Raw genomic sequence first — 48,082 nt, forward strand, 5'->3', positions numbered from 1 at the left:
GTGCTTGGTCCTGTATAAGGATTAGCAACACTAAACGTTCCTCCTGCTGGTGAACCAACTAATGCAATGGCTGTTCCTGCACAACCTGATACATTTCCTGCGGTAATTGTTGGTAACGGATTCGTGGTAATTGTAGCCGAAGCACTGGTTGCAGAGCATCCGTTTGCGTTGGTGTAGGAATAAGTATATGCGGTGCTTGGTCCTGTATAAGGATTCGCAACACTAAACGTTCCTCCTGCTGGTGAACCAACTAATGCAATGGCTGTTCCTGCACAACCTGATACATTTCCTGCGGTAACTGTTGGTAACGGATTCGTGGTAATTGTAGCCGAAGCACTGGCTGCTGAGCATCCGTTTCCATCGGTATAAAAATAAGTATACGTAGTGCTTGGTCCTGTATAAGGATTTGCAACACTAAACGTTCCTCCTGCTGGTGAACCAACTAATGCAATGGCTGTTCCTGCACAACCTGATACATTTCCTGCAGTAACTGTTGGTAACGGATTCGTGGTAATTGTAGCCGAAGCACTGGTTGCAGAACATCCGTTTGCGTTGGTATAGGAATAAGTATATGCGGTGCTTGGTCCTGTATAAGGATTTGCAACACTAAATGTACCTCCTGCTGGTGAACCAACTAATGCGATTGATGTTCCTGTACAACCTGATACATTTCCTGCCGTCACTGTTGGTAACGGATTGACCGTAACCACCGCTGCTCCACTATTGGCTGTGCCAACACAACCACCTGTGCTTGTCACAGAAGTTATGGAATAAGTAGTATTAGAAGTTGGGGCAACAGAAATATTGGTTCCGCTCACATAATTAGTTACTGTTGGACCATTGGCAATCACTACAGTGAATGGAGAAGTGCCACCAGTGATGTTGACCACTAGGTTTGTAGAAGCACCTGTGCAGATGGACGTAGTTCCAGAAATACTAGCTGCGGTAGATGGCGCACTAACTGTAAGCACACCACTTACGTTGGTGGTGCCATTCCAAAAACCACCACCCGTAACATTGTAGCCGCCATATTGGAATCCGCAAGCTCCGCTTTGATATCGGTATGCATAATAATAAGTACCAGCAGTCAATGCCGAAAGAGTAGCTTGGTATTCATCGTTGTTGCCAGACTGCACGTTGAAAGTGGCAGGAATCCAATTTGTCCATGTAGATGGATTACTATTAGTGCTGCTAAAGCCCAATTCAGCAGTGATGCCTGAACCTTGTCCGGCTGCTTCGGTGACACCAGCCTTATAAACTTGTCCATAAGCTGTGTAACTTCCGGTACTACAAATATTTCCATTGGCAGGGAACTGCAAGTTTGCGTAATCAACGGGAGTACTTACTGTAACTGTCGCAGAACCTGTGAGGTCACCCGCAACAGATAAACAATTAGCATCAGATAGTGATGATACTGTATAAATGGTATTAGATGTTGGTGAAACATTTACCGAAATCGTAGGGGCAGCTCCACTGAATGGAATTGAACCTGGATTTAACGTTCCGATTATAGTTCCTGAACCAGTAACTGCTATGTTAATAGAGGTATTGCCACCGCTGCAGATGCTTGTAGTTCCGCCCACAGATGCGGTAGGACGCGCATTGACCGTAACCGCTGCGCTACTAGCTTGTGCAGATGCACAAGAAGTAACAGAATTTGATACCACTAAATTATACACTCCCGATACAGCCGTGGTAGCTGATGTTATCGTAGGGTTTGCAGCACTACTGGTAAAACTGTTTGGACCAGTCCAAGAATATACTGGCTGTGGCAAGGCAAATGAATTTGTAGTGTTACTTGCTGGTATGGTAGCTAAAGAGTTCTGATTTGTAAACCCGAAAGCTCCTGTATTTGAAGTAGTTTGACTTAACAATTCTGCAGCAACTGGAGTTGCACTCACAGTAGCGGCACTCAATCCTAATGAGTAAGAAATTGATGGCGTATTAGAGCTTTGTGTCATCGTACCATAAACAAATTCAATATGATTATCTATCTCATATAGTTTAACCTGAAAATTATAACTCGCATTGGAATTTGTCGCGAAATCCTGCATATTAAACCATTCAATTGTACAAACCCTGCTACCTGTCGTTCCAGTAGTAGTATAATTTATACTATTATTTAAGTCAGCCAACGTCCCAAGATTACCTGCGGTTTGAAGGTCGTCCCAATTAGGAGCCACCATTAGTCCGCCCGATGCAACAGTCCAGCTATTAGAATATCCATAAGCACCTGTTCCACTTCCGATAGCAGAAGATGAGGTATTAAAAGTTATAAAACCATTGGTACTAACCCTAAAATTTGTATTAGCAGTACCGTTATAATTGAAGCTAAATCCTATTGGTTGATTATCGCTTAAATTATCATCTGTACTTACACCATTACGCCATGTTGTAATAGGAGTGGCTGGAATTATTGAAGTATAGCTAGTTGCTATCGTTCTTGATGCAGTATAAGCAGTCATACCTGCACCTGCTAAAGATGATGCAGTAAATCCAGAAGTTAAAGCAATATTACCTCCAGCGCATAATGCTGTAGGAGTAGCAATTGCCGTCACACCTGTAGGTGATTGATTTAATGTTACTGTAAAATTTTGCGTTCCTGTACTCACACAACCAGCAGCATTTTTTACTGAAATAGTTCCCGTATACGTTCCTGCATTGGTATTGGATGGCACCGAAATATTTATGGCACCTCCACCTGCAGTGCCTGCAAAGCTTGCATCGGTAACACCTACAAAGCTATTAGTTGGTGAAGCATTCCAAGTAATACTGTAAGTTACCGGGCTATTGGTTGATGCTGAATAACTTAAAGTTGGTGTTTGTATACTTGTACTTGTACAAAGATTAGCTGTTGCAGTTGCCCAAGTTGTGGTAGGTGCAAGATTAACCGTAAAGGTTGGTCCGGTTGAAGTTCCTCCGGCTGTGGTTACCGAAACGTTTCCAGTAGTTCCTGTACCAATTATAGCAACCAGTACACTACCGTTATTAGAAGTGATGGAAGAAACTGCTGTACCCCCAATAGTCACATTAGATGCTACTGCTCCACTTAAATTCGTACCGTTTATAGTAATAGACGTCCCGGCACAACCACTAGTAGAACCTAAAGAGGTAATTGTTGGTGCTGGTGGTGCGGCGATTGTTATTATATAATCTTCTGTTTCTCCAGAAGCAAAAGCTGAACACGCATCAGAACTTGTAAAGGTAGCACCTCTTGCTCTCATTCTCAAACCTACATTTCCTAAAGTTGCACCTCCAGGAACCACAATTGTGCCCGTAGCGGTACCAGTCCCAAGAGTTAATAGGAAATATTCGGAACTTTCAAAAATTCCACTTGCATTAAAGTCGACCCAAATAGCTACCTGCGTTGGTGAACCAGTTGTAGCTAGTGTTACAGGATAAGAAAAACCGGATTGTACGGTTGCCGTATTTGAGGCGGGTGTTGGTGAAATAAACTGGTATCCATTTGTTCCAACTCCATTAGAAGAGTTTAAAGTGGTTCCCGTTAGGGTCACATTGGTTACCAAATTTGAATTGCTACTATGCAATCCAGCAGTACAATAAGGATGTGGTGTTCCTGTTACTTCTACTCCTGAAGTCCAAGTGGTTCCCAAACGAGTGAATATCTTGAATGAATAAGTCGTGAAGCTTGTTAATGCAGTAATGGTTTGTGGGGAGGCTGTTCCTTTATATACCACAAATCCGTTACCTAATGTTGTACCGCTTCCATAAACTAGACTGGCTGTGTACGCTGTTCCATCACCTGTTGGTGAACCTGTATTGGCTGCCGGCGCAGCAACAATCATTACCTCGTTGTAACAACCAGTTGGTGCTGTCCATGCTACTGAAACTGTAGTGCCGCTTACCGTAGTAGCCGAAACCGCCGTAGCATTATTTGGTACTGCCGATGCAATAGTTTGCGTATTTCCTGCAGATAAAGTTCCTGTAGCAGTTCCTGATGAGAAGTTAGTGTTAGTTCCGTTAACTGCATTGATAGCAATAGTGTTAGCTACTATTGCAGCACATGGGGTATCAGCAGTAATAAAGATATACCCAGTAGCTCCATTTGCTATGGTTTGTGAAGCAAAAGATGGGAATGTTTTTAAACCACCTACACCAGGTGTAGTTAAGGTAGAAAGCAAAGTAGCTGTCCCTGCATTGAAAGTAGAAGTAGCCTGGTACCATGCTTTTAAGTTTGTTACGTCTGCAGAAATATACGTACCATTTGTTGTTACAGTTAAGCCTGTCAAAGTTGCGTTTGCAACTGTTGGTGAGAGAGCAAAACTGTATAGCCTGTTATTAGTGCTTCCCTGAAGGATATTTGCCGCTGTAACCGTATTGTCAGCTAGCGTTATTGTAGGAACCACTGGTGCAGAAACAATAAAGGTATAATCTTCAGCTTCTCCACGAGTTCCACTGAATGTACAAGATGAAGGAGAAGTAGCATTAAAATCAGTAACCACTCTCATTCTATAATTACCTACTGCCTGGCCGCCTGGGACACTAAATGAACCTGTTGCTGGTCCACTTATAAATGCTGCGGAGTTATAGACAGTTTCACCAGCATCAGTAAACAAGCCATTATTATTCCAATCTACAAAAATCGCAATTCCAGCTGTACCACCCACAATGGAAACGCTAAAGTTCACAGCACTACTAGGGGTTTGGTTTATGGTTGGTGTCACCGCAGTGTAGTTGATATAACCACCTGTAGTATAAACTGATGTGTTATTAAGATTAGTAACGCCACCACTAGTAGTAACGTTACTGATATAAGTTGTTGCTGCTGAAGATGCTGGTGTGCAATAAACAATTAAAGGTGTTGCACTTACTTCTACGCCACTGCTCCAGGTCGTACCAAGCCTTGTAAATATTTTATAGAAATATTGTGTTCCATTGGTAAGTCCTGTCACCACTTGTGGTGAAGTCGAGCCTTTATAAACAACAAAGCCACTTCCCAGAGCTGTTCCGGAACCAAATGCAAGATTGCCTGTGTAGGCACTACCATCTCCTGAAGGAGTGCCATCATTAACTGAACCAGTTCGTGCCACTATCAATACTTCATTGAAACATCCAGTTGGGTTAGTCCATGAAACAGAGGACGAACCACCAGCAACAGATGCACCAGCGGCAGTAGCATTATTTAGAGTGAGTGTAGTAATAGTTTGTGTATTCCCCACATTTGTTGTACCCGTCAATGAACTTGAAGCAGCAAATGTAGTGTTAGCAGTAGTTACCGCATTTACAGCAATTGTGTTAGATGCTAAAGCGGCACAAGGAATATCTGCTGTAATGAAAATATAACCTGTGGTTCCACTAGAAATTGTTGCTGTCGTAAATGATGTGAATGTCTTATTTCCTGCTACACCTGGTGTAGTTAATGTGGATAATAAAGTAGCCGACCCCAATACAAAAGGTGTTGTCGCCTGATAATATACTTTTAGGTTAGTTACATCTGCTGATAAATAACTTCCTGTGGTAGTAATTGTGAGTCCGGTAAGATTTGCATTAGCTACTGACGAAGAAATAGCAAAACTGTAAATAGGACTATTATTGGTGCCAGGAGTTAAACTGCCCGCTACTATGTCATTGGCAGACAGCACAATGGCTGGTAGGGGTGCAGAACCTGTAAATTCATCAGCGCCAATATCTGGTGCTGTTCCTGTACCAACATATCCTGCATTTCCTTGTCGTGTTTGACCATCATAGTCATCTGTAAAGGTGCCAATGTTTGCTGCTCCACTTTCTGCTTGCGTGGATAATCCGTTTACGAGGTGTAAGAAACCAGCATTAGCACCAGCAAAACTTTGGAAAAAAGTACCTGCTGTATTAGAAACTGTTTCAGTGACAGAAGCCGCATCTCTACTTGGCGCAACTGCAGCTTTAAAAGTTGCTAATGTAAATGCCGTGGTTCCATCATTCATTATCGAACCGGTAGCACTACTAAAAAGGTTATTATTTGAAGTAGATGCATAATTTCCTAAAGTAGCAGCAGCACTTCTACGGAAACAAGTTACTGTTCCAGTACCAACAGCGGTCGAATTATTAACAATAATATTATTTCTTAAATTTAATGTAGCAGTAGTTGCAGTGGTGCTTGCTGCATGAAAAATACCTGAAGTACCAAAATTGGCACCACTAGAAGTGCCCGTTAAATGTACTGTATTGTAGTATATATTATAATTAGCAGAAGTAGTTGTAGATGTAATACTAATTCCTCGAATAGCATCAGTAGAAATGGCAGCTGTTGCTTTTAAATCACCAATTAAATTATTATATGCGGTAACTGTCGTTCCTCCAGATAATACAATACCATTCACACCTGGAGTAGATGCAAAAGCACCGGTGGTTGACAGGTCGTATATTTTATTTTTATAAACGTTGGCTGTAGTCCCTGCAGTAACCATAATACCGTTGGTTACACCCGAAGTAGTACCTACACATGAAAGTGTATTAATGGTATTTTGAAAGATTTGTGCTGTAGTACCAGATGATGTTATACCAGCAACAATGGATGAAGTACTTGTGGAAGAAAGTGAATTAATAGTATTAGAAAATATATTTCCAGTTGGAGCAGAACTTGCAATACCTGTAACTGCACCACCAGTTCCTGTTGAAGATAAACCAGTAATAGTATTATTGTTTGCAGTATGCGTTGTACCAGAAATTCCTAAATTAATTCCTATTATTGAGCCAGTCCCTGTTATATTGGTAATAGTGTTATTTGACAAAACGTTTCCATTTCCACCATTTCCACCACCAAAAGAACAGCTCATTGCAGTAATAGAGGAAGAACCACCTGTCCAATTGTTAAATGTATTACCATTATAAGTTTTGTTGGCAGTACCACCATCCGTGCTTATCCAGCCTGCTATTGTAGTAGCACCTGTAACAGTTATGTTAGAGAAGTTATTACTATTATGAGTAATAGTTGCCCCAGCTGCAGAAGAAGCAGAAGAAGTGCAAAGTGTAATTGTACCTCCTGCACCTGTTTTATTAAAAGCAGTAACAATCGAATTACTATTAATTGTTTGAGTACCCGTTGCAGGCACTGTAACGCTATTGCTGATAAATATTATATTCCCTGTTGTATTAACATTAAGATTTGTAAATGTATTGCTGCTGATATTTTGAGAGAGAGTTGCGCTACTATTAATAATATAAGTATGAGCAGCAGAAGCTGCTACATTATAGGTCATACCTCTAAAATCATTTGTTTGGATAGACAAAGCGCATGTTGGTGCTCCACCAGAAGTTGATATTCCAAAAAGACTACCACTTGTAGCAGTCGAGGTCGAGAAAAATCCACTTGTTGCATTACCAAGAGCATTATTATTTATGTTTAATGCATTAACAACTGCACCTGTATTAACTATTCCTTGAATTTGTCCTGAAGTTGCTGTAGATGCCAAGCTTCTAACAATATTACTATTCAAATTAACAGTATTAGCAGCACCGCTGTTTGATATACCCAGGTTGGTACCACTAGTGGCTGTAGTGGCTGTAATCGCATTATTGATTACATTGTTTCCTGTCATATTCATCGTGCCAGGAACCGATGAATTTGTTATACCCGTAATACCATTGGTTGTAGAAGTACTTCCACCCAAAACACAGTTTTGAACGGTATTGTTATTTATGCTCATAGTGGCAGTAGCTAACAATGGTGTTAATCCTTGATTATTGATACCTACAATACCACCTGTGGTTGCTGCACTTGGATTATTGGTAACAGAAACTGTATTGTTATTTATTGTCGTAGTAATGGTACCAGTAGTTGGAGATGCTACGGAATAATTTTTTAAAATTCCTCCTGTTGTGACTAATTGCGCTAAAGTTGCACTTGTAATAGTATTGAAAGCAATATTATCATTTATCTGTTGATTACTAAAAACACAATAGTTGCTACCTGTTAAAGAAATATAGCTACTAAATGCGGCACCCCCGCCCCAATTGGTTATAGTGTTACCAGTTAATACCGATGCACCTCCTATATCATTACCATTATCAATTGCAGCAATAATAGTACCAGCACCAATAAATACAATACCATAGTTAACATTGCTTATGGAGTTAGCATATATTTTATTATTACTATTAGAACCAGTTGCCGCTGTAACCTCTGCTGAGGTAGTAACAGCAGTTGCACTGTGTCTTGTATTACTATAAATACCAAATGTATTAAGGTTAGTTCTGTTTAAAGAAATAGTACAATTTTGTATAGTATTGTTTTGAGCTCCATCAGTCAATGAAGTATAAAACAATGCCACCCCAAATTCTGTCATATTGTTTGATGCAGTAGTAGTAGTAGTATTTGCGCTATTTTCCTGCATTGTTAATCCATCAATAGTAATATAATCAGCCCCGATAATTTTAAAAATGGCATCATTAATATTTCCTGATACTTGAGGTGTAAATGCTGTGATGGTAGCCGCATTGCTACCTTGTTTTTTTATGGTAATGGTATTTAAAACCGTACCAGTTTTAGTTATAGAAATACCTCCTGCAGTTGCAGTTTCTGTGTAAGCTGTAGCAGATGCGTCTACATAGCAAGTTACTGCCCCAGTTACTGTTCCTGCAGTAAGCGCAGTATTAAAGGCGGCAATGGTTGCATACGAAGTTGACGGAACTACGTATACACCTGCAAAGTTTGTAGGCGTACCAGCCACTTGAGTGTAAGAGTAATTGCTGCCACCATTATTGTTTAGATTTAAAGTAGCCATGTCATGAGCACCTTGACCGTTTCCTGTGACATCTGTATTTATGGCAGCAAAACTTTTGTTACTTGAATAAATATAATAACTTACAGCACCCAATGCTTGGTTTGGGATTATTGCCGTTCCAGTAGTTCCATTAAAAGTAATAGGCACTAATGTAGAGGAACTATAACTGTTAGTTGAATAGCGCACATATACAAATTCGCCCGCGGACGGAGCAGCAGAAGTGGTAACAGTCACCAATACAGCATTGTTGGAAGCTGATGGCGTAGTTGCTGTAACACTAGAAATAGTAACCGGATTAAAGTTAGTTTCCAATAACTGCATAACATTATCTGCAGAAGCATTGGCACTTACATTAAAAGTGTAGTAATTGCCGCTGGTAATAGCAGGCAATAAACCATCAGTTCCGCCGCCGCCTGCACTATACTTGGCACCATTCGCAAAAGTGGTAGGAATATATGTATTGATTGCAAGAGTATTACCTCCACTCAATGGACGCCAGCTTGGACTATAATTTGGTGCACCAGGAGTACCTACATGGAAAGCCCATCCTGTCGTGCTTGCTCCAACACTTTGGTTAGCTTGAAAACGAGCCTGACGAAAACCGCCGACCGTATTTAAAGAAAAACGAAAGTTGGTTGGTGATGGAGTAGTCGATGTGAGTCCAGTAAATAATACAGATGGTTGCGCAAAAGCACTGAAATTGCTCAAAAGTACCACCGCTAAAACAAGGATTCCTTTTAAAGACGTTCTAAAATAGCTACAAGCTGAATTTTTTTCTTTTCTAAGTTGAGTATCCCTACCCATTACCAAAGAAGCGTAATTTTTGTACATATTTATTAATTAAAATTTTAGAATGGAAAGTTACTATCTGGACTTGACTAAAATTAATTTTACGCAAACCTTTTAATAACATTATTTTAAAATTAGATGAAATACATTTTTTGTCGTTGAAATGCAGTTTAAAAAATGTTCCGCACTTTTTATAAAAGTTATTTCGCATAAATTAGTAATCTTTTTTTGTAAAAATACCGTCAAACAACTGTTAAAATGGTTGTTTTCATGATTTATTTATTAAGAAAAAAAGATGAAAAATTAATTTTTGACAAGAATTTATTTAAAATAAGTTATTACATTCTCAAAACAGGTAGGATTTCAAAAAGTAAGGTCGATTTTCAAAAAATCAAAAATTATGTAATTATATACCATACACTCGCCAAAGCATAAAAATGTACTGGCGATACAACTTTAATTTACAAAAAAACCGTCTCAATTGTAATGAGACGGCACAAGTAAAAGTCATAATTATTTTATTTCAACAACTTTATAGCTTCAAGTGCATAAGCATTTGCTGGATCAAGCGCTAACGTTTTATTGAATAACTCTTTTGCTTTGGCTTTATCGGTATTAGCAAAACTTGCCGCCATGTTGTTATATGCTTCAATGAATTTTGCTTTGTTTTTTGTCACTTCTGCGTCCCCTTTTGCAGTAACAATATCAATATATTGTTGGTAATATGTAACCATCATATCATCTTTTTCTAATAATCTATTGGTTCTTGCTCTAAAAATATAGGCATCTTGCGTGGTTGGCGAAGCTGTGATAACATTTCCAAAAGCGACATCTGCTTTTTGCAAAGCTATAAGACTTGGTTTTACAATATCCTTTCTAGTATTGTCATAATAAATTGCGTTTCCTAAAAAGAAATTGTCCAACAAATAATTTTTTGAATTTGGATATCCAACCGCTATTTCGAAAACTGTTGCTGCTGCTGCAAATGCTTTTTGGTCGTATAATTTTTTTCCAATTTCGTTGAATTCATTTGCTGCCAAGGGCTCCATTTCGACTGCTTTTTTAAAATCTGCAATTCCAGAAGCTAACTGAACTGGATCAACCGTTTTTCCATCAGCTGCTGTTCCTTTTTTAATTTTGGCTTGACCTAAATACAAATAATCCCGTGGAATAATTTTATTAGACGCATTAGAGGTATACTTTTCCAAAGCAGTTAAAGCTGCGTCAACATTGCCGTTTTCATAAGCTGAATATCCTAAATAGCGCAGAATTCTTGGATTTACTCCGTCTAACTCTTTCATTTTATTAGCTTCTAATTCTAGTGATTTGTAATCTTTGGCAAGGATTAAAAAGTCTGCGTGACGCATACGAGAAGTAATAGAATAATCAGTCAACGTCAAGTATTTTTCATAAAAACTCAATGCTTTTTGAATATTTTCATCGTAGGTTTTTGGAATATTGTTTCCCCACAAATAGTACGTTTCTGCAAGTTCTCGATACACTGGACCATAATTAGAATTAATCGCTATAACTTCGTTGAAGGCTTTTACGGCTTCGGTATAAGCTTTTGCGCCCTTTAACAAAACTCCAAGTTGCATTTTTGCTCTTATTAAAGTACCATCAAATTGATAGGCATTTCTGTAAGCTACATACGAATCATTTTGATTTTTATCGCCATAATAGGCATCGCCTAGGGCTAGTTGCACTTGTGCATCATTAGGATTAGTTGTCTGAACTTTTGTCAAAACAGCAATCGCACTTTTAAAATCAGGTTTATCAGCATTCATATAAGCACGAGCAATATATATGTATTCTTCGATGTCTTTTTTTCGTAGCTCTTTAGTAACCAAATCAAATTTTGTTAGCGCTGCCGCTTTATTGTTTGCATCCAAATCTATTTGGGCAAGCCCAATAGTGTTCAATCTAGCACCATCGGCTGAAGAAAGTCCTTTTTGAAAATATACAGTTGCAGAATCCGTAATATTTTGTTTCAAGTAAATGTTTCCTAATAAGAAAAAAGCTTTTCCATTGCTAGGTTTCGCTTGTATAACTGATTTCAACAACGATTTTGACTTCTCAAATTGTTCGGCATCTAATGCTTTTTTTGCAGGCTCTAAATCTTGTGCTTTTGCAATGGTAGTTGTTAGTAACGCTAGGCTGAAAATTTTAAACTTATTCATCTCTATTTAATTTTTATCTTTAGTAATTGTGTTTCTAATCATGATTTTTCTGCTAGGAGTTCTTTCAGGAACTAAACCCGATTTCAAAATGATTCGTTGTCCTCTTTCCCCGCCTAGGAAGGAAGCAAATCCCATTCCTAGTCCAGAATATCCCTGACAGTTGATGATATACAAACGGCGTGCCAAAGGATATTTACCCATGGCCAGATTGTCTTGTGTTGGAAAAAAATATTCCAATTTATTTTTGTCTTGAACACTCAACACATCAACTTTATCTACAAACTCTTGCAGCTCTAAAGGTGGTTGAAATATCCAATTTATCCCAATAATTCCAACCATTCCCACATTATTTGCCATATATTTTATGACCTGTTCATTTGTTTTTAAAGAAAAAATATTTTTTTGATTTACGAATGATATTCCTAAAACTTTAGAAAGATAGCGCACAGTACTAGAATTGGCATTGTCAAAAACCAATCCTTTTATATTGGGGAAAGTTTTACCATTTACAAAATCAACAACATCTGACATAACCATCAACGTGTCTTTGGCAGTTTTATTTCTAATAAAAGCAACCGCATCAATAGCAAAAGGCGTAGTTCTTGGGTAAATCTTTTTGGCTTTAAAAGCTTTAATCTCTTGAGCCGAAAGTTCTCGGGTGAGAACAGCAATTTTTGCAGAATCCATGAGCAGTGCATTCACAATTTCGTTTTCTGATTGTGAAACCAAATACAATTTGGCTTTATACTCTGTTTCAAAAACAGCTTGTTCGTCTTCTATGATTGGAAAAACAGATTCATCCACATAAATAGTTGCCTTTCCCTCAATAATAGTATCAGTGTTTGCTTCTTGTTTCTTTTGACAAGAAAAAACAAATAATAGAATTAACACCAGTAAACCAATGTGTGCTTTAGATGATTTATTCATTTCTAAATTTTATTCTTTATTAAAAAAACGCAAAAATCGTAAAAAAGAATATACAATGAGTATTATTCCGAAAACAATTCTGTATTTGTATTCTAATGCTAAAGGTAAGGACTTCCAAAAAATAATGATTAAACCCAAAGTTAAATAAATCAAAAAAAACAAAATGCCTATAACGAGAAGAAACCGCTCTTTGAGCGATTTCTTCTGAAAGTTTTCAACGAGTTTTGCAATCATTTATTCTCCTGATTGAATAGAAATTGGCAACGAATATAACACTCTCACTTTTTTACCATTTTGTTCTCCAGGATTCCATCTTGGACAAGATTTTAGCACTCTTATGGCTTCTTTTCCTGTACCGTAACCAATGTCCCTGATTACCTTAATATCTGTAAGCGAGCCATCTTTTTCAACAACAAAAGTTACAAATACCTTTCCTTTTAAACCATCTTCTTCGGGAACTTGGAAATTTTTACCCACAAATTTGTAAAATTTATCCAAACCACCAGGAAAAGCAGCATTAACCTCTATACCTGCGCTGTTGTAAATAGTATTATCCTCTGCCGTTACACTAGGTCCGTTACCCACTGGTTCAACTGTCAAAGGTGCATCTGGATCTCCTTTCACGGTTTCAGCTCCTAGTTTTTTATCTTTGATATCTTCCACTTTTGGTGGGTCTTCAACCACTTCTTCTGTTTTTGCTACTACCGGCTTTACAAACTTCACCTGATCTACTTTTGGTGGCGGTGGTGGTGGTGGTGGAAGATCTTTGGGTTGTTCTTTTGGAGGTAACTTGATGGTTACGATTTTTTGATCCAACGACGCATCTTTTTTTGAAAAATCTGGAATTAAGCTTATGATAAGTGGTGCACTTACCGCCAATCCGAAAACCACCGCCCCAATAATGAGCGCACGAAACGTTGTTCTCGAGTTTTCTTGACGCAATTCATACGCACCGTAAGCTTTGTTACGGCCTTCAAAAACGATGTCTATCCATTGTTTGTTAAATAAGTCTAATTTCATTTTAGTATATTTTTGGTTAACACTGGATTATTTATTCATATCGTCTATTAATTTTTGCTCGGCAGGACTTATGTCATTTACAATGGCGTACGTGGGCACTTTGCAAATGGCCATTTCATCCAAAATGTCCACCAAATTTCTGTAAGTAGATTTTTTGCTAGGCTTTATAATGACTATCAATCCGTCTCCGTTTTTGTAAGTAGGTTTGGTTTTGGCATACTCATTAACAGAAACCACTCTTTTCAAGATTTCTTTTCTCAAACCATTTTTTCCATAAACGGCATCGGTTGGTGCACCACCTGGTTCCGGAGTTTCTAATAAACCGTGAAACCATTTGATTTTATTGTCTTTCCCCATGATAATGGTCATGGTTCTTTTTTGATCCACTTTTATATCCTTTGGAGGCGTTTTTTTGTCTTCTTTATCGGGCAAACCCAAATCCATGGATTGGGGTTTTGATAAAGAAGTAGTCAGCATAAAGAATGTAATTAATAAGAAAGCCAAATCCACCATGGCAGTTAAGTCTACCTTTGCATTGGATTTTTTACTTCTTACTTTGCCGCCTTTGCCGCCGGAGTCGCCGGTATTTAATTCAGCCATTTTATAATAGTTGTTATATTAATAGTCTTTTCCTCTTAAACCAGTAACTAAATTAAAGCTATTGATTTTTTGGTCTTGTAAAATATCCATCACTCTTTTGATTTGAGGATATTCTTCTTTAGCATCGCCTTTGATGGCAAATTGGAGTTCTTTAGTACCTCCATTATCAATATTTGCTTTTCTGGCTCCTTGTATCCAATCTTGTAACTGATTGTTATTGGCTTTTATTGCTATAGAATCAGAGGGAATTCCGGGTTGGACTCCTTTTTTAGCTCTATCAGCACCTTTCATGGCAAGTAATTGCTTTAATCCTTCAACAGGAACACCAAACTCATCTACAAGCTCGAATTGTGTTTTTTCTGCGTCAGTAAAAGTCACTTTATATTTCTGTGCCATATAAGCAAGCGCTCCAGAACGAATCGCTCTATCTTTCATCCCAAAAAACACTTGTTCTTTGCCCTCGCTTTTCCCTACCGTTATGGTTACCAAACCTGTTTCTGGCAGTTTTGTTTGCACAGTGGAGGAAGGTGTATCTACTGGTAATGGTTCGGGCATTTTTGCCGTTGCCGTCAAGATAAAAAAGGTGAGCAAAAGAAAAGCCACGTCACACATAGCCGTCATGTCGATGGACGTTGCTTTTTTTGACATTTTTACTTTAGCCATTGTTATTGATTTTAGTACAATTATTAGAAATTTCTAACATTGTATTATGATTTTAAACTGCCTCTAAATTTTCTGTAAGTATTCACGATTGTTGACCCTGCTTCATCAATTGAATAAGTCAATGTATCGATTTTGGATGTAAAAAAATTGTACGTTACAATAGCTAAAGCTGATGTAGAAATTCCTGTAGCTGTATTAATCAACGCTTCAGAAATACCATTTGCCAAAGCTGCTTGATCTGGTGTTCCAGCAGAAGCTAATGCACCAAATGCTTTAATCATTCCGGTTACTGTCCCCAACAATCCTGCAAGAGTTCCTAGTGCTACTAGTGTAGAAAGTATGGTTAGGTTTTTTTCTAACATTGGCATTTCTAGTGAAGTAGCTTCTTCTATTTCTTTGTGAATAGTTTCAGCAGCTTCTTCGCTGGTAAAACCTTCTTTTTTCACTTCCTGATATTTTATTAAAGCTGATTTTACGGCATTGGCAACAGATCCTTGTTGTTTGTCACATGCATTAATAGCTTCATCAATTTTTCCTCCTTTGATATCGCCCTGAACTGTTTTCATAAATGCATCTAAATTTCCTTTTCCTGATGCTTTTGAAATAACTGAATAACGCTCAAACGAAAATACAATTACCATCAACAATAATCCCATTAAAACGGGTACTATTGGACCACCTTTGTAAACCATGGCTAAATAATTTCCTGGAAGCGGGTGACCGGTATTTAATCCGCCTTCAAAATTAGTACCGCTGCCCATCACGAAATACCATATAATCCACCCAACAAAAATACATGCTACGATAATGATTCCTGAAATCATACCAACACTTTTTGAACCGCCTTCTTTTTTAACGTTTGCCATTTTTTTAAATTTTAATAGTTTTAATAATTTATAAATTATAGTTGTTAATAAACTTGATTGGGAACAAATTTAATTTTTTAGTTGAAATAAAAAAACTTTTTTTACTTTTAATCTTATTGCATCATAATTCTTTTAAATTTAATTCTTAAACCATTTCAAACAAGCTTGTGTAATACCCCAAAAAGTCATAAACATGAAATGAATTATTATTAATAACGAAAAAAAAGTCGAAAATGTATATGTTAATCTAATTTTGTTTTTTTTGTAAAATTTCTTTCTTTTTTTGGTTACGAAAAACACTTTTTTTTTATAAAATCTTTATGCTTTAACAAAAATAATTATGAAAAAATATTTCATCCAAAAATCACCATTCGTTGTGCCAACAAACGATGGTAAACTTATCGAAGAACATCATGGAATTCCAACGAGTGGTAATTCTGAAATTTCGATTGCACATATGATTGCACCGCCAAAATGGAGGGAACCCTATCAAACGCCCGAGTTTGAGGAGTATACTTATATTATTTCTGGAAAAAAGCAATTTATAATAGAAGGCAAAATTATAGTTCTAGAAGCTGGACAATCTATAAAAATTGAAAGGAATACTCGCGTGCAATATTCTAATCCGTTTGACGAACCTTGTGAATATATTGCAATTTGCAAACCAGCATTCGATTTTAATAAAGTGCATCGGGAGCAATAATCATAACTATTACACAGAGACACACTGAGAAGATGCAGAGTTACACAAAGTAAATTTTAAAGTTAACTAATTCAAATCTCTGTGAGTCTTTGAGATGCTTTATGAATCTCTGTGAAATAACTTTTAACCAGAAACTTTTGTTATTTCAATAACACTATAATTTTGTTTTCTATTTCCTCGCTATTCCATTTTGCTTCAATATTGGGCAGTTTCATGACCTCTTCCATGATTTTATTTTGGAAATCACCAATAGCCAAAGCATCTGAATAAGGTTGTAAACTGAAAGTTACTCGGCTGTACAACGGCATCCATTTGTTGGGATGTTTTTCAGAAAACCACTTTTCTATTTTTTTTTGTAATAAAAATTTTTCGTCAGCAGTTTTAGCACTCATTTCTGTAAAATTTCTGAACGATAATTCGGCAATCGCATCGGCATTGGGTTTACGCGATTTTTGATATTCTTCAAAAATTGTTTTCCAATCATCACCATATTTGATAATCATTTCATTCAAAATAGTGATATCTTCAAAACCAGCATTCATTCCGTGTCCGTAGAACGGAACAATAGCGTGTGACGCGTCGCCAATGAGTGCCACTTTATCTTCAAATGTCCAAGGAAAACATTTTGTCATTACTAAATAACTGGTTGGATTTTTGAAAAAATCTTCTACCAAATCAGGAATCACCGCTACTGTATCGGGAAAATAATGGGCAAAGAAATCGATTAAAGTAGCTTCGCCTTTTAATTGTTGAAATGAATTTTCACCCTCAAAAGGCATGAATAAAGTACAGGTAAAACTTCCGTCTAAATTTGACAAAGCCATAAGCATAAAATTCCCGCGAGGCCAGATGTGTAAAGAGTTTTTATCAATCTTGTGTGTTCCGTCAGCATTGGCGGGAATATGAAGTTCTTTGTAGCCAATTTTCATAAATTCTTGCGAATAGTCAAACATACTTTGACGCTGCATTCTGTGACGAATTCTAGAAAAAGCACCATCGGCACCAAAACATTTGTCGTATTTCAGTTCAGTCCATGATCCGTTTTCGGTGTCGCCAATGTGGAGGGTTGCCGTTGCCAAAGTAACATCCCAAATTTTATGCTCGAAAAAGAATTCTACTCCTTCTGCTTCGGCCAAATCAATCATTTTTCGGTTTAAAATTCCTCTTGATAACGAGAAAATTGCTTCGCCATCTTTGCCATAATATTGGTAGTTGAGTTTTCCGTCCTGTAAATGAATGGCTCTTTTATCGACCGAAATTCCAATTTTACGAATTTCATCATCTAATCCAACATCTTTAACTGCTTTCCAACCACGATTTGACATTACCAAGTTGATAGAACGACCCGAAAATTCGACTGTTCGAATATCTGGACTTCTGTCGTAAACATGCACAGTATGTCCTTGTTTTTTGAGATAAATCGCCAATAAAGTACCGACTAAACCCGAGCCAACAACAGCAATTTTTTGAGGAGTTTGCATTTAATTTTAGTAAAACAATTTTGCAAATTTAATTATTTAAACACAGATTTTCACAAATTGACACAGATAAAGCCTTCTAAAAGGGAATGTATTTTTACTGATAAAATAATTTGTGCTAATTTGTGAAATCTGTGTTAGTTTTTTTTGGTTTGAAAACCAACTTGCTTGATGTTTTGATAATTTCAGCTTTATTGAGTTTCATTTTTCGGAATTTTCCTTTTACAAATAAATCAGCCTGATCATAATAATGCTTGCTGATCGGATTGCCTGATTGCCCTGTTGGTAATACGCTCCAACTGTTTTCTATATCCGAAAAATCAATGATACGACGTGTGGAAGGACCTCCTTTTACTTGCAGTAAGGCATCGTCTGTGTAAGTAAAAAATTGGTTATTAATAACTTCATTGCTGCCAGCAATGGGAAAGAAACCTATATCAAAAAATTTACTTAATAATTTTATTTTGCCTAACGGATGCTGAAAAGCTACTTGGTGTACTTTTTTCCATTTCCACTGATTTACACCAGAACCTAATTGATTTTCTAAAGAAAAAATTGCTTCCTTAAACGATTGTGTTAGGATTTTGGATTGCGTTTCCTTTTTATTTTTTGTATTGATGTTGTCCCACCAAACGGATGTTGCGTTTTGGCTTTGAACTTCTATCACTTGTTTGATGATGTGAGTGCCAAGCAATAACTTGAAATTTTCAGTCCCAAGTTCGTCTTCGAAAGTATCTTTTAGGTAAAAATAAATCCATTTGTTGAAGATAGTTGGTGCAATGTCATTCAAATTATGCGTTGCTTTCCATTCTTTCAAAACTGTCAATGCCTTTTTTTCGTTTTCAGAAAATCGTGAAGTATTTAATGGCTTACTCATGTTAGTCATAATGGTTTCGGCTGTAGCCGATGTATTATCGGTAATCATTTTGGCAACATCTTCTTTTGTCCAATTGTTTTTTGGTGCCAACAAGCCGTCTATTCGCATCGCTCGGTCTTTAGGAAGATAATATCCCGGGTACAGATAACCATCAATAGCTTCAGGTTGATTGTTGGCTGTGTAAACGTAATTCCATGGCGGATTTATAGCCGCTGGATTTTTGGCAAACGGTAGAAATTCTTTTTTATCATCGATGCCGTTTGCGCCATTTAGAATAAAATTAGTATTTACAGAATGTGCTACTTTATATAGTTTCCCCGAAGTTATCCAAGCAATATTTCCTTTGGCATCACCATACATAATATTTAAACCTGGAGCTTTAATCAATTCGATACATTTATGAAAACTTTCCAAGTCATTGGCATGCGATAACTGATAAACAGACTCAAGAATTTGACTTTTTTGTTGAATATATATCCATGACATGGCTACTGATTTCTGCGATTTTAATCCGTCTAATAAAGCACTGACAATGGGTCCATGTTGGGATGTTTTTACAGTTAATTTTACATCAGCACTGTCTTTTACTTTGATGGTTTTTTGTTTGAAAGTATAGTTTTTATAACCATTGATAGTTTTGTATTGTTTATCATCATTCGGATTATCTTCTTCTTGAAAGAAATCAACATCATCGTTTTCGAACATAGTTAATCCATAAGCATAGTTGTGATTATGTCCCAAAAGTGGAAAAGGCGTTCCGGCAATGTAATACCCATAAATTTCATAATCCGGACACACAATATGCGCTTCATACCAAGTCCCAGGTTGCGAGTACATTATATGCGGATCGTTCGCCAGAATTACTTTTCCGTTTTTTGTTTTGGCGCCATTAACTACCCAACTATTGCTTCCAATAAAAGCGGGAATAGGCGAGGTTTCTAATAAACTAGCCACTGATTTTGATATTGCTGCATATTCCTTGTAATCGTTTTTATATGATTTTAATTGTTTGGTTCCAAATTCGCCATGGATACCAAAATCTTTCAAATAATCCATCCCAAAGCGGTCACGAATATCGGTTAAAAGTGGATCTGTTTTTTGAGCCATCGCAAAACTGAACGTCATAAATCCGAAGATGTTATAAACATCTTTCAAAGTAAATTTTTCTTGTTTTATACCCAATAATCGTAGCTCGATTGGTGTCAATCCCTGTTCGATATATTGGTTAATTCCGTCCAAATAAGCATTTGCCAATAGATAGGTTTGCGAATTTTTATCAAGATTGGCTACCGCTTGTTTGGAATTCTCATCGATACCAATTCCAGCAAAAAATTTATCAGTTTTTACAACTGCGTTTCCAAATAGTTCCGAAAGTCGTCCTGGCGCAATTCGCCGCATCAGTTCCATTTGCCAAAGTCGGTCTTGCGCATGCACATAACCTAGCGTTGTCATGGCATCTTTTTGCGTATCAGCATAAATATGTGGAACGCCATACTCGTCAAAGTAAACGGTTGTTGTTTTGGAAATATTGGCTAAATTTTCTTTACCTTCGTATTTGGGTTTTGTGGATTGAAGATAACCATAAGTTACTAATGCTAAAACAACTATCAGAATAGTAATTACAAGAACTATTTTTTTTACAATTTTCATAGTATGGCAGCTGTTTGATAAACAAATTTAAAGATAACCAATAAATGTTTCATTGAATTGAAACGACATTCCAAAAAATAAAAAAACGAGTTGAAATCATCCCTGAAATCAACTCGCTTTGAATAAAATTATTGTAATTCTATTTTTTCTTTTTGTCGTCAATGATTGCTCCTGTTCCTGCGCCAAGACCTGCTCCAGCTAAACCACCAATTATGGCACCTTCTGCTTTATTTTTACTAATTGCTGCTCCCGTAATTGCTCCAACTCCAGCACCTATTACTGCTCCTTTTGCGGCACCACTCCATTTTCTTCTTTTATGTGTTGTCTCTCCAGGTTGTGCAGCTTGTTGGTCATGAACTACAACAACTTCTTTTTGCTTTACAACTTTTTGTTCAACCACTTTCATAGAATCAATGATGTGCTGCTTTTCGGCTACTCTTTTCATAGAATCGATAGTCGTTTTATGACTTTCATCAATCACTACACCTTGTTTATCTGTATTTTTACAGGCGACCAAAATACTTACTGCGGCTAAAATTATTACTAGATTTTTCATATCTTTTTTTTGGTTATAAACAAATGTACGTGATTTATACCCAAATGGTTTACATAATTTTAATTAAAACTTATAGAATTTAATTTTACTTTCTATTAAAAATGATAGTATTGCCCACATTCATTCCGTTATTTTTTGCCAAAACGCCGCACAAATGAAATAACATTCGGGCTCCAACATTGCCATCCCAATCGTTTTCATTAGGTGCAACTTCTACTAGATCAAAGCCGATGATTTCTTTTCCGCTTGACGCTAATTTGTTAAATAAATAAGTAGCTTGTTCATACGAAAAACCACCGGGAACTGGCGTGCCCGTGCTTGGTGAATACCATTGTTGCATGCCGTCAATATCAAACGAAATACACACTTTTTGGGGTAAACTCGCAATAATAGCGTCACATTGTTCAGCCCATGTTTTGCCTTCAAAAGATTCATTTTTCAAGTCGGTATCCGTGTTTACCAAAACTCTTCCGTTGGACTGCTGAACAACCTCAACTTCTTGTGCACAAAAATCACGAATTCCAACTTGAACTATCTTTGAAATTTGTGAGATTTGCAAGGCATTATAAATTATTGAAGCATGAGAAAAGGTAAATCCTTCGTAGGCGATACGTAAATCCATGTGGGCATCAAGGTGCAAAATTCCATAGTTATCGTGCATTGTAGCTAGAGCTTCATAGTATCCCAAAGGTGTAGAATGGTCGCCACCCAATAGGGCCACTTTTTTGCCTTTGCTCATCCAAAACAATACTTTTTCTTTTACTTCGTCATGTAACTCGCGACACGCATTATTTATAGTGGTTAAATTATCGACTAAAATGGGATGATTGTTTAAATCTTCGCCACTTTCGAGTGCTTGAATAATAGGTTGCGCGAGTGTCTTATATTTTTTTGAATTAGTCAACCAATGAGAAGGTACTTCTTCATAAAAAATTCCTAGTTTCCATAATTCTGGAAAATCTTGATGATTTAAATCTACTTGAAAAGAAGCGTCCAAAACTGCGGAAGGACCATCGGAAGCACCAGAACCATAACTAACCGTTACTTCCCAAGGCACAGGAATAATTATAATTTCTGATTGTTCTGCTGAAAACGGCAGTCCAAAAATAGTTGCATCGGCTAAACCAGGCTGACTTGGGTCAAAACTTTCTATGATGTATTGTTTGGTCATTATTTTAATGTTAAAATTCCATTTTTTAGTATTTGTCCAAAGTTAAAAATATCCTCAAAAGAACAATAAAAAGGCACTGGCGCAAATCTGATTACGTTGGGTTCCCGCCAGTCTGTAATGACGCCGTTTTTCATTAGGTAGTCAAATAAACTTCTTCCTTGTCCGTGCAGAAAAACAGAGAGTTGGCATGCTCGTTCTTCCTGATTTGAGGGTGTAATAATTTCGAATTCTGTGCCTTCGATTTGCGAATCTATTTCGTGCAAAATGAATTCTAAATAAGCGGTAATTTGATTTCTTTTTTTAACAAGCTTTTCCATGCCTACTTCTGCAAACAGTTCTACCGATGCTAGATAAGGTGCCAAGGACAAAATGGGTAAATTGCTTACTTGCCAGCCATCGGCACCAATTATTGGGTCAAATTCTTGCTCCATTAAAAAGCGTCGTTCTTTGTTTTGTGCCCACCAACCGCCAAAACGTGGCAGTTGTTTATTGGCATGATGCTTTTCGTGAATGAAACATCCCGCGGCGTTTCCTGGTCCAGAATTCATGTATTTGTAGGAACACCACGCGGCAAAGTCTATGTTCCAATCGTGCAAATGTAGGGTAATATTGCCTACAGCATGCGCTAAATCAAATCCAACAATTGCACCAGCTTTATGACCCGCATCAGTAATAGATTTCATGTCAAAAACTTGACCTGTATAATAGTTTACGCCGCCAATTAAAACTAATGCCAACTCACTTCCTACTTCATTTATTTTGGCAATAATATCTTCTACTCTAATATTGTGTTCGCCTTCTCGGCGCTTGATTTCAACAATCGTATCTTCTTGTTTTATGACTAAATGTCTCGAATGAAAATCAACTTGCGATTGAAACATATATTGGTCTGAAGGAAATGCTTTTTCTTCACAAATGATTTTGTATCGCGTTTTTGTGGGATTGTAAAACGAAACCATCAGCAAATGTAAATTGACGGTCAAAGTATTCATTACGGTAATTTCTGAAGGTTTTGCTCCTACTAATTTACTCAACGGATTTGCAAAGCGTTCGTGGTAATCCCACCAAGGTTTAGGAGCATAAAAATGACCTTCGACCGCCAAGTTTGCCCAATCGTTCATCACCTCATCAACATATTGCTTGGTGCGTTTGGGTTGTAATCCTAATGAGTTTCCTGTGAAGTAAATGACGTTTTTACCGTCGTGTTGTGGGAATATGAATTCGTTTCTGTACTTTTTTAATTCGTCCTGCGAGTCGAGATGTTGTGCAAATTTTAGAGTGTTTTTGAAAGTCATTGTTGCGCTTGATTTGAATTGTAAAAGTATTGAAAATAGAGGAATGAATAAAGGGAAATAAAATTTAGTTTATCGTTTGTTTTTAGCCCTGATTGCAGTAGAAATCATCTTTGTCGAAGTGTAAACTTTGACAAAGATATTGAAACGGAAAGCAGGAACAGGGTTTAATAAAATGCCCGAATGTTTGGCTCATAAAAAAATCCCAGTCTGGTTTTTGAAAACTAAACTGGGATTGATAGTGTTGTTTTATTTTAAACAATAACTACTTAAATGATTAACATAGCATCGCCATAGGAATAAAAACGGTATTTTTCTTTGATGGCTTCTTCGTAGGCTTTTTTCATTAAATCGTGTCCACAAAAAGCGGAAACCATCATTAATAACGTTGATTTTGGGGTATGAAAGTTGGTGACCATACAATCGGCTATGCTAAAATCATAGGGAGGAAAAATAAATTTATTAGTCCAACCGGCGTAGGGATTTAGGGTTCTTTGTGAGGATACCGAGCTTTCGATGGCACGCATAGAAGTAGTTCCAATGCAACAAATTTTATTTTTTTTGACCTTTGCTCCGTTGACAATATCGCAAGCTTCTTGAGAAATTATTAGTTCCTCGGAATCCATTTTGTGTTTTGATAAATCTTCTACTTCTACGGGATTAAAAGTTCCTAAACCTACGTGCAATGTTACTTCGGCAAAATCAATACCTTTGATTTCTAATTTTTTCAACAAGTGTTTAGAAAAGTGTAATCCGGCTGTTGGTGCTGCTACTGCGCCTTCTACTTTGGCATAAATGGTTTGGTAACGCTCTGCATCTTCTTCGGTTACTTCTCGGTTGATGTATTTTGGAATAGGTGTTTCGCCAAGTTCTGTTAATTTTCTCCGGAATTCATCATAGGAACCATCGTATAAAAAACGCAAAGTTCTTCCGCGCGAAGTTGTATTATCTATTACTTCGGCTACCAATGAATCGTCGTCACCAAAATATAACTTGTTTCCAATTCTGATTTTACGCGCTGGATCGACCAAAACATCCCAAAGTCGTTGTTCTGAATTTAATTCTCGTAACAAGAAAACCTCGATTCTTGCACCTGTTTTTTCTTTGTTTCCGTACATACGAGCCGGAAAAACTTTGGTATTGTTTAAAATCATTACATCGCCATCATCAAAATAATTGATAATGTCTTTAAATTCTTTGTGCTCTATGGTTTTTGTTTTTCTGTTAACTACCATTAATTTGGCTTCGTCACGATTTTCGGGAGGGAATTCAGCTAACAATTCGGGTGGAAGATGGAACTGGAAATGAGATAATTTCATTAAAGAAAGTTTAGGAGTTTATAAGTTTAGAAGGTTTAGTTAATGCTAAATTCTAAATCGCTTGTAAATATACTATTGTGGAATAGCGAATGTCAAGTGTTTTGCTATTTATTTTAAAAATTGTAGCGGTTTAGAAGGTTTTCAAAGTTTTGTTTACAACGTTTTTATTGCAAATCCGATAACTTTTAGGTCTTCCCAAAAGGTTGGATAGGATTTTGAAACCACCTCGGCATCTTCGATTATGATGGGAGTTTTCAGTGCTAATGGCGCAAATGCCATTGCCATCCTATGGTCTTGGTAGGTTTTAATTTTAATGTTAGAATTAATTTTAGTTGAAAATCCTAAAGTAAGGCTGTCGTCAGAGATTGAAACCGTTGCGCCAAGTTTTTCAAGTTCGTTTTTCAAGGCTTGCAATCTGTTTGTTTCTTTTATTTTGAGCGTATGCAATCCTGTTAAGTGGCACTCAATTCCTAATCCAAAGCAGGTAACTGCTATGGTTTGAGCAATATCGGGTGAATTGTTTAATTCTAAATGGTGAATTGTGAGTTGTGACTTGTGACTTGTAGATTTTGAAATTGTTATTGATTTATTGTCATTGAAAATGGTTTTAACTCCAAAATTCTTGTAGATTTCGATTAATGCTGCATCGCCCTGAATACTGTTCTGTTTGTAACTTGAAAGCGTTATTTGTGTTCCGACTGGCGAAAGTGCAATTATCGAATAAAAATAAGATGCAGAAGACCAATCACTTTCAATGATGAATTGTTGCCCATCGACTGCGTTCAGGGAGACAGGTGGTTTTACTGAAATTTTATTTTCAATAAAAGACGTTTCAACCCCAATTTTATTCAGCAAACTCAAAGTCATTTTGATGTAAGGAACAGACGTTATTTTGCCTAGAAGTGTTAATTCGATTCCGTTTTCTAATTTGGGAGCGATCAGTAATAATGCTGAAATGTATTGACTACTGACCTTTGCTGCTAATGAAACTTTGTTTCGCAAAAGCTTTTTTCCAGTAATTCTTATGGGTGGAAAACCGTCATTTTCTTCATAGCTTATTTCAGCGCCCAATTGTTTTAGCGCATCAACCAAAATTTTAATGGGTCTTTCTTTCATTCGAGACGAACCCGTCAGCACTACTTCGCTGTTAGGCTGAATGGCAAAATAGGCGGTTAGAAATCGCATGGTGGTTCCTGCGTGATCTATGTTAATTATGGTGGCGTCTCGACTGCGTTCGATGTGACAAATGGTAGAAAGTGCTTTCACCATCACTTCAGAATCATCAGAATTAGAGATGTTTTCCAAAGTTAGATTAGGATATAACGCCTGTAGCAATAACAACCTATTGGTTTCTGATTTACTTCCCGTTATTTCAACTTTCGACTTTTGACTTTCGACTTTTGACTTTTCAATTTTAAGATTCACAATTATTTTAATTTCTCGTTACTTTGATGGCGGTCATGATCCCGGCTCGTTTTTAAGTCCAATTTTTTATCAAAAGCCGTCTGTAAATCAATACCAGTTTGATTGGCTAGGCACAAAACTACAAAAACCACATCGGCTAGTTCTTCGCCCAGATCTTTGTTTTTATCGCTTTCTTTCTCGGATTGTTCGCCATATCTTCGGGCAATGATGCGGGCTACTTCGCCTACTTCTTCGGTGAGTTGTGCCATATTGGTCAGTTCGTTAAAGTAACGAACGCCGTGGTTTTTTATCCAATTGTCTACTTCGAGTTGGGAGTTTTTAATATTCATGATTTTGAATTGTGAATGGTGAGTTATGAATTGTGAATTATGAATTGAACAAATATAAATAATTGTGTTTGGTGAATTTAGAATAGTGAGTGATTTTTCAGCTAAAACCCCCAAGTTTGGGGTTCAGGGCGTCAAAAATGGGGTTCCAGACCCCAAATTTGGGGTTGTATAACGTCAAAAATGGGGTTCAGAACGTCAAACTTTGGGGTTCTAGACGTCAAATTTGGGGTTCAGAACGTCAAACTTTGGGGTTTTGCCACTAAAAAACCTCTCTACCACAAGGGTCAGAGAGGTTTTGAGTATCGCTAGGGTAGCTTTTACTGTGGGTTACTACCAGCGTTTTTGCTAACTCCAGTTCTGTTAAAGAACTGCGATAGCTCATCTACTTTTGACTGATAACCTGCCTTGCCAGAACCCGCCTTATATTGGCTGTAGCCATAATCTTTTAACGAAGCACTGTAGTTGTCAAAATCGTGAAGGATTTTTTTGTTTTCAATACCTTCTACTAATTTTTTAATCCTGAAAAGGATGGCTTCTGAAAATGCTCTTGACTCAAAATCATTCATAAACTCTACCCAGTCTACAGATGGGTCGCTCAACTCCGGATTTGAAGTTCTCAAATCTCTAACCTTGTTAACAATAAGTTTGTTTTGCTCATTAACACTACCATATTTTTGGCGTTCTTGTTTAGACAGTGCCACTAATTTGGTGTCAATAGCTGCTTCTAAAAGTTTCAAATTTGCATCAATCGAAACTTTTTCACTAGCATCGTAGTGATTGTTGTTTAAATTTTCCAACATGATAATTACATTTAAAAGGGTTATTTATTTTGTTTTTTAAACTCTTTTCAAAAATAAAAAAACTCTTTTTTACTACAAAAAAATTAGAATAAAATTTTATTAAATTTATAAAAGATAAATACTAATGCGCTTTTGTTGCTCCTCCTGAACTAGTATCATACCATCCACGTGTTTTTGATTTCCATCCAGTTCCACGACAACATTTGCAAGTTAGGGTACCCAGTTGACCACAATCAGGACAACCCTTCCAGCCATCTGGATTTATAATACTCTTGCTACAAGCAATCCAGCCTTTGCCCGAACACTTACCACACATAGTATTTGTTTTGCCATTACAACAAGGACAATATTCGTTTTTTTCTGAATTCTGTTGATTTTGCTGACTTTGTTGGTTTTGTTGAAGTTTATTAATCTCATTCAATGATTTATTTAGCTCTTGAGTAATTGCTGTTTCTTCTTGAGGTTTGGAAGTTTCATCAAGTGTTTTCGATGCAGCATTTAGTATTGATTCCAACAAAGTTATATACCGACTAGTTGCAAAAACTAAACCTTATTTTTTGTGTCAATAATAATCGTAACTGGTCCATCATTACATAGTGCCACTTTCATATCGGCACCAAACCGTCCTGTTTGAACTTTTTTCCCCAGTTCAAGTTCTATTTGGGTGATGAAACTTTCGTAGAGCGGAATGGCGATTTCGGGTTTCGCCGCTTTGATATAAGACGGACGATTCCCTTTTTTGGTAGCAGCGTGTAGTGTAAATTGTGATACAACAATCATATCGCCATAAACCTCTTTGAGTGATAAATTCATCACATGGTTTTCATCGTTAAAGATTCGTACGTTGGCAATTTTGGCGGCTAGCCAACTGCAATCTTCCTGACTATCGGCAGTTTCAATACTTATTAAAACCAGTAATCCTTGATCAATAGCGGCTATTTTTAACCTATCTATAGTTACAGAGGCGGAGGAAACGCGTTGAAGGACTGCTTTCATTAATAAAGTCTTAAAGTTAAAAAGTCGAAAGTTGAAAGCCATTTTAGTTTTGACTTTATGACTTCAGACTTTTGACTATTTCCTAGTTTCATCGCTAGCAATTCTATCATCATTGTACACATCAGAGCGGTAATGCTCGTCGTCGCCTTCTAGTATTTTGAGGTAACTATTGTATCGAGACCAAGCTATTTTATTGGCTTCCAACGCTTTTTTGACGGCGCAATGTGGTTCGTCTTTATGCAAACAATTGTTAAACTTGCATTGCTCTTGGAGTTTAAAAAACTCTGGAAAATAACCACTTACCTCTGAAGGTTCCATATCAACGATTCCGAAACCTTTGATGCCAGGAGTATCAATAATTTTGGCATCAAAGTTCAAATCATACATCTCGGCAAACGTGGTGGTGTGCTGTCCTTGTTTGCTTTGTTCTGAAATGTTTTTGGTTTTGAGGTTCAAATTAGGTTCTAGTGCATTGACCAAGGTAGATTTCCCAACTCCTGAATGTCCCGAAAACATACTGACATTGGCCGTCATCAATTGCTTTAACTGCGTAATGCCTTTGTGTTCGAGAGCTGAAACTTTTAGGCATTTGTAACCAATTTCAGAATAGATGTATTGCAAATACAGTTGTTCCTCTTTCATGGCTTCATCGTAAGTATCTGTTTTGTTAAAAATCAAAACAGCTTCTATACCATAGGCTTCGGCGGTGACCAAAAATCGATCGATAAAACTAGTAGTGGTTGGTGGATTATTAATGGTGATTAACAAAAAAACAAGATCGATATTTGAAGCAATAATATGCGTTTGTTTGGACAGATTCACCGATTTTCTGACAATATAATTTTTTCGGTCGTGAATGTTGGAAATGCTACCCGTAACGGCATCCGAGGTTTCATCTAATTCAAAATCTACGACATCACCCACCGCAATTGGGTTGGTGCTTTTGATGCCTTGCATACGGAATTTACCTTTGATACGGCATTCAAAAATTTGGTTATCCGCAGTTTTTACGGAGTACCAACTTCCTGTAGATTTGTAGACGAGTCCTGTCATGCCGCAAAGATAAGATTTTAGAATTTAGAATAATTGAATAAAAAAAGACTGTTTTAAAAACAGTCTTTTTGTTAATTAAAAAACACAAATCTAATTCAGATAAGGAAAATTTCTTGAAACTTTTCTCATCATATGTTCAACTAAATCATCTGTTGAAGATGAAAGAGTGTCATCCATTGTTTTGAAAAATCTCCATAACAATTCGCCATCAGCTCCATTATTTAAAGTCATAATTAATGAACCTGTACCTGTTTTACCTCTAAATCCTCCAAACATAATAACCGACGCAATTGCCGCTCCTTCAGATTTTGACTGCTCTGATTCAAAAGTACCTCCAATAATTGCATCAACACCTAATATTTTTGCAATCTCATCATTAGTCATTTCATCTAACTTATCAATCACACCAGCTTTTTTTAACAAAATGTTTGTTTTTTCAACATCTTGAAAATTCACAGTATAGTTATCTCTTTTACGCAAGAGAAAAGTATACATACTAGACTGAATAGATTTTGACATTTTAATCTCTTGTTCTTTGTTAGCGTCTTCACTAAAATTTTTTGGCTGTTATCTATAAGATATTTTAACTGTAAATGGCAAAATAGCTACAATTTTATGAAGCTTAATTGCTGATTTTAATTGAGGACTTTCAAAAATTTGCTTTTGAGAGAATCCAATTGAGCTGATAAATAAAAAAAATAATAGGATATTTTTTTCATTTTGACTTTTTTAAATGTTATTGATTGTTATTATTGTTGCCGCAATGATACAAAAACAAAAATGATAAATCATAGGTTTTATTTTTTATCGGTTATAAATCAGCCATTAATGATTTTCTCCTGGTGGCTTATGCTTTCTTGGTGTATTGCTTTGAAAATTTTTAAAATAAATTCTTCGCTCAAGCCACGTTCCTCGCCTTCTAATATCATTTTGCCAAGTATTTCATTCCAGCGTTTGTTTTGTAAAACGGCAACATTTTTAGCTTTTTTGAGGGCACCAATCTGTTCTGCTACTTTCATTCGATTACCAAGAATTTCCAATAATTTACTATCGGCAATATCAATGTTAGCCCGAAGTTTTATCATTTCGGTATTGTAATCAACCTCTTCGGTGGTTCTTTTTTTTACTTTCAAATCGTCAAATATTTGTTTCAAAACCGTTGGTGTAACTTGTTGCGCGGCATCACTCCAAGCGTTGTCCGGGTCAACATGCGTTTCAATAATCAATCCGTCATAATTCAAATCCAGTGCCTGTTGCGAAACTTCTAGAATCATATCTCTTCGGCCAGTAATGTGCGAAGGATCACAAATTAAAGGCAAATCGGGAAAGCGGCTTTGTAGTTCGATAGCAATCTGCCATTCGGGAATGTTTCTGTATTTTGTTTTTTCGTAAGTCGAAAATCCTCTGTGGATTACGCCCAGTTTTTTTATTCCGGCATTGTACAATCTTTCCACACCGCCAATCCACAAAGCCAAATCGGGATTTACCGGATTTTTTACCAAAACAATTTTATCGGTTCCAGCCAAAGCATCAGCAATTTCCTGAACAGCAAACGGATTAACTGTGGTACGTGCGCCAATCCATAACACATCAATATCGTGTTCTAATGCTAATTTAACATGGGCTGCATTTGCTACTTCAGTTGCCATTAACAAACCTGTTTCAGCTTTTGCTTTCTGAAGCCATTTTAGACCGATAGCTCCAACGCCTTCAAATCCGCCGGGACGTGTTCTGGGTTTCCAAATTCCCGCACGCAAATTAAAATACTAACATCAGAGTCTTTTAATTTGCGTGCAATTTTCAGTACCTGGTCTTCAGTTTCCGCACTACATGGTCCGGCAATTACTAGTGGATGACTCAATTTAAAATCGTCTAACCACTTTCTGTTTTCTTGTGTAATATTCATAGCATTTTATCTTCTGTAAATTTATTGTTTTTTTAAACCAGTAAGAAATTAAGTTTTATTTTTAACTTTTCGGTTGCGCTTTCGGGTTTGTTCTTTGATCCATCCTGAATCTAGGGACAAAATCATAAAACTGGCAATTTTTCGTTACCGTTGCATTAATTATTACATTTGTTCTAAATATTTCAATTATGTCAATAGAAGTTCAGAATATTTCAAAAAGTTATGGTTCCCAAAAAGCATTAGACAATGTTTCTTTCTCGGTAAAAAAAGGAGAAATCGTTGGTTTTCTTGGTCCGAATGGCTCCGGAAAATCTACTTTGATGAAAATTTTGACAACCTTTATCAATGCTGATGAGGGAACTGCCTCTGTAAACGGAAGCGACGTAAATGCAAATCAAAAAGCCGTGCAGCTTTCGGTTGGCTATCTTCCGGAACACAATCCGTTGTATTTCGATTTATATGTTCGCGAATATTTAGCATTTAATGCTGATGTTTATAAAGTCGCAAAAGCCCGAATTGAAGAAGTAATTCAGTTAACAGGATTATCGCCCGAAAGTCATAAAAAAATTGGGCAACTATCAAAAGGATATCGTCAGCGTGTGGGTTTGGCGACTGCTTTATTGCACAATCCTGATGTGCTAATTTTGGACGAACCTACAACCGGACTTGACCCCAATCAATTAGTGGAAATAAGAAACGTAATAAAAAACGTTGGGAAAGACAAAACGGTTTTTCTCTCCACACACATTATGCAGGAAGTTGAGGCAATCTGCGACCGCGTAATCATTATTGATAACGGAAAAATTGTAACTGATAAAAAACTGGACAAACTTGTTTCGGAAGAGAAAGAACAAATCATCGAAGTCGAATTTGATAAAATTATTAATGAAAGTTTGTTAGCCAGTTTGCAAAACATTAAAACCTTTAAAAAAACTAGCGATAATCTTTGGATATTAACTTTCGCTACAGAAGAAGATATGCGTCCGAAAGTATTTGATTTTGCCCACGATAACGGCTTGAAAACACTTCAAATAAGTTTAAAAAGCAAAAATTTAGAACAAATTTTTAGGGAGAAAACCAATAAAAATAGTAATTAGCAAACTGTAATTTAAGGATAAACTACTTGCCCCGTAAACAAGGCATCGAGCGGTGAATGAATGGGCGGTAAATTCTTCAAAACTAAATTTCCTGTACTGTTTAAAAGTCCCGTCACACTTTGAATAGGGTTTACAATCATATCGTTAGATCCACGATGATACACCACAACATTTTGAGCAATCAAATTTTCTGCTTCAATTCTTCCATCGCCAAAATAAAAATTAAAATGAGCAGAATTAGTTTGTCCCGACAGAAAAAAGCGCGATACATTATTATTGGAGATAGTAATTGAATTATTATTCAAATTAAGAATAAAATCTCCTGTGCCTGCGCCAGCTTCGCCATCGGCATCTTTATCTAAGGACAATACACTCAAATTTGCAAAAGTCAAAACACCGTTGGTTCTGATAGTTCTGTCGGTTTTTGAATAAATTTCTTCAAGTGTTGGTGTGGTAACTAAAATTTTGGTTTGTCCGTAAGCTCGAACCCAATTGCAACTTAACTCGTCTTTAAAAATTAATTGGTCTCCATTTTGTATCACCGAAACATTGTCGATAAAATTAGAACCAGCCTGAATCTGTACCTTATAGGCTGCGCCTTCTGTAACGACCACTTCAATTCCCTTATAAACCTTTATTTTCTTGAACGGCAATACAGCGATTTCTTTTGTAATTGTAGCACCCGAAGTTTGAATACAATCACTTGGCTTTTCACACGAGGTAATAATCAAAATACTTATGATAAATAATACTTTTTTTTTCATCTTTTCAGTTTTATAATCTTACACCAACCCCAAATTCTAGTGCTTCTGCAAGAAACAAATGCGTTTTTATGGTAAATCCACCAAAAATTTTATTGGTAAAATAATACTTTATGCCCACGCGATCATAAACCGGAATGTCTTTGTTAAATGGGCGATAGACGTAATAACCTAGTTGTGTTTCGAGCGAAATTCGGTTGATAAATAATTCGTGCCCAATAAAAACACCTACGCGTTTGTAATCTGTATTGGGGTCAATATTCATTTCGGGATAGGCAACTGCAAAGTATTTGATATAATCTTTGAAAGATTGGGTTAAGAACAATTCTGTGCCTAGTTGCAAAGCTGATTTTCTATTCAATCGCTTATCTACATAAAAACCAATATGGTAAAAAGGCCTTTGTCCGCTCCGAATAATAGGACTTTCGTTAATTCCTGAACGCAAAACAAAGTTGTAGTGTATCGGCTGATGATTTATTTTTGTAATTCGGGCAGTATCAACGATTCTAGCTTTTTCTGGATTAAAATTATAGTTAAACCCAAGATTAAGCACATAAGTATTAATACCGCTGTTGGGCGATTTTATTCTTCCGTTGGAGTAATGCGTAAACAACAGCCCAGTATGAAAACCAAAAGGTTTTAACAAAGTTTGGTTATCATAATTAAGTCCAATATTAGTATTAGCCATCAGTTGTGAACCAAATGCTTTATTGATACTATTACTAACTTTATCATACGGATTTGTGGTCAATGCAATTCCTTGAGATAAACTGAAGAGTACTCTTCGCTTGAAAAAATAAAAATTATATAAGCCACCCACCGAATAATTTTGACCCAAAGGCTGACTTTTAAAATCTTGATATAAAAAATAAGCGCCATAATCTGGGAAATTATAAGCATGATGCCATTCTTTGCTGCCATTACTTTTCACCAAAAAACTAACCATCACACCTTCGGGATGACCATTGACTATTTGCGCTACATCATCACGATGAGGCAAAACATTGCCTCTTAAAATAGATGCTTCAATGGCAAAGCAACCTTTTTGTTGCGCCATGACAATACCCGAAATCAAAAAAAGCAAATAATAAATCCTGTTCATGCAAAAAATTTAATTCGCACAAATATAGCAGAATATCTTAATGAGAGGAATTTTTGTAAATTATGCGATGCGAGCTAAAAAACCTCGTTAGCAATCGCCTTAATATTTTCTGCTTTTCCCATAGAATAATAATGCAAAACAGGAATTCCAGCGGCAACTAATTCTTTACTTTGCTGGGTGCACCATTCAATTCCAATTTCTTTTACATGATCGTTATCTTTAGCTTTTACAACGGCCATAATCAAATCGTCAGGTAATTCTAACGAAAAACGATGCGGAATTAAATTCAATTGTTTTTTGGTAGCAATAGGTTTTAAACCAGGTATGATGGGAACTGTAATGCCCGCAGCTCTGCATTTGGCAACAAAATCAAAGAATTTTTTATTATCAAAAAACATTTGCGTGACGATATAGTCGGCACCGTTTTTTATTTTTAGTTTCGTAAAATGAATATCACTATCCAAACTGGGCGCTTCCATGTGTTTTTCTGGATAACCAGTAACTCCAATACAAAAATTAGTTTGCGCCGAATTTTGTAAATCTACATCTAGATAAATTCCGTTATTCAAATTGTTGATTTGCAGCACCAAATCGCTTGCATATTCGTTTCCGTCTTTTTCAGGCTTAAAATAAGTTTCCGTTTTCAGCGCATCGCCGCGCATAGCAACTACATTGTTTATTCCGAGGAAATCCAAATCAATCAACAAATTTTCGGTATCCTCTTTTGTAAATCCGCCACAAAGAATATGTGGAATAGCATCTACATCATATTTATTCTGAATTCCGGCGCAAATCCCAACCGTTCCCGGTCGTTTTTTTACAATTTTCTTTTGTAGCAAACCGCTTGGCAATTCTTTAAATTCATACTCTTCACGATGATAGGTTACATCAATAAATGGCGGATTGAATTCCATCAACGGATCAATACTATCAAAAATAGACTGAATATTTTGTCCTTTTAAAGGCGGTAAAATTTCAAAGGAAAATAATGGTTTTCCTTGGGCGTTTTCTATGTGTTGTGTTACTTTCATTTGTTTAGTCTTAAAGTTTGAAAGTCGAAAGTCGAAAGTCAAAAATCCTTTAAGACTTTATGACTTTAGACTTTATGACTAATTTAATCTGCTATATTTGGACTTAACCATTTTGTTGCCATTTCGGTAGAAATTCCTCTACGTTTGGCGTAATCTATTACTTGATCTTCTTTAATTTTTCCGAGTCCAAAATACTTACTCGCTGGATTTGCAAAATAATATCCAGAAACTGAACTTGCTGGCCACATTGCCATACTTTCGGTTAAGGTTACTCCTATTTCTTGTTCTACATTTAATAATTTAAAAATCGTTGGCTTTTCGAGATGATCAGGACAAGCAGGATAGCCTGGTGCAGGACGAATTCCGTTGTATCGTTCCGAAATTAAATCTTGATTGGATAAGTTTTCATCAGATGCGTAACTCCAAATTTCTTTTCTCACTTTTAAGTGTAAATATTCTGCAAATGCCTCGGCAAATCTATCTGCCAAAGCTTTAATCATTATCGAATTATAATCGTCTAAATCTTTTTCAAACTCGGCTGCTTTTTCATCTACACCAAAACCTGTAGTTACACAAAAACAGCCTATGTAATCTTGCTTACCAGAATCTTTTGGCGCAATAAAATCTGCCAATGCTTTGTTTGGCGCGCCAACCGTTTTTTGAGATTGTTGTCTTAAAGTTAAAAAAGTTGTTGGTTGTTGGTTGTTATTTGTTGGTTCTTTACTTTCGACTAAAATATCATCATCATTCACAGTGTTTGCTGGAAAAATTCCGAGAATTCCTTTGGCAGTAAGCCATTTTTCCGATACTATTTGTTGCAACATTTCTTGTGCATCGGCAAATAAATTAGTGGCTTGTTCGCCAACAACATCATCGATTAAAATCGCTGGATATTTTCCGTACAATTCCCAAGAATTGAAAAATGGTGTCCAATCGATAAAATCTACCAATTCAGAAAGTTCCACCTCGATAGTTTTTGTTCCGATGAAATTAGGTTGTATTGAAGTAAAATTATCCCAATCTAACTTCAATTTATTTTTACGAGCTTCTTCAATAGACAGAAAATTTTTGTCCCGACTTCTGTTCAAATATCCATCACGCAACTTGTCATATTCTTCTCGAATTGCTTTAACATAACCTTCTTTTGTTTCGGCTTGCAATAAATTACTTGCCACCGTTACTGCACGAGAAGCATCGTTTACGTGAACAACTGTTTGCTTGTATTCTGGTGCAATTTTCACAGCAGTATGTGCACGAGAAGTTGTTGCGCCACCAATCATAATAGGAATTGAAATATTTAATTTATCTAATTCTTTTGCCAAATACACCATTTCGTCTAGTGATGGCGTAATCAATCCGCTCAATCCAATGATATCTACATTATGCTCAATTGCTGCCTGAATAATTTTTTCTGGGGGAACCATAACTCCCAAGTCGATGATTTCAAAGTTATTACAGCCCAAAACTACGGCCACAATATTTTTTCCAATATCGTGAACATCGCCTTTTACAGTTGCCATTAACACTTTTCCAGCCGATGATGATTTTCCGTCTTTTTGGGCTTCGATGAATGGCAAAAGATATGCAACTGCTTTTTTCATTACACGAGCTGATTTAACAACTTGTGGCAAAAACATTTTTCCGCTTCCGAATAAATCTCCTACAACATTCATTCCTGCCATTAAATTCACCTCAATAACTTCAATGGCTTTCGCCGAATTTGCTCGGGCTTCTTCAACATCAATTTCTATAAATTCGTCAATTCCTTTTACTAATGAATGTGTTAATCGTTCTTGAAACGAACCATTTCGCCATTCGGCAATTGCTTTTTCGTTTACTTTGTATTCGCCTTTGAAGGTTTCGGCTAAATCTAATAATCGTTCGGTTGCGTCGTCTCTTCGGTTTAAAAGTACATCTTCAACATGTTCTAAAAGTGTTTTATCAACTTGATCGTAAATTTCCAGCATTTCTGGGTTTACAATTCCCATTGTCATTCCGTTTTGAATGGCATGATATAAAAACGCCGAGTGCATTGCTTCACGAACGGTATCATTGCCTCTAAACGAAAACGAAACGTTGCTTACTCCACCAGAAATATTAGCATACGGAAGATTTTCACGAATCCATTTTGTAGCTCTAAAAAAATCTAAAGCATTTAATTTATGTTCATCCAATCCAGTTGCTACCGGAAAAATATTTGGATCAAAAATAATATCTTGTGCTGGAAAATGAACTTCGTTTACCAGAATGTCATAACTTCTTTTGCAAATTTCAATTCTTCTTTCGTAAGTATCGGCTTGACCTTTTTCGTCAAATGCCATTACAATTACTGCGGCGCCATATCGTTTAATTAATTTGGCGTGATGAATAAATGTTTCTTTTCCTTCTTTTAGAGAAATGGAATTTACAACTGCTTTTCCTTGCACAACTTTTAATCCAGCTTCGATAATTTCCCACTTGGAACTGTCAATCATTACTGGAACTCGAGCAATATCTGGTTCGGCAGCAATTAGATTTAAGAATTTAGTCATGGCATAAACGCCGTCGAGCATTCCTTCGTCCATATTGACATCGATAATTTGTGCGCCACCTTCAACTTGTTCACGTGCTACCGAAAGTGCTTCGTTATAGTTTTCTTCTTTTATTAATCGAAGAAATTTACGCGAACCAGTTACATTGGTTCGTTCGCCAACATTTACGAAATTAGAATTTTCGGTAACGAAAAGGGGTTCTAAACCTGAAAGTTGTAAATTTATTTTGTTTGTTCTTGACATGTTTATGCTGAATTTATTCAGTATCTTTTATTATTTTTAGCCACAGATTAAAAAGGATTTTCACAGGTTTTAATTTGTTACTAATTCTGATTTTCTGGGTTTGAATTGTGCTGCAACTTCGGCAATTGCTTTTATGTGTTCAGGTGTTGTACCACAACAACCGCCAATTATATTGATTAAATTATCTTGCAAATATTCTTTTATTAAGGCTTGCATTTCGGCTGGTGTTTGATCATATTGTCCGAATGCGTTTGGCAAACCTGCATTTGGATGCGCAGATATATTGAGTTGTGTATTGTGTGCTAATCTTTTTAGATAAGGTTTTAATTGATCGGCTCCAAGTGCGCAGTTGAAACCAATACTTAATAAATCGATGTGTTGAATAGAAATTAAAAAAGCTTCTACAGTTTGCCCAGAAAGTGTTCTTCCTGAAGCATCGGTAATTGTACCTGAAACCATTACTGGAATATCGAGATTGCGTTCTTCTTTTACTTCCTCGATTGCAAAAAGTGCGGCTTTGGCGTTGAGTGTATCAAATATTGTTTCTACTAATAAAACATCGCAACCACCATCAACTAAAGCTTCTACTTGTTGCTTGTAAGCAATTCGTAAATCATCAAATGTTACGGCACGATAACCAGGATCGTTTACGTCTGGAGACATTGACGCTGTTCTGTTTGTTGGTCCGATTGAACCGGCAACAAAACGTGGTTTATCTGTAAATTCGTCGGCTACTTGGCGTGCAATTTTGGCGGATTCATAGTTGAGTTCATACACCAAATTTTTGAGATGATAATCTGCCATTCCGATTGTGGTCCCCGAGAATGTGTTGGTTTCAACAATATCGGCGCCGGCTTGAAAGTATTGTCTGTGAACTTCTTTTACAGCTTCGGGTTGTGTGATAGAAAGTAAATCGTTGTTCCCTTTTAACGGATGTGGAAAGTCTTTAAAACGTTCGCCACGAAAATCCTCTTCGGAGAAATTGTTACGTTGTAGCATGGTGCCCATTGCTCCGTCGAGCACGAGAATCCTGTTTTGAATTGCTTCTTTAATCTTTGACATTATTTTTCTTTACAAAAATGGATAACTATCTAGCCCCGATTGGCAGTCTCGTTTTTTGGAACGAGACAGAAAGCGGGAATATGGAATGCAAAAATTCGCAAGCCATTCGCTCCTGATACTAAAACTAGTTTAGCATGAAAAATTATAAAAGGTTATCGTGAGAGTGAGAGAAATTCTCGGGGGTTATCTTCTTTCGATAAATCGAAATAGAATGTAGCACCTTTCTCGCCATGGGCTAGAGGTTGCTAAGCTTTCATTGAGTCTAATCTCTCCAGCTTTCGTGATAACAATCAATAAATTTATGAACGATGCAAAGTAAAGTCATAGAAATTTATTTTGCAACTGTTTTAAATAAAAAAACCCACCGAAGTGGGTTTTTTATGAAATAAAGAGTTTTTCTAGTTTTTTATTATTTTAGAAGTTCCAATTCCTTTATTGGAAAGCACTTTTACAAAGTAAATTCCTGAACTTAAATCGGCAACATTGATTTGGATGTTATTTAATCCAGCAACATTTACATCATTTACTATTCTGCCGTTTATATCGATTACTTTAACATTGTTGATGGCTGTCGCATTTGTTGATGTTATGTCGAAAGTAGTGGTCACAGGGTTTGGATATATTTCGAAGTTTTGTGCAAAGAAATCGGCTGTGCTTAAAGGTCTGTTTACAGAAAAAGTGTCGATTCCGATTATGTCAGAATTAGTTCCACCTGCTCCGCCATCGGTTACAAAATATCTAAAAGAAAATTTAACCGCTGTTGGTCCCGAAAGCCCACTAATTGTAGTAGTAATTAAACCAGTAGCCCACGATGTTGGATAATCTGTCAGATTTAAATTTGGATTAACATCTGCCAATAAAGTTGTAAAACTTCCCAAATCGGTAGCACCAGTTGTTGGATTTGTCGAGGCAGCACCAGTAGTACTCATTCTGAATTGTAACCTGTCGGCATAAGATGCATTTGGATCAGCAGGAGTTGTATTTTTACCAATTCTGGTATAAAAAGTAACGACATCACCATTCATAACGGTTATTACGGGAGTGATTAACCAGTTACTGATTACACCACTACCTGCTGTTGTAGAAGTACCTGTACTAGTAAAATTGACTAAAGCAAAAGAGTTTAACGAGCCATCTTGACCATTTGGGGTTAAACCTCCAAAAGGAGTCGCAGCTGTTGGAGCTGTATAACTTGCTATAGACCACTTTGGTGCTCCAGTGTATACAGGAGTACTTTGATTTGTTACTTGCCATCCGGCAGCAATCATTGCGGCAGTTGTGCCACTAAATCCAAAAGAAAATTGGTTTTGTGCTATCCCTAAAAAAGGAATTAACAATAAAGTGAGTAAAGTTTTTTTCATGTGTTTTTGATATAAATTAAATTTTTACAAATTTAACCAATTAGATTAAAAAGTCTAAAAAAAATTACATTATTCACACCATAAATTAATAAGGTTTATAAATAATAAAATTATAGAGGTTTGATTGCAATTATTGATTGTTATGAAATAAAATCTAAAAACTTTTTTTTAGATTATAATTTTTTTTAAGTTTGCGCACATCTAAATAGAGGAAAAATTTGAACTGATTGCAACCTCGTAAAAAAATGCTAAAGCAGGTTTCCTTCTTTAGTTTATGTTGCATTCACTTTATAAATTTATAATTAATATTAAACTATCATAAGTTATGGCATATTTATTTACGTCGGAGTCAGTGAGTGAAGGACATCCAGACAAAGTTGCTGATCAAATTTCAGATGCGTTAATTGATAATTTTTTGGCATTTGATGCTGATTCTAAAGTTGCGTGCGAAACATTGGTTACCACGGGTCAAGTTATTTTGGCAGGTGAGGTAAAATCGAGCACCTATCTTGATGTACAATCTATTGCTAGAGAAGTAATTCGTAAAATTGGCTACACGAAAAGTGAGTATATGTTTGAAGCAGATTCTTGCGGCGTTTTATCTGCTATTCATGAACAATCGGCTGATATTAATCAAGGCGTTGACAGAGCCAGCAAAGAAGAGCAAGGTGCTGGCGATCAAGGAATGATGTTTGGATATGCCACCAATGAAACTGAAAATTATATGCCATTGGCTTTAGACTTATCACACGCATTGCTGATAGAATTGGCTAATTTAAGAAGAGAAAATAACGAGATAAAATACCTTCGTCCCGACGCAAAATCGCAAGTCACTTTAGAATATTCTGACGACAACAAACCCGTTAGAATTGAAGCTATCGTTATTTCAACACAACATGATGATTTTGCTCCTGAAGCTGCTATGTTAGCGAAAATTAAAAATGATTTAGTTGTGATTTTAATTCCACGAATCAAAGCTAAATATCCTCAATATGCTCATTTTTTTAATGACCAGATTACCTATCATATTAATCCAACGGGGAAATTCGTAATTGGTGGACCGCACGGAGATACAGGTTTGACTGGAAGAAAAATTATAGTGGATACTTATGGTGGAAAAGGTGCTCACGGTGGTGGAGCTTTCTCTGGAAAAGACCCGTCAAAAGTAGACCGTTCTGCTGCTTATGCCACGCGGCATATCGCTAAAAACCTTGTTGCTGCTGGATTGTGTGATGAAGTTTTGGTTCAAGTCTCATATGCGATTGGAGTGGCAAAACCAACTTCTATAAATGTCGTTACTTATGGAACTTCTAAAGTGAGTTTGACCGATGGAGAAATTAGTAAAGTGGTAGAAAATGTTTTTGACATGCGTCCTTATTTTATTGAGCAACGCTTAAAATTAAGAAATCCTATTTATAGCGAAACGGCTGCTTACGGGCACATGGGAAGAACTCCCGAAACCGTAACTAAAACGTTTCAATTACCAAATGGTGTTCCAAAAACAGTAACTGTAGAGTTATTTACCTGGGAAAAATTAGATTATGTAGATAAAGTTAAAGTTGCTTTTGGTTTATAAAATCAGAGTTTTTTAAAAAAAATCCCGTTCAGAAAATCTTTTGAACGGGATTTTTGTTGTTACAAATTATACTTTAAACTAAAAATAATATAACGAGGCTGCACTCTATATTGAGAGGTTCTGACGATATTTTGATTGAAACTGTCATCGTTCAGTGTTGAAGTGTTCAGTAAATTGGTTCCAGAAATTTTATATTCCAAATGGCTGTTTTTAGTTTTTTGAAAAATTAAACTTACCGAAAGAAAATCGTATTGATTCTCAATGCTTTTATTGGAGTTATAGTAATGATAAAACTCATATTCAGAAACGAATGAAAAACTTTTCAGAAAAAAATAATCTAATTTTGCAAAAGGTTTATCTGTAAAAAATCTGTTGCTTTGATAATCATTTATATCATAACTATAACCCACTTCCAGATTAGGCATATTCTTAAAATTGGTTGATAGTTTTAAAGTGTAATCCTGGGTAAAACTTTCGTTTGCTATGGCAATATCAGAAAAAATTGCAGGATTGAACTGAATGTTATTAAATTTTGACCAGATTATATTGGCATTGAAAGATGCTTTATAATATTTAAAAAAGGAACGTCCATAACCGCCATAAGCAGAAAAACTCTCATCGGGGAAAGCGGAGTTTATGGCACCTGCCAACTGATTTACACCATTAAACAAAAACCTCGATTTGACCGCCTCAACAGTTCGAGAATAGCTGGCAGTGGCATAGATATTTTCAAAATTGAACATATTGTACTTAAAATAACGAATGGCATGAATTTGAGTCATGGCGTTTTCCAGAGTTCTATTTCCTTTTGTCAAACTATTATAATTGTTGAATACAAATCCTGCGGCCAGCTTATTGATGTCTGTAAAATTATTGGTTATCGCAAAATTATAGGTCACCGTTTCTGATTTTTTGATTTGGTACAATGCATAAAAATCGGGTAAGATTCTTGTGAATTTTTGGTTGTAACTAGTTCCTAACTGATGATTATCAAGAGCAAATGTATGCGCACTAATTCCGGGAGTGAAAGTAAATTTTCCCTTAAGCATTTTGTAATGAAGTCCAAGAAAAGCATCATTGAAATCATATTTTACAGCATTGGTATTTGAAACATCGGTCAAATTATTGATGGTTTGATTATCTAAAATTTGATAAATAGCGGAGTCGAAATTTTGGTGGGAAAACGTATTTCCCAGAGTGATGTTTATGTTACTTTTTGGAGTAACCATGTAATAATAATCAAACTTGGCATCGAGTTTGTTGGTTTGCACCACTCTGTTTTGCGATATGTTATTTCTGTTTTGACCTGTTGTGTATCCAACAAAATTAAAGGGCTGCGACTGTAAATTAGCATTATAAAATGGGTCTTCGTTTTGATATAAATGCTGCATTTCAAATGCAAAAACGTTTTTATCTGTTGCGGTATAATATAGTCCAATGTTTTGATTAACTGAAACTGGTTTTTGCTTTTTGGCGGTGTATATGTTTTCAGAATTAGCGCTATTGTTTACCACTGATTCCCTGAAAAGAGAATTGTCTTCGACTTGACTGGATATTTTTGACAGAATATCATAATCGAATTGAAAATTATCGTTGGGTTTATAACTAGAACTAAATTTAAAGAGTCCAAAATTATTTTTTTGATGGGCTAATTCTTCTTTATTTTCTGTTGATGCAACGGTGGATGAGTTAGGTGCTAAAAAATTGGTTTTGGTCCTAGTCTCTAAATCAGTTAATGACGAAGAAAATATTGTAAATCCGCTTAAAGTCAGCGATTTTGATGGATTATACGAAAAATTGGTAGCCCCAAAATTAGTTTCAATTTCTTTAGCTCTGTCGTTTCTCAACAAAGAAATTCCCAAATCATTGGACGAAACGTCAAAGCTTGAACCACCTTTTGACATCATTTTTTTGAAACCGCCACTAAACTTAAAATAGTCTTGAAAAGATAAAGGTAATTCTCCTATATTATTAAAATTGGTGATCAGATTAATGCTATATTTGGGACTGTAATAAAATAATTTCGGATTTATAATGTAACGTTTTTCTGCATGTCCCACACCAATTCCTGCAGTGGCATCACCAAACCAAAAGTTTTTCTTTCCGTCTTTTAGTTTAATGTTCATGGCAATATTATCCTGATTGTTTTCTACACCTTTAAGTATAGAATTTTCATTATAATTTCGTAATACCTGCACTTTATCAACGGCATCGGCAGGAATGTTTTTCACGCCTAGTTTGGTATCGCCATCAAAAAAATCTTTACCTTCTACCATCAACTTGGTTACTTTTTTGCCCTCTACCTCCACTTCGCCGTTGGCATTTACCTGAACGCCCGGTAATTTTTTTAAAATATCTTCGAGTTTTCGTTCGGTTCCTGTTTTAAATGAATCGGCATTATAAACAATGGTATCTCCTTTTATAGATACAGGCATTTCGCGAACAATTTCAACTCCTTCAAGCTCAACACCTGCAGTTTCCATGGTAATGTTTTGGGTAATGTTTTGGTTTTGAGTCGTAACCAAAATTTCCTTGTTTTGCATTCCAAGATAACTTAATTTAATAGTATAAGTTGAATTTGCTTTTAAGTTTAAAAAGAACTTTCCTTTGTCATTGGTAATCGCATAAGCATCCATGGCTTTGCTACCTTGGTTCATTGCCAAAACGTTTGCCATTTCGAGTGGTGCTTTATTGTTATCTTGTATAGTGCCTTCAAAACGGATGGATTGGGCAAAAGAAAAAGTGGTTATAAAAACAAATAGTGTTACTAATTTTTTCATTTATTGGAATTGACGCAAGAAGAATTAATGTTCAAAAATAATTACTCCATCTTCATTTTGCATGCTTTTTGTTTTTTTTGTCAATATTTCATCAAACTTTTTTTGGGTTACTTTTTCACCCATATTTGGAACTTTAATTTTGGATTTTTCTTTATTTCCAATAGTTACTTTTGAACATAGAATAATAAACTTTTCTTTGTTAATTTCGAGTATTAATCCTGGTAATCCCCAGTAATTATCGGGACCAAAACTTACCGGTATTTCTGGCGTGTACCATGCAATAACTATTTGTTCTTCTGGCTTATGCATTTTAAAAAGTGATGACTTTTTTTGTTCTCTTTTCAAAAAATCCTCATAATCTTGTTTTTGCTTTTCGCTGACTGGAACTAGTAATTCTGCTTTAAAGCAATTATATTCTCCGATTTTCTTGGTTTCATTAATTAATTTCCAATTAGGTCTTACGAGCGGCTCTTCAATTAAAAATTCTTTATCAAAAACTTCATCCTCTACTAAAGATTTATTTTCTTTTAGATTTAAGTATTTTTTACCTGCGCTCGAAAAGCTAATTGATAGTGAAGATTCTCCGGCAACAAAGGGTTTGTCAAGTTTTTTATTTTCTTCATACAAACTTTCCGATTTTGTAAAAACTAAAAGAAATTCCTTTTCAGTAGCGTTTTTAATAGCTACATCAATTTCCTTCTGAAATTCGAGATCAATTGGTTCTTTGGATTTAATACCACTTACTTCCGCTTTTTTCTTAACAATTCTTTTTGAAAAATACTCCGCATGTCCCTGAAATTCTTGAGCGGAAAGTGAAATTGTACCTAATAAAACCAACGCAAAAATGTTGCTTTTGGACATAATATTTTTTTTATACGTTTTTATTTATTCCCCATTCTCATTGGCATTCCACCTTTTCCATCGTACATCTGACGCATTTCCTCCATTTTCTTGACTACTGTTTCATCGTACTCTTTTTGCGAAATAACTTTGCCATTAGTTGGTGCTTTAATCGCTACTTTTTCTTTTGCATTCAGGACTACTTTTGAACATAGTATAGTGGTTTTTCCGTCATTGACCTCGAGAATTAATCCTGGTAAACCCCAATAATTTTCTGGACCCTGATTAACAGGAATTTCTGGAGTGTACCAGGCCGTAATCGTAATTTCTTTTGGCATATCAAAGTCATCCATAAAATTGGTTTTTTTGTCTTTGTCAGCTGTTTTTGTCGTTTCGGTTTTTTTGTCATCTTTTTTAGGTCTATAATTTCTGAAATCAGATGGGCTTACGGGACGCACTGCTGTGGCTTTGAAACAATTATAGCCGCCAATTATGCGGGTTTCGGTTTCCATTTTCCAGCTTAATTTTGGTAAAGAATCTTTAATCAAAAACTCTTTTCCCATAAATTCTTTGTCAACCGTGTAATTTTTGTCTTTTACATTTTTATAAAACGTTCCACCGCCGCCCATCATTGATGACATCATGCGCATTCTGCCACCTTGACTTTGTCTAGGCGCATCTAGTTTTTCTTCTTCTTTGTAAATAGAAGCCGATTTGTCAAAGTTAAGAATGAATGTTTTTTCGAACATTTTTTTCATGCGTTCTTCAATCATTTTCTGCATTTCGGGGGTTATTTGTTTGTTGTCTTGCATACGGGATTTAAAATCTGATGTGCTGGTTTTGGTTTCGTAAATAGCCTTTCCTTGAAAATCCTTTTGGGCATTGGAAACGCAAAATGCCAACAAAAATAATGTTGCGTAAAGTACTTTTTTTATCATAAGAGTTGTTGATTTATGTTGTTCGTTATTCTTCGATTTCATAGCGTTTTTAATTTGATGAATTTAATGTGACGATTCGTATTGATTTGTGTTACAAATGTATTATTAAAATAGTAATTTTAAGTTGATGTAATTAATTTGGTTTAGTGTAAATTAGCCTTATCATGAAAAAAATATTTTATTTCTTCTTATTATTTATTTGTACTATGGTTTTGGGCCAAACAAAGCTAAAAACTACGCTAGTGAATACTAAAGAATTTGAGAACAAAACGTATATTGGTTTTGATGGTTTGGGCAATAATTATTACATCAATGAAAATGTTTTTATCAAGGAAAATGAAACACAAAAATGGGAATATAAAAATGTAGCTTTAGGAAAAATAACTTCTGTTGACTTTATCAATCCCCTGAAAATTGTGGTTTTCTACGAAGATTTTAATACCATAGTTACACTTGACAATCAACTGAATGACGTTCAAAAACTTAATTTTTTTGAAATTGATACTTCTATCTTTGCTTCAAAAATTGGTTTGGCTTCTCAAAGTCAGTTTTGGATTTATAATGCATTAACACAACAAATACTATTGTTTGATTATCTAAAAAATACATCCAAAACTATAGGAAATCCAATAGCGGAAAACATAAAATACACACAAACTGATTTTAATAATTTCTATTGGATTGATGATATTAATAATTGGTATGCTATAGATATTTTTGGAAAAGTCACTTTGTTAGCAAATATTCCTTCATTTGAAAAAATTCAGATTGTTGATAATGAAAAACTGTTGTTTTCCCGAGAAAATATTTTGTACTGTTTGAATAATGTAACGAAAACGATTTACGAAATAGAAATTGTTGAGAAATCGATTAAAAATTATTATTACAAAGACCAAATTTTGGCTATTTTTACCAACCAACAAATTAAGAATTATAAAATAAAATTACCATAATGCACATAGCAGTAGCAGGAAACATTGGCGCAGGAAAAACAACCTTAACACGATTTTTAGCCAAACAATTCAAATGGGAACCCCATTTTGAAGACGTAGTTGATAATCCTTATCTAGATGATTTTTATCACCAGATGGAACGTTGGAGTTTTAACCTGCAAATATATTTCCTCAATTCTCGTTTTCGTCAGGTGCTGCAAATTCGCGAAAGCGGAAAAAATATTATTCAAGATAGAACTATTTATGAAGATGCCCATATTTTTGCTCCCAACCTACACGCAATGGGTTTAATGACGAATCGTGATTTTGAAAATTACTCCGATTTGTTTCAATTGATGGAAGGGCTTGTGGGTGCACCTGATTTGTTGATTTATTTACGAAGTTCGATACCCAATTTAGTTGCTCAAATTCACAAGCGTGGCCGTGATTATGAAAATACCATTTCTATTGATTATTTAAGCCGGTTGAACGAACGCTATGAAGC

At 36.0% G+C, this 48,082-nt stretch carries 35 protein-coding genes, 1 pseudogene and 1 riboswitch; of the genes and pseudogenes, 6 read left to right on the forward strand and 30 right to left on the reverse strand.

Annotation, left to right across the window (positions count from 1 at the left end; genetic code table 11):
* The 7 genes from Q0Q96_RS09525 to Q0Q96_RS09560 all read right to left on the reverse strand — a co-directional run.
* The coding region (locus tag Q0Q96_RS09525; RefSeq protein ID WP_293874224.1) for a GEVED domain-containing protein at positions 1-9,554 on the reverse strand (9,554 nt) is incomplete at its 3' end.
* A 476-nt stretch (positions 9,555-10,030) separates the two neighbouring features.
* Positions 10,031-11,692 carry a tetratricopeptide repeat protein gene (locus Q0Q96_RS09530; RefSeq protein WP_293874226.1) on the reverse strand — a complete coding sequence of 554 codons (1,662 nt, stop codon included), beginning with the start codon at positions 11,690-11,692 and terminating at the stop codon, positions 10,031-10,033.
* Between the two features lie 6 nt (positions 11,693-11,698).
* Positions 11,699-12,619 (reverse strand): substrate-binding domain-containing protein, encoded by a 921-nt coding sequence (locus Q0Q96_RS09535; RefSeq protein WP_293874228.1) that lies wholly within the window; start codon positions 12,617-12,619, stop codon positions 11,699-11,701.
* Positions 12,620-12,853: 234 nt separating this feature from the next.
* Complete coding sequence (locus Q0Q96_RS09545; RefSeq protein ID WP_293874232.1) at positions 12,854-13,639, reverse strand: energy transducer TonB; 786 nt, start codon at positions 13,637-13,639, stop codon at positions 12,854-12,856.
* 27 nt (positions 13,640-13,666) lie between these two features.
* A complete protein-coding gene (locus Q0Q96_RS09550; RefSeq protein ID WP_293874235.1) occupies positions 13,667-14,239 on the reverse strand; it encodes a biopolymer transporter ExbD in 573 nt (190 codons plus the stop codon).
* Between the two features lie 18 nt (positions 14,240-14,257).
* Complete coding sequence (locus tag Q0Q96_RS09555; RefSeq protein WP_293874238.1) at positions 14,258-14,902, reverse strand: biopolymer transporter ExbD; 645 nt, start codon at positions 14,900-14,902, stop codon at positions 14,258-14,260.
* 44 nt (positions 14,903-14,946) lie between these two features.
* Positions 14,947-15,768: a MotA/TolQ/ExbB proton channel family protein gene (locus tag Q0Q96_RS09560; RefSeq protein ID WP_293874240.1), complete on the reverse strand. Its 822-nt coding sequence runs from the start codon at positions 15,766-15,768 to the stop codon at positions 14,947-14,949.
* Between the two features lie 340 nt (positions 15,769-16,108).
* On the opposite strand from Q0Q96_RS09560, the gene Q0Q96_RS09565 reads away from it, so the two are divergent.
* A complete protein-coding gene (locus tag Q0Q96_RS09565) occupies positions 16,109-16,471 on the forward strand; it encodes a cupin domain-containing protein (RefSeq protein ID WP_293874243.1) in 363 nt (120 codons plus the stop codon).
* A 140-nt stretch (positions 16,472-16,611) separates the two neighbouring features.
* Here Q0Q96_RS09565 and Q0Q96_RS09570 read toward each other — a convergent pair whose 3' ends face one another.
* The 8 genes from Q0Q96_RS09570 to Q0Q96_RS09605 form a co-directional block, all read right to left on the reverse strand.
* Positions 16,612-17,952, reverse strand: coding sequence for an NAD(P)/FAD-dependent oxidoreductase (locus Q0Q96_RS09570; RefSeq protein ID WP_293874246.1), 1,341 nt, complete (start codon positions 17,950-17,952; stop codon positions 16,612-16,614).
* Between the two features lie 115 nt (positions 17,953-18,067).
* The gene (locus Q0Q96_RS09575; RefSeq protein ID WP_293874249.1) at positions 18,068-20,476 is read right to left on the reverse strand and encodes a penicillin acylase family protein; all 2,409 of its coding nucleotides are present in this window, start codon (positions 20,474-20,476) and stop codon (positions 18,068-18,070) included.
* Positions 20,477-20,615: 139 nt separating this feature from the next.
* A complete protein-coding gene (locus Q0Q96_RS09580; protein ID WP_293874252.1) occupies positions 20,616-21,032 on the reverse strand; it encodes a glycine zipper family protein in 417 nt (138 codons plus the stop codon).
* Between the two features lie 85 nt (positions 21,033-21,117).
* Positions 21,118-22,203: an agmatinase family protein gene (locus Q0Q96_RS09585; RefSeq protein ID WP_293874255.1), complete on the reverse strand. Its 1,086-nt coding sequence runs from the start codon at positions 22,201-22,203 to the stop codon at positions 21,118-21,120.
* Positions 22,203-23,498, reverse strand: coding sequence for a kynureninase (gene kynU, locus Q0Q96_RS09590; protein WP_293874257.1), 1,296 nt, complete (start codon positions 23,496-23,498; stop codon positions 22,203-22,205). The genes Q0Q96_RS09585 and kynU overlap by 1 nt, the downstream gene beginning before the upstream one ends.
* Positions 23,499-23,764: 266 nt before the next feature.
* Positions 23,765-24,814, reverse strand: coding sequence for a tRNA preQ1(34) S-adenosylmethionine ribosyltransferase-isomerase QueA (gene queA, locus Q0Q96_RS09595; RefSeq protein WP_293874260.1), 1,050 nt, complete (start codon positions 24,812-24,814; stop codon positions 23,765-23,767).
* Positions 24,815-24,967: 153 nt separating this feature from the next.
* Positions 24,968-26,239, reverse strand: a complete 1,272-nt coding sequence (gene aroA, locus Q0Q96_RS09600; RefSeq protein ID WP_293874263.1) for a 3-phosphoshikimate 1-carboxyvinyltransferase — start codon at positions 26,237-26,239, stop codon at positions 24,968-24,970.
* 2 nt (positions 26,240-26,241) lie between these two features.
* A complete protein-coding gene (locus Q0Q96_RS09605) occupies positions 26,242-26,568 on the reverse strand; it encodes a nucleotide pyrophosphohydrolase (protein ID WP_293874265.1) in 327 nt (108 codons plus the stop codon).
* 137 nt (positions 26,569-26,705) lie between these two features.
* Between Q0Q96_RS09605 and Q0Q96_RS09610 the strand changes: the two genes are divergently transcribed.
* Positions 26,706-26,831: a hypothetical protein gene (locus tag Q0Q96_RS09610; RefSeq protein ID WP_293874268.1), complete on the forward strand. Its 126-nt coding sequence runs from the start codon at positions 26,706-26,708 to the stop codon at positions 26,829-26,831.
* Between the two features lie 54 nt (positions 26,832-26,885).
* On the opposite strand, the gene Q0Q96_RS09615 is transcribed toward Q0Q96_RS09610, so the two are convergent.
* From Q0Q96_RS09615 to Q0Q96_RS09640, 6 genes and pseudogenes are all read right to left on the reverse strand, one after another.
* Positions 26,886-27,368: a hypothetical protein gene (locus tag Q0Q96_RS09615; protein ID WP_293874271.1), complete on the reverse strand. Its 483-nt coding sequence runs from the start codon at positions 27,366-27,368 to the stop codon at positions 26,886-26,888.
* A gap of 121 nt (positions 27,369-27,489) precedes the next feature.
* Entirely contained in the window at positions 27,490-27,882 is a 393-nt protein-coding gene (locus Q0Q96_RS09620; RefSeq protein WP_293874274.1) for a hypothetical protein, read from the reverse strand.
* A gap of 29 nt (positions 27,883-27,911) precedes the next feature.
* Complete coding sequence (dtd, locus tag Q0Q96_RS09625) at positions 27,912-28,364, reverse strand: D-aminoacyl-tRNA deacylase (protein ID WP_293874276.1); 453 nt, start codon at positions 28,362-28,364, stop codon at positions 27,912-27,914.
* 75 nt (positions 28,365-28,439) lie between these two features.
* On the reverse strand, positions 28,440-29,417 hold the full coding sequence (gene rsgA, locus Q0Q96_RS09630) for a ribosome small subunit-dependent GTPase A (RefSeq protein WP_293874278.1): 978 nt from the start codon (positions 29,415-29,417) through the stop codon (positions 28,440-28,442).
* A gap of 90 nt (positions 29,418-29,507) precedes the next feature.
* Positions 29,508-29,912, reverse strand: coding sequence for a hypothetical protein (locus Q0Q96_RS09635; protein ID WP_293874280.1), 405 nt, complete (start codon positions 29,910-29,912; stop codon positions 29,508-29,510).
* 323 nt (positions 29,913-30,235) lie between these two features.
* Positions 30,236-31,323: pseudogene (locus Q0Q96_RS09640) on the reverse strand (chorismate mutase).
* A gap of 188 nt (positions 31,324-31,511) precedes the next feature.
* On the opposite strand from Q0Q96_RS09640, the gene gldA reads away from it, so the two are divergent.
* Positions 31,512-32,420, forward strand: coding sequence for a gliding motility-associated ABC transporter ATP-binding subunit GldA (gldA, locus tag Q0Q96_RS09645; protein WP_293874282.1), 909 nt, complete (start codon positions 31,512-31,514; stop codon positions 32,418-32,420).
* An 11-nt stretch (positions 32,421-32,431) separates the two neighbouring features.
* Here gldA and Q0Q96_RS09650 read toward each other — a convergent pair whose 3' ends face one another.
* From Q0Q96_RS09650 to Q0Q96_RS09675, 6 genes are all read right to left on the reverse strand, one after another.
* A complete protein-coding gene (locus tag Q0Q96_RS09650) occupies positions 32,432-33,184 on the reverse strand; it encodes a head GIN domain-containing protein (protein ID WP_293874284.1) in 753 nt (250 codons plus the stop codon).
* Between the two features lie 10 nt (positions 33,185-33,194).
* Positions 33,195-34,283, reverse strand: a complete 1,089-nt coding sequence (locus Q0Q96_RS09655; protein ID WP_293874286.1) for an acyloxyacyl hydrolase — start codon at positions 34,281-34,283, stop codon at positions 33,195-33,197.
* Between the two features lie 74 nt (positions 34,284-34,357).
* On the reverse strand, positions 34,358-35,314 hold the full coding sequence (metF, locus tag Q0Q96_RS09660; RefSeq protein ID WP_293874288.1) for a methylenetetrahydrofolate reductase [NAD(P)H]: 957 nt from the start codon (positions 35,312-35,314) through the stop codon (positions 34,358-34,360).
* Positions 35,315-35,397: 83 nt separating this feature from the next.
* The gene (metH, locus tag Q0Q96_RS09665) at positions 35,398-38,088 is read right to left on the reverse strand and encodes a methionine synthase (protein ID WP_293874290.1); all 2,691 of its coding nucleotides are present in this window, start codon (positions 38,086-38,088) and stop codon (positions 35,398-35,400) included.
* Between the two features lie 69 nt (positions 38,089-38,157).
* A complete protein-coding gene (locus Q0Q96_RS09670) occupies positions 38,158-39,150 on the reverse strand; it encodes a homocysteine S-methyltransferase family protein (protein WP_293874292.1) in 993 nt (330 codons plus the stop codon).
* A gap of 180 nt (positions 39,151-39,330) precedes the next feature.
* A riboswitch (SAM riboswitch) is annotated at positions 39,331-39,440 on the reverse strand.
* A 108-nt stretch (positions 39,441-39,548) separates the two neighbouring features.
* Positions 39,549-40,511, reverse strand: coding sequence for a choice-of-anchor J domain-containing protein (locus Q0Q96_RS09675; RefSeq protein ID WP_293874293.1), 963 nt, complete (start codon positions 40,509-40,511; stop codon positions 39,549-39,551).
* Positions 40,512-40,836: 325 nt separating this feature from the next.
* Between Q0Q96_RS09675 and metK the strand changes: the two genes are divergently transcribed.
* A complete protein-coding gene (metK, locus tag Q0Q96_RS09680) occupies positions 40,837-42,087 on the forward strand; it encodes a methionine adenosyltransferase (protein ID WP_293874294.1) in 1,251 nt (416 codons plus the stop codon).
* Positions 42,088-42,146: 59 nt separating this feature from the next.
* Here metK and Q0Q96_RS09685 read toward each other — a convergent pair whose 3' ends face one another.
* The 3 genes from Q0Q96_RS09685 to Q0Q96_RS09695 are packed head-to-tail and all read right to left on the reverse strand — an operon-like array spanning position 42,147 to position 46,687.
* Complete coding sequence (locus Q0Q96_RS09685) at positions 42,147-44,867, reverse strand: carboxypeptidase-like regulatory domain-containing protein (RefSeq protein WP_293874295.1); 2,721 nt, start codon at positions 44,865-44,867, stop codon at positions 42,147-42,149.
* Between the two features lie 24 nt (positions 44,868-44,891).
* Positions 44,892-45,728 (reverse strand): GLPGLI family protein, encoded by an 837-nt coding sequence (locus Q0Q96_RS09690; RefSeq protein ID WP_293874296.1) that lies wholly within the window; start codon positions 45,726-45,728, stop codon positions 44,892-44,894.
* 20 nt (positions 45,729-45,748) lie between these two features.
* Positions 45,749-46,687 carry a GLPGLI family protein gene (locus Q0Q96_RS09695; protein WP_293874297.1) on the reverse strand — a complete coding sequence of 313 codons (939 nt, stop codon included), beginning with the start codon at positions 46,685-46,687 and terminating at the stop codon, positions 45,749-45,751.
* A gap of 200 nt (positions 46,688-46,887) precedes the next feature.
* Between Q0Q96_RS09695 and Q0Q96_RS09700 the strand changes: the two genes are divergently transcribed.
* Together Q0Q96_RS09700 and Q0Q96_RS09705 are read left to right on the forward strand one after the other, a co-directional pair.
* Entirely contained in the window at positions 46,888-47,598 is a 711-nt protein-coding gene (locus Q0Q96_RS09700; RefSeq protein WP_293874298.1) for a hypothetical protein, read from the forward strand.
* Positions 47,598-48,082: deoxynucleoside kinase (locus Q0Q96_RS09705; protein ID WP_293874299.1), on the forward strand; the 485-nt coding region annotated here is incomplete at its 3' end. The genes Q0Q96_RS09700 and Q0Q96_RS09705, both read left to right, overlap by 1 nt.

Source organism: Flavobacterium sp. (assembly GCF_025352015.1).
Taxonomy (GTDB): Bacteria; Bacteroidota; Bacteroidia; order Flavobacteriales; family Flavobacteriaceae; genus Flavobacterium.

Coding starts and splice junctions, on each gene's coding strand:
- Q0Q96_RS09685 (WP_293874295.1), bottom strand. CDS start 44,867: ATGAAAAAATTAGTAACACTATTTGTTTTTATAACCACTTTTTCTTTT.
- gldA (WP_293874282.1), top strand. CDS start 31,512: ATGTCAATAGAAGTTCAGAATATTTCAAAAAGTTATGGTTCCCAAAAA.
- Q0Q96_RS09675 (WP_293874293.1), bottom strand. CDS start 40,511: ATGAAAAAAACTTTACTCACTTTATTGTTAATTCCTTTTTTAGGGATA.
- Q0Q96_RS09575 (WP_293874249.1), bottom strand. CDS start 20,476: ATGAAAATTGTAAAAAAAATAGTTCTTGTAATTACTATTCTGATAGTT.
- Q0Q96_RS09615 (WP_293874271.1), bottom strand. CDS start 27,368: ATGTTGGAAAATTTAAACAACAATCACTACGATGCTAGTGAAAAAGTT.
- Q0Q96_RS09585 (WP_293874255.1), bottom strand. CDS start 22,203: ATGACCAAACAATACATCATAGAAAGTTTTGACCCAAGTCAGCCTGGT.
- Q0Q96_RS09535 (WP_293874228.1), bottom strand. CDS start 12,619: ATGAATAAATCATCTAAAGCACACATTGGTTTACTGGTGTTAATTCTA.
- Q0Q96_RS09560 (WP_293874240.1), bottom strand. CDS start 15,768: ATGGCAAACGTTAAAAAAGAAGGCGGTTCAAAAAGTGTTGGTATGATT.
- kynU (WP_293874257.1), bottom strand. CDS start 23,498: ATGACTTTCAAAAACACTCTAAAATTTGCACAACATCTCGACTCGCAG.
- metK (WP_293874294.1), top strand. CDS start 40,837: ATGGCATATTTATTTACGTCGGAGTCAGTGAGTGAAGGACATCCAGAC.
- Q0Q96_RS09650 (WP_293874284.1), bottom strand. CDS start 33,184: ATGAAAAAAAAAGTATTATTTATCATAAGTATTTTGATTATTACCTCG.
- Q0Q96_RS09565 (WP_293874243.1), top strand. CDS start 16,109: ATGAAAAAATATTTCATCCAAAAATCACCATTCGTTGTGCCAACAAAC.
- metF (WP_293874288.1), bottom strand. CDS start 35,314: ATGAAAGTAACACAACACATAGAAAACGCCCAAGGAAAACCATTATTT.
- Q0Q96_RS09690 (WP_293874296.1), bottom strand. CDS start 45,728: ATGTCCAAAAGCAACATTTTTGCGTTGGTTTTATTAGGTACAATTTCA.
- Q0Q96_RS09580 (WP_293874252.1), bottom strand. CDS start 21,032: ATGAAAAATCTAGTAATAATTTTAGCCGCAGTAAGTATTTTGGTCGCC.
- Q0Q96_RS09670 (WP_293874292.1), bottom strand. CDS start 39,150: ATGTCAAAGATTAAAGAAGCAATTCAAAACAGGATTCTCGTGCTCGAC.
- Q0Q96_RS09555 (WP_293874238.1), bottom strand. CDS start 14,902: ATGGCTAAAGTAAAAATGTCAAAAAAAGCAACGTCCATCGACATGACG.
- dtd (WP_293874276.1), bottom strand. CDS start 28,364: ATGAAAGCAGTCCTTCAACGCGTTTCCTCCGCCTCTGTAACTATAGAT.
- Q0Q96_RS09570 (WP_293874246.1), bottom strand. CDS start 17,952: ATGCAAACTCCTCAAAAAATTGCTGTTGTTGGCTCGGGTTTAGTCGGT.
- Q0Q96_RS09635 (WP_293874280.1), bottom strand. CDS start 29,912: ATGTATACTTTTCTCTTGCGTAAAAGAGATAACTATACTGTGAATTTT.
- Q0Q96_RS09610 (WP_293874268.1), top strand. CDS start 26,706: ATGGGGTTCCAGACCCCAAATTTGGGGTTGTATAACGTCAAAAATGGG.
- Q0Q96_RS09530 (WP_293874226.1), bottom strand. CDS start 11,692: ATGAATAAGTTTAAAATTTTCAGCCTAGCGTTACTAACAACTACCATT.
- Q0Q96_RS09605 (WP_293874265.1), bottom strand. CDS start 26,568: ATGAATATTAAAAACTCCCAACTCGAAGTAGACAATTGGATAAAAAAC.
- Q0Q96_RS09655 (WP_293874286.1), bottom strand. CDS start 34,283: ATGAACAGGATTTATTATTTGCTTTTTTTGATTTCGGGTATTGTCATG.
- metH (WP_293874290.1), bottom strand. CDS start 38,088: ATGTCAAGAACAAACAAAATAAATTTACAACTTTCAGGTTTAGAACCC.
- Q0Q96_RS09695 (WP_293874297.1), bottom strand. CDS start 46,687: ATGAAATCGAAGAATAACGAACAACATAAATCAACAACTCTTATGATA.
- queA (WP_293874260.1), bottom strand. CDS start 24,814: ATGAAATTATCTCATTTCCAGTTCCATCTTCCACCCGAATTGTTAGCT.
- Q0Q96_RS09550 (WP_293874235.1), bottom strand. CDS start 14,239: ATGGCTGAATTAAATACCGGCGACTCCGGCGGCAAAGGCGGCAAAGTA.
- rsgA (WP_293874278.1), bottom strand. CDS start 29,417: ATGACAGGACTCGTCTACAAATCTACAGGAAGTTGGTACTCCGTAAAA.
- Q0Q96_RS09545 (WP_293874232.1), bottom strand. CDS start 13,639: ATGAAATTAGACTTATTTAACAAACAATGGATAGACATCGTTTTTGAA.